Origin of the sequence: Mesorhizobium humile, assembly GCF_033977215.1 — a bacterium.
GTDB classification, from domain to species: domain Bacteria; phylum Pseudomonadota; class Alphaproteobacteria; order Rhizobiales; family Rhizobiaceae; genus Mesorhizobium; species Mesorhizobium humile.
Genome location: NZ_JAVIIV010000001.1, coordinates 56,108 through 110,079, shown reverse-complemented (window position 1 = coordinate 110,079; position 53,972 = coordinate 56,108). Strand labels below are relative to the sequence as shown.

At 64.0% G+C, this 53,972-nt stretch carries 60 protein-coding genes (2 of these 60 running past the window's edge); 31 read left to right on the top strand and 29 right to left on the bottom strand.

Translation table 11 applies throughout. The features are described from left to right. Nucleotides 1–1,016, top strand: partial view of a DHA2 family efflux MFS transporter permease subunit gene (locus tag RFM52_RS00570; protein ID WP_320293926.1) — the 3' portion only. Its footprint begins 601 nt before the window's first position; only the last 1,016 of its 1,617 coding nucleotides appear in the window; the start codon falls outside the window, past its left edge; it ends in the stop codon at nt 1,014–1,016. 92 nt (nt 1,017–1,108) lie between these two features. On the opposite strand, the gene msrB is transcribed toward RFM52_RS00570, so the two are convergent. The 4 genes from msrB to RFM52_RS00550 form a co-directional block, all read right to left on the bottom strand. Further along, nucleotides 1,109–1,612 (bottom strand): peptide-methionine (R)-S-oxide reductase MsrB, encoded by a 504-nt coding sequence (msrB, locus tag RFM52_RS00565; RefSeq protein WP_320293925.1) that lies wholly within the window; start codon nt 1,610–1,612, stop codon nt 1,109–1,111. Between the two features lie 201 nt (nt 1,613–1,813). Then, nucleotides 1,814–2,371 carry a fasciclin domain-containing protein gene (locus RFM52_RS00560; RefSeq protein ID WP_320293924.1) on the bottom strand — a complete coding sequence of 186 codons (558 nt, stop codon included), beginning with the start codon at nt 2,369–2,371 and terminating at the stop codon, nt 1,814–1,816. A gap of 206 nt (nt 2,372–2,577) precedes the next feature. Further along, nucleotides 2,578–3,300 (bottom strand): anti-sigma factor, encoded by a 723-nt coding sequence (locus RFM52_RS00555; RefSeq protein WP_320293923.1) that lies wholly within the window; start codon nt 3,298–3,300, stop codon nt 2,578–2,580. Beyond that, entirely contained in the window at nt 3,297–3,836 is a 540-nt protein-coding gene (locus RFM52_RS00550) for a sigma-70 family RNA polymerase sigma factor (RefSeq protein ID WP_320293922.1), read from the bottom strand. Before RFM52_RS00550 ends, RFM52_RS00555 begins: the two co-directional genes overlap by 4 nt. Before the next feature lie 410 nt (nt 3,837–4,246). Here RFM52_RS00550 and argB point away from each other — a divergent pair, with 410 nt between their 5' ends. Next, nucleotides 4,247–5,140, top strand: a complete 894-nt coding sequence (gene argB, locus RFM52_RS00545) for an acetylglutamate kinase (protein ID WP_320293921.1) — start codon at nt 4,247–4,249, stop codon at nt 5,138–5,140. 37 nt (nt 5,141–5,177) lie between these two features. Here argB and bchE read toward each other — a convergent pair whose 3' ends face one another. Continuing rightward, a complete protein-coding gene (gene bchE, locus RFM52_RS00540; protein ID WP_320293920.1) occupies nt 5,178–6,746 on the bottom strand; it encodes a magnesium-protoporphyrin IX monomethyl ester anaerobic oxidative cyclase in 1,569 nt (522 codons plus the stop codon). Nucleotides 6,747–6,847: 101 nt separating this feature from the next. Then, a complete protein-coding gene (locus RFM52_RS00535; RefSeq protein ID WP_320293919.1) occupies nt 6,848–7,324 on the bottom strand; it encodes an Lrp/AsnC family transcriptional regulator in 477 nt (158 codons plus the stop codon). Nucleotides 7,325–7,461: 137 nt separating this feature from the next. On the opposite strand from RFM52_RS00535, the gene phhA reads away from it, so the two are divergent. Further along, on the top strand, nt 7,462–8,298 hold the full coding sequence (phhA, locus tag RFM52_RS00530; RefSeq protein WP_320293918.1) for a phenylalanine 4-monooxygenase: 837 nt from the start codon (nt 7,462–7,464) through the stop codon (nt 8,296–8,298). A 263-nt stretch (nt 8,299–8,561) separates the two neighbouring features. Here the strand turns inward: phhA and RFM52_RS00525 are convergent, their stop codons facing one another. Further along, nucleotides 8,562–9,050: a MarR family winged helix-turn-helix transcriptional regulator gene (locus tag RFM52_RS00525; RefSeq protein ID WP_320293917.1), complete on the bottom strand. Its 489-nt coding sequence runs from the start codon at nt 9,048–9,050 to the stop codon at nt 8,562–8,564. A 96-nt stretch (nt 9,051–9,146) separates the two neighbouring features. Here RFM52_RS00525 and RFM52_RS00520 point away from each other — a divergent pair, with 96 nt between their 5' ends. Then, the gene (locus RFM52_RS00520; protein WP_320293916.1) at nt 9,147–9,314 is read left to right on the top strand and encodes a hypothetical protein; all 168 of its coding nucleotides are present in this window, start codon (nt 9,147–9,149) and stop codon (nt 9,312–9,314) included. A gap of 80 nt (nt 9,315–9,394) precedes the next feature. Here the strand turns inward: RFM52_RS00520 and RFM52_RS00515 are convergent, their stop codons facing one another. The 3 genes from RFM52_RS00515 to RFM52_RS00505 all read right to left on the bottom strand — a co-directional run bounded on the left by RFM52_RS00515 (nt 9,395) and on the right by RFM52_RS00505 (nt 12,027). Continuing rightward, the gene (locus tag RFM52_RS00515; protein WP_320293915.1) at nt 9,395–10,834 is read right to left on the bottom strand and encodes a GMC family oxidoreductase; all 1,440 of its coding nucleotides are present in this window, start codon (nt 10,832–10,834) and stop codon (nt 9,395–9,397) included. Then, the gene (locus RFM52_RS00510; protein ID WP_320293914.1) at nt 10,831–10,989 is read right to left on the bottom strand and encodes a hypothetical protein; all 159 of its coding nucleotides are present in this window, start codon (nt 10,987–10,989) and stop codon (nt 10,831–10,833) included. Before RFM52_RS00510 ends, RFM52_RS00515 begins: the two co-directional genes overlap by 4 nt. Nucleotides 10,990–11,265: 276 nt before the next feature. Next, nucleotides 11,266–12,027 carry a GGDEF domain-containing protein gene (locus RFM52_RS00505; RefSeq protein WP_320293913.1) on the bottom strand — a complete coding sequence of 254 codons (762 nt, stop codon included), beginning with the start codon at nt 12,025–12,027 and terminating at the stop codon, nt 11,266–11,268. A gap of 150 nt (nt 12,028–12,177) precedes the next feature. Between RFM52_RS00505 and RFM52_RS00500 the strand changes: the two genes are divergently transcribed. Continuing rightward, nucleotides 12,178–12,885: a pyrimidine 5'-nucleotidase gene (locus RFM52_RS00500; protein WP_320293912.1), complete on the top strand. Its 708-nt coding sequence runs from the start codon at nt 12,178–12,180 to the stop codon at nt 12,883–12,885. Between the two features lie 424 nt (nt 12,886–13,309). Here RFM52_RS00500 and RFM52_RS00495 read toward each other — a convergent pair whose 3' ends face one another. The 3 genes from RFM52_RS00495 to RFM52_RS00485 form a co-directional block, all read right to left on the bottom strand. Beyond that, nucleotides 13,310–13,777, bottom strand: coding sequence for a hypothetical protein (locus tag RFM52_RS00495; protein WP_320293911.1), 468 nt, complete (start codon nt 13,775–13,777; stop codon nt 13,310–13,312). After that, nucleotides 13,777–14,229: a hypothetical protein gene (locus RFM52_RS00490; protein WP_320293910.1), complete on the bottom strand. Its 453-nt coding sequence runs from the start codon at nt 14,227–14,229 to the stop codon at nt 13,777–13,779. Before RFM52_RS00490 ends, RFM52_RS00495 begins: the two co-directional genes overlap by 1 nt. A 178-nt stretch (nt 14,230–14,407) precedes the next feature. Then, nucleotides 14,408–14,824, bottom strand: coding sequence for a hypothetical protein (locus RFM52_RS00485; RefSeq protein WP_320293909.1), 417 nt, complete (start codon nt 14,822–14,824; stop codon nt 14,408–14,410). 355 nt (nt 14,825–15,179) lie between these two features. Here RFM52_RS00485 and RFM52_RS00480 point away from each other — a divergent pair, with 355 nt between their 5' ends. Together RFM52_RS00480 and RFM52_RS00475 are read left to right on the top strand one after the other, a co-directional pair. After that, entirely contained in the window at nt 15,180–15,782 is a 603-nt protein-coding gene (locus RFM52_RS00480; RefSeq protein WP_320294443.1) for a sensor histidine kinase, read from the top strand. Nucleotides 15,783–16,144: 362 nt separating this feature from the next. Further along, entirely contained in the window at nt 16,145–16,789 is a 645-nt protein-coding gene (locus RFM52_RS00475) for a response regulator transcription factor (protein ID WP_320293908.1), read from the top strand. A 128-nt stretch (nt 16,790–16,917) separates the two neighbouring features. Here the strand turns inward: RFM52_RS00475 and RFM52_RS00470 are convergent, their stop codons facing one another. Continuing rightward, nucleotides 16,918–17,763: an LOG family protein gene (locus tag RFM52_RS00470; RefSeq protein WP_320293907.1), complete on the bottom strand. Its 846-nt coding sequence runs from the start codon at nt 17,761–17,763 to the stop codon at nt 16,918–16,920. Between the two features lie 144 nt (nt 17,764–17,907). Between RFM52_RS00470 and dapD the strand changes: the two genes are divergently transcribed. The 3 genes from dapD to RFM52_RS00455 all read left to right on the top strand — a co-directional run bounded on the left by dapD (nt 17,908) and on the right by RFM52_RS00455 (nt 19,968). Further along, on the top strand, nt 17,908–18,762 hold the full coding sequence (dapD, locus tag RFM52_RS00465) for a 2,3,4,5-tetrahydropyridine-2,6-dicarboxylate N-succinyltransferase (protein WP_320293906.1): 855 nt from the start codon (nt 17,908–17,910) through the stop codon (nt 18,760–18,762). Between the two features lie 125 nt (nt 18,763–18,887). After that, nucleotides 18,888–19,259: a DUF805 domain-containing protein gene (locus RFM52_RS00460; RefSeq protein WP_320293905.1), complete on the top strand. Its 372-nt coding sequence runs from the start codon at nt 18,888–18,890 to the stop codon at nt 19,257–19,259. A 7-nt stretch (nt 19,260–19,266) separates the two neighbouring features. Next, nucleotides 19,267–19,968, top strand: coding sequence for a hypothetical protein (locus RFM52_RS00455; RefSeq protein ID WP_320293904.1), 702 nt, complete (start codon nt 19,267–19,269; stop codon nt 19,966–19,968). Here the strand turns inward: RFM52_RS00455 and RFM52_RS00450 are convergent. Beyond that, nucleotides 19,943–20,977, bottom strand: a complete 1,035-nt coding sequence (locus RFM52_RS00450) for a 2-dehydropantoate 2-reductase (protein ID WP_320293903.1) — start codon at nt 20,975–20,977, stop codon at nt 19,943–19,945. The two genes, RFM52_RS00455 and RFM52_RS00450, sit on opposite strands and share 26 nt — an antisense overlap. Before the next feature lie 175 nt (nt 20,978–21,152). Here RFM52_RS00450 and dapE point away from each other — a divergent pair, with 175 nt between their 5' ends. From dapE to RFM52_RS00430, 4 genes are all read left to right on the top strand, one after another. Further along, complete coding sequence (gene dapE / locus RFM52_RS00445; protein ID WP_320293902.1) at nt 21,153–22,352, top strand: succinyl-diaminopimelate desuccinylase; 1,200 nt, start codon at nt 21,153–21,155, stop codon at nt 22,350–22,352. 2 nt (nt 22,353–22,354) lie between these two features. Continuing rightward, nucleotides 22,355–22,960 carry a transporter gene (locus tag RFM52_RS00440; RefSeq protein WP_320294442.1) on the top strand — a complete coding sequence of 202 codons (606 nt, stop codon included), beginning with the start codon at nt 22,355–22,357 and terminating at the stop codon, nt 22,958–22,960. 85 nt (nt 22,961–23,045) lie between these two features. Beyond that, entirely contained in the window at nt 23,046–23,327 is a 282-nt protein-coding gene (locus RFM52_RS00435; RefSeq protein ID WP_320293901.1) for a type II toxin-antitoxin system ParD family antitoxin, read from the top strand. Next, nucleotides 23,324–23,641, top strand: coding sequence for a type II toxin-antitoxin system RelE/ParE family toxin (locus RFM52_RS00430; protein ID WP_320293900.1), 318 nt, complete (start codon nt 23,324–23,326; stop codon nt 23,639–23,641). The genes RFM52_RS00435 and RFM52_RS00430 overlap by 4 nt, the downstream gene beginning before the upstream one ends. 12 nt (nt 23,642–23,653) lie before the next feature. On the opposite strand, the gene truA is transcribed toward RFM52_RS00430, so the two are convergent. The 4 genes from truA to def are packed head-to-tail and all read right to left on the bottom strand — an operon-like array spanning nt 23,654 to nt 26,461. Continuing rightward, nucleotides 23,654–24,409, bottom strand: a complete 756-nt coding sequence (gene truA, locus RFM52_RS00425) for a tRNA pseudouridine(38-40) synthase TruA (protein WP_320293899.1) — start codon at nt 24,407–24,409, stop codon at nt 23,654–23,656. A 24-nt stretch (nt 24,410–24,433) separates the two neighbouring features. Then, nucleotides 24,434–24,940 carry a GNAT family N-acetyltransferase gene (locus RFM52_RS00420; protein ID WP_320293898.1) on the bottom strand — a complete coding sequence of 169 codons (507 nt, stop codon included), beginning with the start codon at nt 24,938–24,940 and terminating at the stop codon, nt 24,434–24,436. Further along, nucleotides 24,937–25,872 (bottom strand): methionyl-tRNA formyltransferase, encoded by a 936-nt coding sequence (gene fmt, locus RFM52_RS00415; protein ID WP_320293897.1) that lies wholly within the window; start codon nt 25,870–25,872, stop codon nt 24,937–24,939. The genes RFM52_RS00420 and fmt overlap by 4 nt, the downstream gene beginning before the upstream one ends. 58 nt (nt 25,873–25,930) lie before the next feature. Beyond that, nucleotides 25,931–26,461, bottom strand: a complete 531-nt coding sequence (gene def, locus RFM52_RS00410) for a peptide deformylase (protein ID WP_320293896.1) — start codon at nt 26,459–26,461, stop codon at nt 25,931–25,933. Between the two features lie 103 nt (nt 26,462–26,564). Here def and RFM52_RS00405 point away from each other — a divergent pair, with 103 nt between their 5' ends. Continuing rightward, entirely contained in the window at nt 26,565–27,818 is a 1,254-nt protein-coding gene (locus RFM52_RS00405) for a DNA recombination protein RmuC (protein WP_320293895.1), read from the top strand. A 302-nt stretch (nt 27,819–28,120) separates the two neighbouring features. Here RFM52_RS00405 and RFM52_RS00400 read toward each other — a convergent pair whose 3' ends face one another. The 3 genes from RFM52_RS00400 to RFM52_RS00390 all read right to left on the bottom strand — a co-directional run bounded on the left by RFM52_RS00400 (nt 28,121) and on the right by RFM52_RS00390 (nt 30,451). Beyond that, entirely contained in the window at nt 28,121–28,525 is a 405-nt protein-coding gene (locus tag RFM52_RS00400) for a GFA family protein (RefSeq protein ID WP_320293894.1), read from the bottom strand. A 34-nt stretch (nt 28,526–28,559) separates the two neighbouring features. Then, complete coding sequence (locus RFM52_RS00395) at nt 28,560–29,519, bottom strand: cation diffusion facilitator family transporter (RefSeq protein WP_320293893.1); 960 nt, start codon at nt 29,517–29,519, stop codon at nt 28,560–28,562. A 122-nt stretch (nt 29,520–29,641) separates the two neighbouring features. Beyond that, entirely contained in the window at nt 29,642–30,451 is an 810-nt protein-coding gene (locus tag RFM52_RS00390; RefSeq protein ID WP_320294441.1) for a transglutaminase-like domain-containing protein, read from the bottom strand. 213 nt (nt 30,452–30,664) lie between these two features. Between RFM52_RS00390 and RFM52_RS00385 the strand changes: the two genes are divergently transcribed. Beyond that, nucleotides 30,665–30,790: a hypothetical protein gene (locus RFM52_RS00385; RefSeq protein ID WP_095819016.1), complete on the top strand. Its 126-nt coding sequence runs from the start codon at nt 30,665–30,667 to the stop codon at nt 30,788–30,790. Between the two features lie 196 nt (nt 30,791–30,986). After that, entirely contained in the window at nt 30,987–31,301 is a 315-nt protein-coding gene (gene sugE / locus RFM52_RS00380; protein ID WP_320293892.1) for a quaternary ammonium compound efflux SMR transporter SugE, read from the top strand. Nucleotides 31,302–31,479: 178 nt separating this feature from the next. Here sugE and RFM52_RS00375 read toward each other — a convergent pair whose 3' ends face one another. After that, nucleotides 31,480–31,908, bottom strand: coding sequence for a DUF6481 family protein (locus RFM52_RS00375; protein WP_320293891.1), 429 nt, complete (start codon nt 31,906–31,908; stop codon nt 31,480–31,482). A 222-nt stretch (nt 31,909–32,130) separates the two neighbouring features. Here RFM52_RS00375 and RFM52_RS00370 point away from each other — a divergent pair, with 222 nt between their 5' ends. The 5 genes from RFM52_RS00370 to RFM52_RS00350 all read left to right on the top strand — a co-directional run bounded on the left by RFM52_RS00370 (nt 32,131) and on the right by RFM52_RS00350 (nt 37,304). Then, nucleotides 32,131–33,192, top strand: coding sequence for an LLM class flavin-dependent oxidoreductase (locus tag RFM52_RS00370; RefSeq protein WP_320293890.1), 1,062 nt, complete (start codon nt 32,131–32,133; stop codon nt 33,190–33,192). A gap of 108 nt (nt 33,193–33,300) precedes the next feature. Continuing rightward, nucleotides 33,301–34,470: an AI-2E family transporter gene (locus RFM52_RS00365; RefSeq protein WP_320293889.1), complete on the top strand. Its 1,170-nt coding sequence runs from the start codon at nt 33,301–33,303 to the stop codon at nt 34,468–34,470. 137 nt (nt 34,471–34,607) lie between these two features. Then, nucleotides 34,608–35,429, top strand: a complete 822-nt coding sequence (locus RFM52_RS00360; RefSeq protein ID WP_320293888.1) for an arylamine N-acetyltransferase family protein — start codon at nt 34,608–34,610, stop codon at nt 35,427–35,429. Between the two features lie 3 nt (nt 35,430–35,432). Continuing rightward, complete coding sequence (locus RFM52_RS00355) at nt 35,433–36,431, top strand: LLM class flavin-dependent oxidoreductase (protein WP_320293887.1); 999 nt, start codon at nt 35,433–35,435, stop codon at nt 36,429–36,431. A 72-nt stretch (nt 36,432–36,503) separates the two neighbouring features. After that, a complete protein-coding gene (locus RFM52_RS00350; protein WP_320293886.1) occupies nt 36,504–37,304 on the top strand; it encodes an inositol monophosphatase family protein in 801 nt (266 codons plus the stop codon). Here the strand turns inward: RFM52_RS00350 and RFM52_RS00345 are convergent. Beyond that, complete coding sequence (locus RFM52_RS00345) at nt 37,294–38,313, bottom strand: LacI family DNA-binding transcriptional regulator (protein ID WP_320293885.1); 1,020 nt, start codon at nt 38,311–38,313, stop codon at nt 37,294–37,296. The two genes, RFM52_RS00350 and RFM52_RS00345, sit on opposite strands and share 11 nt — an antisense overlap. A 218-nt stretch (nt 38,314–38,531) precedes the next feature. Between RFM52_RS00345 and RFM52_RS00340 the strand changes: the two genes are divergently transcribed. The 9 genes from RFM52_RS00340 to RFM52_RS00300 all read left to right on the top strand — a co-directional run bounded on the left by RFM52_RS00340 (nt 38,532) and on the right by RFM52_RS00300 (nt 49,028). After that, nucleotides 38,532–40,112, top strand: a complete 1,581-nt coding sequence (locus RFM52_RS00340; RefSeq protein WP_320293884.1) for a sugar ABC transporter ATP-binding protein — start codon at nt 38,532–38,534, stop codon at nt 40,110–40,112. Continuing rightward, nucleotides 40,109–41,404: an ABC transporter permease gene (locus RFM52_RS00335; protein WP_320293883.1), complete on the top strand. Its 1,296-nt coding sequence runs from the start codon at nt 40,109–40,111 to the stop codon at nt 41,402–41,404. The genes RFM52_RS00340 and RFM52_RS00335 overlap by 4 nt, the downstream gene beginning before the upstream one ends. Before the next feature lie 18 nt (nt 41,405–41,422). Then, nucleotides 41,423–42,391: a substrate-binding domain-containing protein gene (locus RFM52_RS00330; protein WP_320293882.1), complete on the top strand. Its 969-nt coding sequence runs from the start codon at nt 41,423–41,425 to the stop codon at nt 42,389–42,391. Between the two features lie 463 nt (nt 42,392–42,854). Next, entirely contained in the window at nt 42,855–44,771 is a 1,917-nt protein-coding gene (dnaK, locus tag RFM52_RS00325; protein ID WP_320293881.1) for a molecular chaperone DnaK, read from the top strand. A 202-nt stretch (nt 44,772–44,973) separates the two neighbouring features. Further along, entirely contained in the window at nt 44,974–46,104 is a 1,131-nt protein-coding gene (gene dnaJ, locus RFM52_RS00320; protein ID WP_320293880.1) for a molecular chaperone DnaJ, read from the top strand. Nucleotides 46,105–46,236: 132 nt separating this feature from the next. Further along, the gene (gene pmtA, locus RFM52_RS00315; RefSeq protein WP_320293879.1) at nt 46,237–46,842 is read left to right on the top strand and encodes a phospholipid N-methyltransferase PmtA; all 606 of its coding nucleotides are present in this window, start codon (nt 46,237–46,239) and stop codon (nt 46,840–46,842) included. Nucleotides 46,843–47,198: 356 nt separating this feature from the next. Continuing rightward, on the top strand, nt 47,199–47,795 hold the full coding sequence (locus RFM52_RS00310) for an NADPH-dependent FMN reductase (RefSeq protein WP_320293878.1): 597 nt from the start codon (nt 47,199–47,201) through the stop codon (nt 47,793–47,795). Between the two features lie 23 nt (nt 47,796–47,818). Further along, entirely contained in the window at nt 47,819–48,502 is a 684-nt protein-coding gene (gene pyrF, locus RFM52_RS00305) for an orotidine-5'-phosphate decarboxylase (protein WP_320294440.1), read from the top strand. 238 nt (nt 48,503–48,740) lie between these two features. After that, the gene (locus RFM52_RS00300) at nt 48,741–49,028 is read left to right on the top strand and encodes a DUF1330 domain-containing protein (protein WP_320293877.1); all 288 of its coding nucleotides are present in this window, start codon (nt 48,741–48,743) and stop codon (nt 49,026–49,028) included. Between the two features lie 236 nt (nt 49,029–49,264). On the opposite strand, the gene RFM52_RS00295 is transcribed toward RFM52_RS00300, so the two are convergent. The 5 genes from RFM52_RS00295 to RFM52_RS00275 form a co-directional block, all read right to left on the bottom strand. Next, nucleotides 49,265–50,317, bottom strand: coding sequence for a D-alanine--D-alanine ligase family protein (locus tag RFM52_RS00295; RefSeq protein ID WP_320293876.1), 1,053 nt, complete (start codon nt 50,315–50,317; stop codon nt 49,265–49,267). Between the two features lie 625 nt (nt 50,318–50,942). Next, nucleotides 50,943–51,815 (bottom strand): SMP-30/gluconolactonase/LRE family protein, encoded by an 873-nt coding sequence (locus RFM52_RS00290; protein WP_320293875.1) that lies wholly within the window; start codon nt 51,813–51,815, stop codon nt 50,943–50,945. Further along, nucleotides 51,815–52,453 carry a 2-dehydro-3-deoxy-6-phosphogalactonate aldolase gene (locus RFM52_RS00285; RefSeq protein WP_320293874.1) on the bottom strand — a complete coding sequence of 213 codons (639 nt, stop codon included), beginning with the start codon at nt 52,451–52,453 and terminating at the stop codon, nt 51,815–51,817. The genes RFM52_RS00290 and RFM52_RS00285 overlap by 1 nt, the downstream gene beginning before the upstream one ends. Beyond that, entirely contained in the window at nt 52,450–53,385 is a 936-nt protein-coding gene (locus RFM52_RS00280) for a 2-dehydro-3-deoxygalactonokinase (protein WP_320293873.1), read from the bottom strand. Before RFM52_RS00280 ends, RFM52_RS00285 begins: the two co-directional genes overlap by 4 nt. Then, nucleotides 53,382–53,972: the 3' portion of an SDR family NAD(P)-dependent oxidoreductase gene (locus RFM52_RS00275; RefSeq protein WP_320293872.1), read on the bottom strand. Its footprint extends 177 nt past the window's final position; 591 of the gene's 768 nt are visible here — the last part of the coding sequence; its start codon lies beyond the right edge, outside the window; its stop codon occupies nt 53,382–53,384. Before RFM52_RS00275 ends, RFM52_RS00280 begins: the two co-directional genes overlap by 4 nt.

Sequence of the window (53,972 nt, the reverse complement as noted above, 5' to 3'; positions counted from 1 at the left end):
TGGCGACGGCGGCCTGGGCGCTGATCGATTTCGACAAGCCCAACCTGAAGCTGTTCTCGAAGTTCGACTGGTGGGGCCTGATCGGCATGGCCGCTTTGCTCGGCTGCATGGAATATGTGCTGGAGGAAGGCCCGAACCATGACTGGCTGCAGGAGCCGGCGGTGTTCGCCTGCGCCATCATCATGACCATCGGCGGCATCATCTTCTTCTGGCGCGTCTTCACCGCCGAGGAGCCGATCGTCGATTTGAGGGCGTTCAGCAACGTCAACTTCGCCTTCGGCTCGCTGTTCTCCTTCGTCGTCGGCATAGGGCTTTACGGGCTCACCTATCTCTATCCCGTGTTCCTGGGGCGTATCCGCGGATACGATTCGATGATGATCGGCGAGGCGTTGTTCGTCAGCGGCATGGCGATGTTCTTCACCGCGCCCGTTGCCGGCATCCTGTCGAACAAGATCGATCTCAGGCTGATGATGATGATCGGCTTCCTCGGCTTCGCCACCGGCACCTGGTGGATGACGCATCTCACCGCCGACTGGGATTTCTATGAGCTGTTGATCCCGCAGATCCTGCGCGGCTGCTCGATGATGCTGTGCATGGTGCCGATCAACAACATCGCGCTGGGCACGCTGCCACCGGAACGGCTGAAGAACGCATCGGGCCTGTTCAACCTGACCCGCAATCTCGGCGGCGCCGTCGGCCTGGCGCTGATCAACACGGTGCTGATCGACCGCAACGCCTTCCACTACGCGCGGCTCGCCGAGCATGTGCAGTGGGGCAGTTCCGCCGCGCAGACCAAGCTGCAGAACATGACGCAGAATTTCGGGCAGACCGCCGGCCTCGACGCCACAAGCGCCGCGATCTCGAAACTGTCCGGCATGGTGCATCAGCAGGCGGCGCTTTTGTCCTTCATGGACGTGTTCATGATGCTGACGGTGCTGTTCGCCTCGCTCGGATTCTTCGTGCTGTTCATCAACAAGCCGGCCCAGCAGGGCGGCGGTGGCGGCGGAGGCCATTGAGGAGCCGGAACCCCCGCCTGGCTTCCTCAACGCGTGACCCCGGAAATCGGCGACGATTTCCGGGGTCATTTCTTTTAGAGAGATCGAAGTTTTCAGGCGGCGGCCGGCTTGAAGCTCAGCGCCACGCCGTTGATGCAGTGGCGCAGGCCGGTGGGCGGCGGGCCATCGTCGAAGACATGGCCGAGATGGCCGCCGCAGCGCCGGCAATGCACCTCGGTGCGCGTCATGCCGAGCGAAGTGTCCACGGTCTTGCCGATGGAATTGGCGATCTCCTGGTAGAAGCTCGGCCAGCCGGTGCCGGAATCGAATTTCGTCTCCGACGAATAGACCGGCAGGTCGCAGCCGGCGCAGGCGAAGATGCCCTTGCGGTGCTCGTTGAGCAGCGGGCTGGTGCCGGGATATTCCGTGCCTTGCTTGCGCAGCACGTCGAAGGCCTCGTCCGACAGTATGGCATGCCATTCGGCGTCGGTCTTGGTGACCTCGAAGGTCTCGGCGGCGAGAGCGGGTCCTGGTCCACCGGCGCGCAGCATCGCCCCGGATCCGACGATGAGAGCGGTGGCGGCAGCCCCGCTCCAGAGAAAATCGCGACGGTTCATGGCCGTTCCTCCTGATGCATTTTGCCAAGATAGAGCGCCGCCCGGAAATCAAAAGCCGGTGACGCTCTGTCCGTTTCCTTGCTCGGATGCTGCTCCGCGCCGCCCTTGCGGCACGACGCGGAGCACACCCTTGCCGGCGGCGCGGATCTTGGATGTCGCGGCCGGCGCTCAGCCATGTCTTCGCCGGCCAGGTCCGCTTTGTTACATCTTCGGCAAGAGAACCTTGTCGATGACGTGGATGACGCCGTTCGACTGGCGGACATCGGCGATGGTGACGTGGGCGACATTGCCGTTCTCGTCGGTGACGGTGACCTTGCCCTTCTCCGCCTTGAGCGTCAGCTCGCAGCCGCCGACCGTCTTGACCTGGTGGGCGCCGCCATCGGCCTTGGCCATCTTGGCGACATCGGCGGCCAGCGCCTTGGCGGCGATGACATGGCAGGTGAGTATCTTGGTCAGCTTGTCCTTGTTCTCGGGCTTGAGCAGCGTGTCGACCGTGCCGGCGGGGAGCGCGGCAAAGGCCTCGTTGGTCGGCGCGAAGACAGTGAAAGGACCAGGGGTCTGCAACGTGTCGACCAGGCCCGCGGCCTTGACCGCGGCGACCAGCGTGGTGTGGTCCTTCGAATTGACGGCGTTCTCGATGATGTTCTTCTTGGCATACATCGGCGCGCCGCCGACCATCGGATTGGCGGCATAGGCGACGGCGCCGAGCGCCGAAAGGCCGAGCGTAGAAGCGAGCAAAAGGGTGGCGAGTTTACGCATGATGTCAGTCTCCTCGGGTTGTTTCTTCCCGTCCTTGGGAACGCGAGGAGATACGGGCCCGGAAAAAGTTAGTTTCACGAACGTCGGGAGATTTTTTCTTCGATCGATCTATTTCGCTCGCCCCGCCAACGATGACAGCGAACTTTATCCGACTGGCAAAGTCAGGAGATAGACTTTCATTAGACTTTTAGAATGTGCCGCCGGTATCAGATGCCCTTGAGGTCACCCGCGGCGACGACCGGACCGGTCGGCTGGCCGGTCGGCGAACCGCCCGAAGGCTCGAGGCTGACGGCAAGCACGGCGCCTTGCGCCAGCTTCTGCTGGACGGCCGGGGTGACGGCCATGCGCGCGGTCTGGCCGGCGGGGATGACGCCCATCGAGACCGGCGCGTTCTTGCCCTCGATCATCCACAGCTCGAAATCCTTGCCGGCGCCGCGATCGCCGGAAACCAGCGACAGGCCGACCTCGTGGCGGGCGGCGTCATAGACGGCAAGGTATTTGACGTTGCTGTTGTCGGCGGCCAGAGAGGCGACCAGCCTGGTCTCGGCCTGCGGCGCCGGCGGATTGACATAAGGCAGGGCGACATAGACGGCCAAAGCGGCCATTGCTGCGGCAGCGAGGCCGCGCCAGAAAGCAAGGCTCGCCCAAACGCTGCTACTGGGCGCGATGGATGTCGACGCGGACGAGGCAAACAGGCGGCGGTCGATCGCCACCTTGACGGAAGCCGGCGGCTCGACCGCGACATAGGCAGCGGCCATCGGCGCGAAGTGGACCTCCCAGGCATCGACCAGGCGGGCGAATGCCGTTTCCGAGTCGATGCGACGGGAAGCGATCTGGCGTTCGTCGGCCGCCAGAACGCCGAGAACGTATTCGGCGGCGAGCAGGTCGTCGCCTCCACGTTCCGGTCCGTTGTCTTCCGCCAGAGTCATCTTTCCAGGCATTCTCTAAGCTTGAGCAGGCTTCGCCGCAGCCAAGTCCGCATCGTGTTCAGCGGAACCTTGAAGCGTTCCGCCAGCTCGGCATAACTTTCGCCGCTCAAATAGGCGCCCCGGACGGCCGCCGCCCGGTCTTTCTCCAGTTCGTCGAGGCAATGGTAGATGCGTTCGGTCTCGCCGCCCGCCACAGCCATGGCCTCGGGTCCCGGCGTCGGATCGGCGACGTCGAGGACCGTATCGATGTTGGCAGAAGGACTGCGCCGCGCCCGGATGCGATCGATCGCATGGTTGCGCGCAACGGCCACCAGCCAGGAAATCGGGCTCAGATCGGAAACCGCGAAACGATCGGCCTTCGTCCATATCTTGACGAAGACCTCCTGCAGCGCTTCTTCCGCGTCTCCCCTGTCCCGCAATACACGAAGGCAGACGCCGAAAAGTTTCGCGCTGGTCTGCTTGTAGAGCAGATCGAACGCGGCCCGGTCCTTCATCGAAGTCCGGACGATCAGCTTGCTGATGTCCTGCGGCGCCATAGCGGCAAATTAGAAGATTGCGATTTATTTGCAACGGGTGCCGGAAGCGTTGTCCAGCAGCGGCTGCGGGCCGATCCGAGACGGTTCGGCGCTGGGTCGTTGCCAAGCAAATCCTGCGCCGCTGGAGCGTTTCACCGTTTCACGGAACCGGCGAACCACTCTATCTCGCGGTTCCTTCGCCGCGCAGATGGAGAAGCTGTCGGATGGCTGAAGCGGCGCGCGCCGCTCAAGGTGCCCCGCTTAGAACCTCCCACGCACGATTTCGTCATTGTGACCGGAAAGCCGTTTGCGGCCTGCGGCAATTCCCGCTAAGAGGCCGCCATTCAAGCTTTAACTCTGATTTCAAGCATGTCTTCATCCCGAAACCGGTACCCACTTTCGGGAGACATGCTCAACTGGGATCGATACCGATGACGGACATCGCCGCCACCGCCGAAATGCAGGCCGCGCTGCTCTCGCGCGCGCTGCCCTATATGCAGCGTTACGAGAACAAGACGGTGGTGGTGAAATATGGCGGCCATGCCATGGGCGATACCGAGCTCGGCAAGGCCTTCGCCCGCGACATCGCGCTGCTGAAACAATCCGGCGTCAACCCGATCGTCGTGCATGGCGGCGGGCCGCAGATCGGCGCGATGCTGAGCAAGATGGGCATCGAATCCAGGTTCGAGGGCGGCCTGCGCGTCACCGACCAGAAGACGGTCGAGATCGTCGAAATGGTGCTGGCCGGCTCGATCAACAAGGAGATCGTGGCGCTGATCAACGCCGAGGGCGAGTGGGCGATCGGGCTCTGCGGCAAGGACGGCAACATGGTGTTCGCCGAAAAGGCGCGCAAGACCATGATCGACCCCGACTCCAACATCGAGCGGGTGCTCGATCTCGGCTTCGTCGGCGAGCCGGTCGAGGTCGACCGCACGCTGCTCGATCTTCTCGCGCGCTCCGAAATGATCCCGGTGCTGGCGCCGGTGGCGCCGGGCCGCGACGGCCACACCTACAACATCAATGCCGACACGTTCGCCGGCGCCATCGCGGGCGCCTGCCGCGCCTCGCGCCTGCTCTTCCTCACCGACGTGCCCGGCGTGCTCGACAAGAACAAGAAGCTGATCGACGAGCTGACGGTCGCCGAGGCCAAGGCGCTGATCAAGGACGGCACGGTGTCCGGCGGCATGATCCCGAAGGTCGAGACCTGCATCGAGGCGATCGAGCGCGGCGTCGAGGGTGTCGTCATCCTCAACGGCAAGACGCCGCATTCGGTGCTGCTGGAACTCTTCACCGAGCACGGCGCCGGCACGCTGATCGTCCCTTAAGAAAGGGCAAGTTCACCGTTTCGGTGAACTGTCATAATCAGCCGGCTAACTTTTCTTCCTCCGGTGGGCGCCGGTCTTCAATAGCGGGCGCGACCGGCCTGCGGGTCGGCCGCCTGACGATCATCGATTCCTCCTCGGCGTCCTGCGGCGCGCCCCAGAATTCGGCGAGCGTCGGGCCATCGGGCACGCGCCCGTCGCGAGCGAGAAAGCCCCAGACTTCGCGGAACCAGACGCGACGCCCCATCTTGGTGTACCAGCGCATCGAATGGCGCTGCTCGGGGTCGGGGTGGAAGAAGATGCGCGCCAGCGCATTCGGCCGCGATTGCACCGCGACTTCGATCAGCTTGACGGCGAAGAACAGCATCCAGGGTTTCAGCTTCGTCATGTGCAGAACCTGGTGCTTGTAGTCCCAGAGACGCACGTCCTTCTGGATCACCTTACGGTCGCTGGCGATGCGGAAGAACGGCGTCCAGCGGTGCGGCGTGACATAAAGCGCCTGGATCTGGTCGGGATCGTAAGCGATGAGCTGGCGGAAGCCGCGCCAAAGATCGCGCAAGGTCTCGTCCTCGAAGCCGGCCACCCAGGTCGCCATCGACAGGATGCCATGCCGCCTGAGCAGCCGGATCGCCTCGCGATCGGACTTGGTGCTGCCGCCCTTGCGGATCAGCGACAGGGTCTCCTCGTCGGTGTTCTCCATGCCGAGCAGCCAGCGGATGACGCCAGCCCTGCGATAGAGATGCAGGATATCGGCATCGCGCACGATATCGTCGGCGCGGGTCGAGCCGACGATCAGCACCGGCACGTTCTCGGCGATCATGGCGTCGAGAAAGGCGCGCCAGGCTTTCTTCGAGGAGGTCGGGTTCTCGTCCGCCAGGTTGATCAGCTCGACGCCGTGCTCGCGATGGAGCCAGGCGATCTCCCTGGCGAATTTGACCGGGTCGCGGTGACGCCAACGGGTCCAGAAGCCGCGCTGGCCGCAATAGTTGCACAGATGCGGACAGCCGCGCGAGAACTGCATCACCACCGCCCGCTTGCCGCCCCAATAGGAGTAGCGGCGGTGATCGATCAGCTCCCAGCCGACGCGGTAGGCGTCGAGGTCGGCGATGGTCATGGCCGGCTGCGTGGCGACAGCGCGGCCAAGGTCGTCGCGATAGGCGATGCCGGCGACGCTCGCCACCGGCTGGCGCATCTCGATCGCCTCGACCAGCGCCGTGGCGGTCGCCTCGCCCTCGCCCCGCACGATGAAATCGAAGACGTCCGTCGCGACGAGGATGTCGCGCCAATGATAGGTCGGGAAGACGCCGCCATAGATCACGATGACGCCGGGCGCGCGCGCCTTGATCATTTCGGCGATCTTCAAGGCGGTCGGATGCGCCGAGGTCGAGCCGGAATGGCCGATCAGGACGAAATCCGGATCGCCGCGCAGGGCCTCGTCGACAAGCACGGCAAGCGGCATCGGCCCGAATTCGGCGTCGACCAGGCGCACCTCATGGCCGGAATCGATCAATGGACCGCCGATCGCCAGCAGCCCAAGCGGCGGCAGATGGTCGTCGGGCACGCGGCTGCCGATGGCCGTGTGCGGCGGATTGATCAGCACGAAGTTCATGGCGGACCTCCAGATTGGTCCGCTTTGCTAACCGGCGATGTCGAAGTCGCCTTGGCGCGGTTCAGCAGTTTCCACGCAGCTTTTGGCCAGATTTGACCGAATCAGCGCCGCAGATGGCTGAGCGGCACATGGCCGGGGCCCTTGATGTTCTGCAGCACCAGTTGCGTGTGGACGTCGCGCACGCCGGGCAGACGCATCAGCCGGTGCATGACGAAGGCGTTCAGCTCGTCCACCGACGGCACCATGACATGCAGCAGGAAATCGTGGTCGCCGGTCATCGTCCAGCAGGACGAGACCTCGTCCATGCGCTGCACGGCGGCGATGAAGCTTTCTGGCGAGCCGTCGCTGTGGCTGACCAGCCGCACCTGGATGAACACCTCGACCGTCAGGCCGACGGCGCGGCGGCTGAGCACGGCGGCAAAGCCCTTGATGATGCCGGTTTCCTGCAACGCCTCGAAGCGGCGCGCGCAAGGCGTGGTCGATAGGCCGATCTCCTGCGCCAGCTCCGACACGGGCTTGCGGCCATCGCGCTGCAGGATGTCGAGCATCTTTATCTCGAAATCGTCGAATTGAGGCATGTCTTCTCGATCTCACATTGATCCGAGTGCTTTTACCTCGAAATCAGCAGACGAGCTACAAAACAAGGCTGATTTGCCTCAGCGATCGCTCCTAAACTCCTCTTCAGGATCCGCGGATCACGATCTTCGAGGAGGACATGATGACGATCAGCGTTGCCGATTACGCCGCCGAATGCGCGGCGCAGGGCCTTCGCGGCGACTATTCGGTGTGCCGCACCGATTTCACCGTGGCGCAGGGCTACGACTATTCGGCCGAGGAACAGGCGGTGTGGCGCACGCTGTGCGATCGCCAGACGAAGCTGACCCGGAAGCTCGCGCACCGTTCCTATCTCGACGGCGTCGCGGCGCTCGGCCTGCTCGACAGGATCCCGGATTTCGACGAAGTGAGCGAGAAGCTCGCCAGGCTGACGGGCTGGGAAATCGTCGCGGTGCCGGGCCTGATCCCGGCCGGCCCATTCTTCGACCATCTCGCCAACCGGCGCTTCCCGGTCACCAACTGGCTGCGGACGAGGAAGGAGCTCGACTACATCGTCGAGCCGGACATGTTCCACGACTTCTTCGGCCATGTGCCGATCCTGACCCAGCCGGTGTTCGCCGATTTCATGCAGATGTATGGCGAGAAGGCGGAGAGCGTGATCGCGCTCGGCGGCGACGAGATGATCACAAGGCTCTACTGGTACAGCGCCGAATACGGCCTCATCCAGGAGCCTGGCCAGCCGGTGAAGGCGTTCGGCGCCGGGCTGATGTCATCCTTCACCGAGCTGCAGTTCGCGGTCGAGAGCAAGGACGCCCACCATGTGCCGTTCGATCTCGCGACGGTGATGCGCACCGGCTATGAGATCGACAAGTTCCAGCGCGCCTATTTCGTGCTGCCGTCCTTCGATGCGCTGCGCGATGCCTTCGCCAAGGGCGACCTCGCCGGCATCGTGGCGCGGTTCAAGGGCCAGCCGGCGCTCGACCCGGCGACGGTCTGATTGTTGTTTACGCAATTCCGGACAGAGGCTACGGCGAAGTCGCCGAGCCCAAACCGCAACGCACTCTTCCTGGAATTGCTCTGTGGTCGGTTTTCGCCCAACCGACATTAGATCAGGATGACGTTTCGTTGAACCGTCATCCTGATCTGACTTTTGTTGGAGTATGATCTTTTCCGAAAACCGGTTCCCACTTTTCGGGATCCATACTCTGGGGCAGTCCAGCTGCCGACAGGCGGCTGAGCCGCTTTGCTTCTTTTGGATGTTTACGTTTTGCCGGGCTCGGCCTTGATTCTGGCCAGCTGCTCGCTCTGCAGCTCGAGCGCGGCGTTGATGAAGCGCAGCACGGTTGCGAGCTCCGCATCGCTGAAGCTCGCCACCACCTTCTCGCCCTCGCGCGCGATGGTGCCGTAATAGCGCTCCGACAGCTCCCTGGTCCGCTCGGTCGCCTCGATCACCACCTTGCGCCTGTCCTCGAGGCTGCGCGTCCGGGTGACGTAGCCGCGCGCTTCCAGCCGGTCGATCAGGGCCGTCACCGCCGCCGGCGTCAGTCCTGTCGCCGCCGCCACGGCGCCCGCCGATTGCGGTCCGGCATAGAGCAGGCCCAGGCAATGCCGCTCGGCCGCGATCAGACCCAGCCGCGCGCCCACCGCCTCGTCATAGGCTTGCGTAGCGTCCTGCCAGCGCATGACGGCGAGGCCGAGGTCCCGGGTCATTTCATCGCGTTTCGCGCTTGACGGATTTGTTTCGATCATCTAACTATTAATTTGCCTAACATTCAGGCTATCGTATAAATATGCGACGACGCCCTTTGCAAAGCAAGGGCCAGGTCGCCGGCAAGGAGTGATAAAATGAGCATGATCCAGCAACGCACCCCTCTCTCCAATGAGGAGGAGTACAAATACGCCAAGCTGGCGATGGAATGGTATGGCTGGGGCTCGCCCATCGGCCTCGGCATCCTGCTGGTGGCGCTTGCCGCCGCGGCCGTGCTGGTGCGCATCGCCGTCTACGGCCTTTGAGCGAGGTCGCAATTTCCCCAAAAGCGCTAAGGCAGGGCCGGTTGCCACTCCAGGCGCCGGTGCCCGCTGGCGTTCGGAGATCAAACGGCGATCACCTTGCCGAGATGCTCGCCCAGGCGGCAGGCGAGCGCGGTGATGGTCGTCGTCGGGTTGCATTGGCCCGACGTGCAGAACACCGAGGAGCCGCCGACATAGAGGTTGTCCATGCCGTGCACCTTGCAGTTGGCGTCGACGACGCTCTTCAAGACATCGGCGCCCATGCGGGTGCCGCCCATATGGTGGTGACCGGCCGTCTCCTCGTTGGTCGGATAATCGCCGCCATTGCTGATCCAGTCGTCGATGCGGACACGGCCGAGATTCTTCTGCGCCATGGTCGTCCCGAACAGCCTGAGGCCCTCGAGCAGCGTGCGGCGCTCGAGCGGCGACTTCTTCCAGTGCAATTCGATGCGCGGCACGCCGGCGTGGTCGACATCGGCCTTCGACAGCTCGATCTGGTTCGAGGCGAGCGGCGCCTGTTCCCAGGCGACGTAGAGCTGGGCGGCGCAGCGCAGCTTCTGGTCGAGCTGGGACGACATCCACTCCGCCATGTTGGGCGCGGTGCAGGCGAGATCCGCGATCAGCTTCTTCACATTGGGATAAGGGCTCTCGATCAGGCGGACGCCGAAATTCATGATCTGCAGCCGCTCCATCGCTGCAAGCGTCGGCGAGAAAAAGGCTTCGTTCGAGCCGTCGACCTCGAACTCCGAGTAGTTGGCGAGGATGGCGTTGCCGCCCTCGAAGGTCGGATGCTCCATCCAGTAGCGACCGAGCGCCGCTGCGTTCGGCACCACGCCACCATTCGAGCGCTCATTCGACCACAAAAGCAGCCGCGAGTTTTCCAGCCCGCCGGTGCAGGTGACGAAATAGTCCGCGCTGAAGGTACCGGCGTCCTGCCCGTTCGACCAGAGCTTCGCGCCGGTGACGCGCTTGCCGTCGCCGGCAAGCTCGGTCGCGTAGGTGTTGAGCACCACGGCGATGTTCTTGCTCTGGTCGAGCTCGTCGGCGAACTTCTCGCCGAAGCGCACCGCCGGGCTCTTGATCAACTGCACCCAGCGGATGTCGTCCGAAACCGGCACATCGGGGCGGAAGTCGGGAAGCTCGAGGATATCGTGGACTTCCGGCAGATAGGGCTCGATGTCGGCGCGGCTGATCGGCCAGCCGGTGTCCGGCGCCCAGGCCTTGGGCTCGAAATCCTGCTTGTCGAGCACGCGGCACCAACCGGCCCAGTGGTTGGACGAGCCGCCCATGAAGCGCAGCCTGGTGATGTCGAGGTCGAAATAGAAATCACCGACCGTCTTGCCGCGATAGAAATCCTGCGACTCGTCGCTGAATTCGCGCGAACCCGCCTCCAGGACGACGACCGGGATGCCGGCCGCGCCGAGCTTCCTGGCGATCGTCGTGCCGGCCGGGCCGGAGCCGAGGATGCATGCCTTGGGCTTGAAGCCAGCCTGCTTGTAGGCCTCATAGCTGTCGAAGATCATGCGAGATCGCTCCGCCGCAGGATCCAGCCATTGATCTCGACGATTTCATCGGGGTCGGCCACGGGCTGCTGGCTGCGGAACAGCGACAGCGCGGGCAGCGCGAGCAGCGACTGCACGATCGCGCGGCGCGACATCTTTCTTATGATCCTGCTCATGACACGTCTCTCGATAGGGGCCTCGATCCACGCATGCCGTTCCCGAACGGCACACGTGGCGCCGAGGAGGCCAATTCCGTGCCAAACCTAGGTGAAAACGGCGTTACACCCGGAAGTTTAGCGCGGTTGAATATGGACATGGTTAGGGCTTTCCTAAAGCGCGTCGCGCTGAACCCGATTCAGGCGCCGCGCTTTTCGAGTCTTTGTTTTGATGCGTGTCGTTGTCCCAAAACCGCTGCGCACTTTGGGCGACATGCATGACGCCCGCGGCAGGCTTCATGCCGCCTCGGGGAGTTCGCGGTCGAGGATCGAAAGATTGCGGCCGCGGTTCTTCGCCTCGTAAAGCCTGCGGTCGGCGGCGCGCATCAGATCGGAAACGGTCGCGCTCTCGCCGCAGCTTATGCCGCCGATCGAGACCGTAAGCGGCACGGTCCGCTCGTCGATGGGGCGGAAACGGATCAGCTCGACCTCGCGGCGGATGCGCTCGGCGATATGCTTGGCTTCCGGTTCGCTGGCACCGACCAGGAAGGCCGCGAATTCCTCGCCGCCGATGCGGCCGAGCACGTCACCACTGCGAATGCCGCGTTCGATGGCGCCGGCGATCAGAAGCAGCGCTTCGTCTCCCGTCAGATGACCGTAGCTGTCATTGATCCGCTTGAAATGATCGGCGTCGATGATGAGCAGCGCGCCGCGATCGCTCTTGCGCCGCGACCCGTCGAGCGCGGCGAAGAAGGTTTCGCGGTTGAGCATGCCGGTCATGTCGTCGCGGCTTGCCTTGTCCGACAGGCGCCTGTGCGCCGCCGCGAGCTGCGCGTGGGCCCGGGCAAGCTCGCGATGGGCATTCTGCAACCGGTCGCTCTGCCAGAAGCTGCTGGCGCTGGCAGCCCAGGCGAGCACGAGCGGGCAAACCGTCGACGCCAGCCAGACAGTGCGGCTCATCGGAAAGCCCATTGCCGGAACCACAATCAGCGTCAACAACAGCGAGACGGCGACCGAAGCGAACGCCACGGCAGCGGCCTTCAGAAATATGCGACTCATCACTTGCTCCCAACGGAAAACCTCTGTGCCAGCAAGCGTTAAAGGCGACCTTTCCGGGACTTATAAAATTTGAAGTGACCCGCCATTTTCACAATTCGTGACGCGCATAAGTTGTGGATAAACTCAGCGTCGGCATGCCATAAGAAAACCATGACAACGACACCCGATCCCGCCCGCTTCGCCCATGTTACTGACTGGGTGTTCGACCTCGACAACACGCTCTATCCGCATCACTCGAACCTGTTCGCGCAGATCGACGTGAAGATGACCGCCTATGTCGGCGAGCTGCTGACGCTTTCGCGCGACGACGCACGCAAGCTGCAGAAGGAACTCTACCTGGAATACGGCACGACCCTGAACGGGCTTATGAAGCGGCACGGCATCGACCCCGACGATTTCCTCGAGAAGGTGCATGACATCGACTATTCGCGGCTGGTGCCGGACCCTGTGCTGGGCGCGGCGATCCGCCAGCTTCCCGGGCGCAAATTCATCTTCACCAATGGCGACCGCAGGCATGCCGAACGCACCGCGCGCCAGCTCGGCATACTGGAGCATTTCGACGACATATTCGACATCGTCGCGGCGGGGCTGAATCCCAAGCCGGAGCGCCAGACCTATGAGCGTTTTGCCGAATTGCACTCGGTGACCGGCCACAATGCCGTGATGTTCGAGGATCTGGCGCGCAATCTGGCCGTGCCGAAAACGCTCGGCATGACGACCGTGCTGGTGGTGCCGCGCAATTTCGAGCCGACCTTTTCGGAGATCTGGGAACGCGACCCCGCAAACGAGGATGACGTCGATTTCGTCACCGACGACCTCGCCGGCTTCCTGACCGCGATCGTCGACGTCATGGCCTGAACCAACCCTGGATTGTCGGTACGCCGTCCGCGCGCAACGGGCACTGTTAGCGCAGACGGCGGAATCTAGTTCCTCTGCCCCAGTGATTTTGAAAGATTGCGGGCTTGTCGGGCTAGTCAGCCGAACGCTGGTGACGAGCTGGAGGCTCCTGAACCTCGTCATTCCAGGGCGGAGCAAGGAGCGAAGCGACGCGCGCAGACCCTGGAATCCATGCCGTTACCTGGACCGAAGTGTGCAACGGTGCAGAATTCTGGACCGCCGCGGCGCTTCCAAGTCACGGCATGGATCCTCGGGTCTGCGCGCGTCGCTACGCTCCTTGCTCCGCCCGTGGATGACGACCGCGATAAACGTCTCGGCCAATCGCCAAGGCCTGGAATCTGCCAACGCACACCAGCCAACCGGTCAAAACTTCTGCGTTGAGGATCTAGTCGAAATCCGGAATCGTGCCGGGCGGCAGCCCCAATCGGCCATTTAGCTCCTTCAGATACCGGCACCAGGCCGGCGTGCCTCCGGCTCCGCTGCCGTTGCCATTGCCGTCGGACGAGTAGCCGTTGCCGTGGCCATTGCCGCAATTGGCGTTGCCGTTGAAGCTGCCGCCATTGAAGTTGCCGCTGAAACTTCCGGCGTTACCGTTGCCGTTGAAGTTGCCGCTGTTGCCATTGCCGTTGAAGTTGCCGGAATTTCCGTTGCCGTTGAAATTTCCGGTATTGCCGAGCCCGTTGGTCACGCCAGCGCCGATCGGAAGGTCGGCAATTCTGACCAGGGTCGAGGCGTCGGCAACAAGGATCGCGGCAAGCAGCGTGCCGAGCGCGAGGCCGTTTCCATCAAGCAGCCTCGCCGCCACGCTGCACCGGCGAAGCCGAACGGACGCGGCTGATCTCACGCTGGTCATCAGCGGTTCCCCCGGCCGTTGGAGTTGCCGTTGAAGGCGCCGACATTGCCGTTGCCGTTGAAGTTGCCGCCGTTGAAGTTGCCGTTGCCGGCACCGATGTTGCTGTTACCGTTGTATTGACCGGCGTTGGAGTTGCCGTTGAAGGCGCCAATGTTGCCGTTGCCGCTTGTCGGCGAGGTGTTGGAGTTGCCGTTGAAGGCGCCGACATTGCCGGTGCCGCTGTTGAAGGCGCCGACATTGCCGGTGCCGCTGTTCTTGTAGCCGAGATTGCCGCCGAAGTTGCCGAGCGGGTTCATGCCCCTGACGTCCGAGCCGATGGCTTTGCCGTATTTGCCGACCGCCCCCTGAACGGCCGACATGCCGAAGGCCTGGCTGCCCGTCGTGGTGTCGGCCTTCGCCGCGGTTGCACTCAACAACCCCAGGCATAGCGCCGATATGACGTAGCGTTTCATCTGCGAGCTCCTTCCATGGCTAAGCTTGAAATTGGGCTTTTGAAATGGACCCCTGTTTCGAAAAGGACTGGGACCGCCGGCGACATGTCGCGATAGCCTTGCGCGGGGGACGGGCGCGTGGCTCGGCGATCCCAGAGACGTCAGCGTCGGCTTGGCGACGCTGTCGGTTGGACCAGCGCTAGCGGTTGGCGTTGCCGTTTCCGTTGCCGTTACCGGCGCCCCAGTTGCCGTTGCCGTTGGCATTGCCGTTGCCGAGGCCGAGGTTCCCGTTGCCGTTCACGTTGCCGTTGCCGAACCCGAAGTTGCCGTTGCCGTTGCCATTGCCGTTGGCGATGCCGGCATTCAGGTTGCCGTTGTAGTTGCCGTTGAAGGCGCCCCAGTTGCCGTTGCCGTTTCCGTTACCGTTGCCGATGCCGAAATTGCCGTTGCCGTTGAAGTTGCCGTTGAAGGCGCCGGTATTGGCGTTGCCGTTGCCATTGCCGTTGCCGACGCCGACGTTGCCATTGCCGTTGCCATTGCCGCTACCGACCGACGTTGCGGATGCCGATCCAGTCAGAGCCGACAGGACGGCCGCGGCCAGGATGATCTTTCTCATGACGTTCTCCTTGGTTTGTGTTGAGCTTCCCGGCCAGTTCAAGATGACCGGGAGGACGCTCTAAGGATGCACGCAGAAATAGCGGCGAGACATTCGGGATGTTCAGCGGAGGTTGTCGGTTTTTCTGCTGATCGCCATGTCAGGAAAATTTGAAGTAATCAGGAAAAAACTGACAGGCATAAAGGCATCTGGCGGGTGTATATTGCGCGGACATTCATGCCTTTTCTCGCCGACCCGCAGGTGGCTTGCGACCCCCGCGACGGCAATGGGAAGAGAAAGGTTGATGTGGGCGGGTATGACTACAAGCAAGGACAATAGGGCCCTGCGCCGTAGCCTTGCGCGGCGCTTGGTCGCCGTGCAGGAAGAGCAGCGCCTGCGGCTGTCGCGGGAGTTGCATGACGACCTCGGCCAGATGCTGGCCAGTGTCGCGCTGGAGTTGCACAACGTCCGTGCCGGCACGCAAGGGATGGACGGGCGTCTCGCGCGTGCCGCGATGCTTATCGATCGGCTGAGCGCCAAGGTGCATGACGCGGCCTGGAACCTGAGGCCCGCGGACCTCGATCGCACCGGCCTGCGCGCTTCGGTCGAGGATCTGGCGACAATGCTTTGCGGCCAGCTCGGCATTGCATGCGAGATGGACCTCGAAGCCCTTTCGAACCCACTGCCCGCAGAGACCGCGCTCACGCTTTATCGTGTCGCGCAGGAGGCGCTTACCAATATCGGCAAGCATGCCCAGCCAAGCCGGGTAAGCGTGACGGCGCATATCCAGGCCGACCGGATGCGCCTGACGATCGAGGATGATGGCCGCGGCTTTGACGGCCGCGCCGAACCAGGCCCGGGTCACCTGGGACTTGCCGGAATGCGGGAGCGGCTTGCGCTGGTCGGCGGTGAGTTGACGGTCGAAACCGCCAGGATGAAAGGAACTACCATTTATGCGGATGTGCCGTTGGCACACTGAAAAGTGGGTGGGAGGCTGCGCCTTCCAACGAAAGTCTGATGGGGTGGGGAAATGGTCGCTTCGGCTTCGGGCCTGTTCATCGCGTTTTGCCAAGTGTCTGTTTTTGCACAGTTCCGGATGGCAGAACCGCGACGCACCTTTCTTAAAATTCGTCTACGTGAAGCGCTGCACATCCCGGACATTAGTCACGACTTACAATTCGGCCTCATGGGATTAGGCGGGGGATGGCTTACCCGTTGCGGCCGTTTAGGGCCTGAGACAGACGGGCGTCCCGCGCCAGGCGGGGCAGTTGCCTAGACCATCAAGGACAAAGAGGACCCTTTCCGCGTGACAGGGCCTTTGGCAGACTGATGGAGGTTAAGGTGTGCTCCAGGCGCATATTCGTGGTCGACGACCATCCGATCATCCTGTCGGGGGTCGGCGCGATGATCAACAGCCAGGACGATCTGACGATCGTCGGACTGGCCGGAAACGCCGAGGATGCCCTTGAAGGGATCGGCAAGGCGCTGCCCGATGTCGCGGTGGTCGACATATCGCTTCCGGGCGTCAACGGGGTGACGCTGATCGCACGGCTCGGCGAACGCTTTCCCGAGGTCAGCTGCATAGCGCTCACGGCGCATGAGGACCCGGGCTGCCTGCGCCAGGTGCTTGCGGCCGGCGGACGCGGCTTCGTGGTCAAGCGGTCGACGGCGACGGACCTGCTGCAGGCCATCCGGTGCGTATTGGCAGGCGACAACTATGTCGATCCGGCGCTTGCGGCGCGCATATTGAGTCCACGCAGCGCCACGCAGGGCGATCCCGGCAATCTCAGCGAACGGGAACGGTCGGTCATCCAACTGGTGGCGCAGGGCTACAGCAACAAGGAGATCTCGTCCCGGCTCAACCTCAGCATAAAGACGATCGAGACCTATCGCACCAGGGCAACCGAGAAGCTCGCGCTGCACTCACGGGCGGCCATCGTGCGCTTCGCGCATTCGAATGGCTGGCTGGCCGAGTTGCCCGTATGAGCAGACCGAGCCGGATGCCGTTCCGGGGTAGAGGAATTGGAGAACTGAGGAATTGAAGAGCTGGAGAACAGGCGAACGATCTGGACGTCCTTTTTCCCCAATTCTCCAATTCTTCAATTCATCAGTTCCTACTCCCCCAACTTGTAGAAGCGGCGGATGATGTCCCACGCTTCGTCGGCCGTGTCGACGAAATCGATGATGTCCTGATCGCCGGGCGAGATCGTGCCCTGCTCGGCGAGGAAGTCGAGATCGATCGCCCTTTGCCAGAACGCCTTGCCGAACAGGATGACCGGGACGCGCTCCATGCGTCCCGTCTGGATGAGCGTCAGCGTCTCGAAAAATTCGTCCATCGTGCCGAAGCCGCCCGGAAACACCGCTACCGCCTTGGCGCGCATGACGAAATGCATCTTGCGGATGGCGAAGTAGTGGAAGTTGAAGCAGAGCTCCGGCGTGACATAGGCGTTGGGCGCCTGCTCGTGCGGCAAAACGATGTTCAAGCCGATCGACGGCGCACCGACGTCGTCGGCGCCGCGGTTGCCCGCCTCCATGACGCCGGGCCCGCCGCCGGTGACGACGACATACTCACGATAATAGGACGTCGCCGACTGCTGCGAGCACAGGCGGGCGAATTTGCGCGCCTCCTCGTAATATTTGCTGTTCGCCTCGAGGTTCTTCCTCTGCGTCTCGTTCTTCGCCGCCCAGGCCTCGCCGCCCGGTTCGGGCAGGCGGGCGCCGCCGAACAGGATGACGGTCGAGCGGATGCCGCGTTCGGCCAGGATCATTTCCGGCTTGAGCAGCTCGAGCTGCAGCCGCACGGCGCGCAATTCGCGCCTGGTCATGAAGTCGGGATCGTTCCAGGCCAGCCGGTAGGTTTCGGCTCGTGTCTGCGGGGTATCCGGCACGCTTTTCGAGCGTTCCAGGTCCTCGTCCGAATGCGGCAGCGGCGTCCATCCCGCCTTTTCCATGGGAGTCATCGAATCCACCCGTCCAATTCCCTTACTTGCGCCGTCCCGTGACGCTGGCGCGATTGACCCTCATTCAGCCTTAACATAGGGTCCGCGCGACTTTTAAACAGGTTAAGGCGCAGCCCCTTAACAGCTTGGTAATGGAGCGAAATCATGTCGAAGCCTGATCTGGCGAGCCTCGAAAAGACCATCGAAAAGGCTTTCGAGGAGCGCGACACGATTTCGGCAGCGACGCGCGGCGAGACGCGCGAGGCCATCCAGGCGGCGCTCGACCTGCTCGATCGCGGCATCGCCCGCGTCGCCGAAAAGCAGGACGACGGCAAGTGGCACGTCAACCAGTGGCTGAAGAAGGCGGTGCTGCTCTCCTTCCGGCTGAATCCGATGGAGATCATCAAGGGCGGTCCGGGTCAGGCCGTGTGGTGGGACAAGGTGCCGTCCAAATTCGACGGCTGGAGCGCCGTCGACTTCGAGAAGGCCGGCTTCCGCGCCGTGCCGTCCTCGATCGTGCGCCGCTCAGCCTATGTCGCGCCGGGCGCCGTGCTGATGCCGTCCTTCGTCAATGTCGGGGCCTATGTCGATTCGGGCACCATGGTCGACACCTGGGCCTCGGTCGGCTCCTGCGCCCAGATCGGCAAGAACGTGCATCTTTCCGGCGGCGTCGGCATCGGCGGCGTGCTGGAGCCGATGCAGGCCGGCCCGACCATCATCGAGGACAATTGCTTCATCGGCGCGCGCTCCGAAGTGGTCGAAGGCTGCATCGTGCGCGAGGGCTCGGTGCTTGGCATGGGCGTGTTCATCGGCCAGTCAACCAAGATCGTCGACCGCGCCACCGGCGAGGTGTTTTACGGCGAAGTGCCGCCGAACTCGGTGGTTGTCGCCGGATCGCTGCCGGGCAAGCCGCTGCCCAATGGCGAGCCGGGCCCGAGCCTCTACTGCGCCGTCATCGTCAAGCGCGTCGACGCCAAGACCCGTTCGAAGACCTCGATCAACGAATTGCTGCGCGATTGATCCTGCGTAAAGCGCGTCGCGATCTTTCAGATTCGCTCCCTGCGCTTTAGGTTTTCTTGCGCATGTCTTTGTCCCGAAACCGGTTCCCACTTTCGGGAGACATTGCTTTAACGGAGCGGACGCGGTTGTCTGAGAGATCGCAATTCCTCTGGCTGTTCTTCAGCCTTTCGGGGCGGCTGAGCCCGGTCGCCTATGCGCTGGCCGGGATCTTGCTGGTGCTTGTCCAGTTCTTCCCGTTCTACCAGTTCGCGCGGGTGGAGCTGAACACGACCGCCAGCCAGAACTGGGCCATGATATGCTGGGGCGTGCTGTTGATCTCGGCCTGGGCCACCTTCGCGGTTACGGCAAAGCGCTTCCATGATTTCGGCAAGCCGACCTATTTCGCGCTGATCTCGCTCATCATCGGTCCGATCCTGCTCATCATCCTCGCCTGTTTCCGCAGCGATCCCGGACCGAACCGCTACGGCAGGCGCACCAACGCGCCGGGCGATAGCTGAGGTCGCCATGCGCTACCGCACGCTCGATCCGACGCGGATCATCGAGACCGCCCAAAGGCTGGAGGAGCGTGTCGCCGAGCGGTTCCCGGAAAGAGGCCTCAGCGCCGTCGCCGCCGAACTGGTGTCGCTGTCGCAAGATCTCGCCAAGGCCGCCAAGGAGCTGGAAGCGCCGATCTGGTGGCTGCGCGGCGTCATCGTCGCGGCCTTCATCGCCGGCGTGGCGATGTTCCTGTTCGTCGGCACCATCCTGCCGCTCGACCGCATTTCGGGCGCCGACGATGCCGTGCAGTCGATGCAGGGCATCGAGGCGACGATCAATACGGTGATCCTGGCGGTGCTCGGGCTGCTGGCGCTGATCCGCACAGAAGAGCGGATCAAGCGCAAGCAGGTGTTCCGGCAGCTGCACGGGCTGCGCTCGCTGATCCATGTCATCGACATGCACCAGTTGACCAAGGATCCGGCGACCTTGTCGGCCGACTTCAAGCCGACCTCGCACTCGCCCGCCCGCATCACCAACGCGGCCGATCTGGCGCGCTATCTCGACTATTGCTCGGAAATGCTGTCGATCACCGGCAAGATCGCGGCGCTGTTCGCGCAGTCGGTCAATGACGATGTCGTCGTCAATGCCGTCAACGATATCGAGAACCTGTCCTCCAACCTGTCGCGCAAGATCTGGCAGAAGATCACGCTGATCGAGGACCGCCGCTGACCTCGTCCGGCGTCAGCCCCGGCGGACCGCGCTTTGCCGCTTCCGCCTGACGCACCAGCGCGGTCACGCGTTCGTTGAGCGGCGTCGGGATGCCCGCTTGCTTGGCCAGGCGAATGACCGCGCCCTGCAATTCGTCGATCTCGGTCGGGCGGCCGCGTTTGACGTCGTCCCACATCGACGAGCGCGCCTGAGGGTCGATCGCCAGCATGCGGCGCGCCAGAATCCCGAACAGCCAGTCGGGCAGGCGCAGCACTTTCGGCAGCAGCGACGGCGGCAGGCCGGTGATGCGCGCCGGCGCTATGCCCGCCGCCCGCATCGCGGCGAGCGCCTCGTCGATCTCGGCGGCGAGGATGGCGCGCCAGCTTCGGTCGGCCAGTTGCCTTGCCAGCGGCAGGTCGGAGAGCGCCACCAGGGCATTGTTGAGGTTCATCAGCAATTTGCTCCACTGCACCGCCTTCATGTCGGCGCGCGCTTCGACGGCAAGCCCGTCGACGTCGAGCAGACCGACAAGGCCATCGACGCCGTCGTCGATCATCACCTCGCCCTGGCTGGCGCGATGCGCACGCAACGGCGTCTCGCCGTCGGGCGACTGGACGACGTTGAACATGACCATGCCGGTCAGCACCCGCCGTCCAGGGAGCGCGGCGCGCAATCTGTCGGCATTGTCGACGCCGTTCTGCAGGCTGACCACCACGGCTTCCGGGCGCCCGTGGGCGGCGATCAGCCCGGCCATCTCGCCGGTCGCGCCGCTCTTTACCGTCACCAGGATGACGTCCGCGTCGCGCAGCGCGGTTGCCGGATCGTCGGTCGCCGAAATCGCCTGCGCTTCGACGCGGCGGTCGCGGCCGTCAAGATCGCTGACGCGCAGCCCGCTTTCGCGCAGCGCCTCGACGACACGGCCGCGGCCAAGGAAGACGACCTTGCGTCCGGCGAGCGCCAGGCAGCCGCCGACATGGCAGCCGATGCTGCCGGCGCCAGCTATCGCGATCGTGCTTGTTGCACCGCCCATGCATTCGTCCTCGCTTGGCTCACGACTTGCCATGATGCATGTCGTTTCTCCCAGAACCGCTGCACACTTCTGGGCGGCATGCATTTATACGCCATGAAAACCATATTGTCGGCGGCATGACCGGCGATGATCTGCCATCGTGACACGACAAACGCTTTCGACTATCGCTTTGCCCATGACATTGCCGACCGATCCCGCCGCCAATCTTGCCGCCCTGATCCGCTGTCCTTCCGTGACGCCCGCCGAAGGTGGGGCGCTCGTCGCGCTGGAGGCTATGCTGAAGCCTCTCGGCTTCTCGATCGAGCGACCGGTCTTCTCGGAAGACGGCACGCCGGACATCGAAAACCTCTATGCGCGGCGCTCGGGCAACGGCCCGCATCTGATGTTTGCCGGCCATACCGACGTCGTGCCGGTGGGCGACGAGGCGGCCTGGACGCATCCGCCCTTCGCCGCCGAAATCGCCAATGGCGAGATGTATGGCCGGGGCGCCGTCGACATGAAGGGCGGCATCGCCTGCTTCATCGCCGCGGTGGCGCGCCATGTCGCGAAGAATGGCGGCCCGAAAGGCTCGGTGTCGCTGCTGATCACCGGCGACGAGGAAGGACCGGCCATCAACGGCACCACCAAGCTGCTCGACTGGGCGGCGGCCAAGGGTGAGAAATGGGACGCCTCGATCGTCGGCGAGCCGACCAATCCGGATGCGCTCGGCGACATGATCAAGATCGGCCGGCGCGGCTCGATGTCGGGCAGCGTGACCGTCAACGGACGCCAGGGCCATGCCGCCTATCCGCAGCTTGCCGACAACCCTGTGCGCGGGCTGATGAGCCTGGTCGACGCGCTGCTCCATCCGGTGTTCGACGAGGGCACGAAGGATTTCCAGCCGACCAATCTCGAAGTGACGTCGATCGACGTCGGCAATCCGGCGACCAACGTCATCCCGGCCAAGGCGACGGCCATTTTCAACATCCGCTTCAACGACACCTGGGATGCCGAATCGGTCCAAGCCGAGATCCACAACCGGCTCGACCAGGCAGCAGGCCGCAAGAAATACCGGCCGGACAAGAAGACGCCGGTCGACTACGAGCTCGTCTGGCGCGACCGGCCGAGCCATGTCTTCCTCACCCGCGACGACAAGTTGATCGATAAGCTGAGCGGTTCGGTCAAGGCGGTGGTCGGCAAGACGCCGGCACTCTCCACCTCCGGCGGCACGTCGGACGCGCGCTTCATCAAGGATTATTGCCCGGTGGTCGAGTTCGGCCTGGTCGGCAAGACCATGCATATGGTGGACGAGCGCGTCGCGCTTGCCGACCTCGAGACGCTGACGCAAATCTACGAACGCTTCATCGAAGACTGGTTCGGACAAGGCCTTTCGTGACCATGCTTTCGGCGGACGAAACCTATGCTTCGCTGGCCGGCGCCTGGCGGCTGATGTTCGGCAAGGCCGACGGCTTGCGCCTGCTCGACCTTTCGGCCGACGGTTTCTGGAATTCCTTCTTCGCCATCGTCGTGGCGGCGCCGGCGCTGATCGTCGGCTGGGTCGGCATCGCCAATGAGATCGGCGATCCTGACGCCTTTGCCGGGCGTCTCGGCATGCTGATACGGCTGGCGACCGTCGATATCGGCTCCTGGGTGCTGCCGCTGGTGGCGCTGGCGCTGGTCGCGCCGCGTGCCGGCATCGGCGGCCGCTTCGTCCACTATGTCGTCGCGTCCAACTGGACATCGGCGATCATCGCCTGGCTGATGCTGCCCTCGGCGCTGCTCAGGCTTTTCCTGCCCTCCACCAGCGACGTCAACAGCCTGGTGTCGCTGTTCTTGTTCGCGCTGTCGATGGTGCTGACATGGCGCATGACCAATGCATCGATCGGCAAGGGCGCCGCCGTGGGCACAGCCGTCTTTGTCGGCATGTTCATCGCCTCGCTGCTCGTCCTGTTCGGCCTGCAGGCGCTGCTCGGTATCGACTTCCCGGATGGCACGACGGGCTGATCTTTGCCCAACAGATGGCACCTTTCATTTTCGAGCCGGAATGGTATGATAATTTCATACTGCTGTCCTCGCGGAGCGCGAACCCATGTCCGCCACCGAAAAACGCACTTTCAGCCTGCCGGCGGAGCAAGCCGCCTTCATCGATCAGCTTGTGCGCTCCGGCACCTATGCAACCAGCAGCGAAGTCATCCGCGCCGGGCTTCGCGCCCTTCAGGAGCGCGACGCCGCAGTGGAGCGCTGGCTGCGCGAGGAAGTCGCTTCGACCTATGATGCGTGGAAGGCAATTCCCGGCAAGGGCATTTCGCCGGAGGAAATGGCCGAACGGGCGCGCAAGCGCCACGCGACCCATTCGCAGAAGAAACCGTGAAGCGGCGGACCGTCATCTACACGCTTGATGCAGGCAACGATCTCGATCGCATCTACACCATCATTGCTGAAGCCAGCAGCCCTGCCACGGCGGACCGCTATGACGGTCGCATACGGGCGTTCTGCGAGCGCCTCGAACATGGCTCTGAACGCGGCACGCGTCGTGATGATGTGCGGCCCGACCTTCGCGTCGTTGGATTTGAGCGCCGGGTAACCGTCGCTTTCGTCGTGGAGCCTGAGCGGGTCGTCATTTTGCGCCTGTTCTATGGCGGAGCGAACTGGTCGGACGAACTCGCTGAAGGCGACACCGGCTGATCGAAGCGTCCTTCAGATGGCTTCCTGGTAATCCACCCCGACGAGAAAAAGCCCATCCGGCGGCGCCACCTGGCCGCAAGCCGCACGGTCGCGCGCTTCGAGCGCCGCCTTGAGATCGGCGGCGCCCCAGGAGCCGTCGCCGATGCGCCGCAACGATCCCACCATCGAGCGCACCTGGTTGTGCAGGAAGGAGCGCGCCGAGGTGCGGACCTCGATGAAATCGCCAGCGCGGCTGACGTCGAGGCGGTCAAGCGTGCGGACCGGGCTTTCGGCCTGACACTGGGTGGAGCGGAAGGTGGTGAAGTCATGCTTTCCAAGCAGCACTTTCGCCGCTTCGTGCATGGCCTCGGCGTCGAGGGGCTTCGGCACCCACCAGACCTTGCCCTTTTCAAGTGCCGCCGGCGCCCGGCGGTTGAGGATGCGATAGAGATAGTGGCGGCCGGTGGCCGAAAAGCGCGCGTCGAAATCGTCGGCGACGACGGAGGCTTTCAGGATGGCGACGCGCGCGCCGGCCGCCTGCAGATGGGCGTTCACGGCGTCGCGCACCTTGTCGCCCGACCACGCTTTGGCCAGATCGACATGCGCCACCTGCGCGGTGGCGTGCACGCCGGCATCGGTGCGGCCGGCGGCACGTATCCTTAGATCTTCGCCGCAGAACTTTTCGATCGCCTGCTCGATCGCCTGCTGCACCGAGGGCTGGTCGGCCTGATGCTGCCAGCCGGCGAACTGGCTGCCGTCATATTCGATATCGAGCCGAAAACGCGGCATGCCAGTCGTACTTTTATCTTTAGCCTAGGCGGCCAAAGCGGTGAAGGCCGAAGCGTAGACCAGCTTGCCGGTCTCGGGCGCGTCGCCCCAGGCCAGCGCCTGCAGCGCCTCGCCCTGATACTCGCTCTCGAACTTCCCGGCGCGGGCATGGCTATAACCGAAGCGGCCGTAATAGACCGGATCGCCCAGAACCACGGCCAATTTCTCGCCGGCTTCCTTGAGGCGCACATGCGCCTCGCGGATCAGCGCGCCGCCGATGCCGGTGCCGTGAAAGGAGGGCTCGACCGCCAGCGGCGCAAGCGCGACAGCCGCGAACTCTTTGGCGCCGTTTCGCACGAAAAGCCGCGAGAAAAGAATATGGCCGACGACCTGGCCGTCTTCCTCGGCAACCAGCTCGACGACGGCATCGCCGCCGGTGACAAGGGCGTCGACCAGGCCGGCTTCCGCCTGCTGGCCAAAGGCATGCTCTTCGACGAGGCGGATCGCCTCGCGATCCCGCGGCGTCGCCGCGCGTATCGACATCATGCTCATGTGAGTTTCATTCCTTTTTCGATCTTGGCTCCGCGCAAAAACTCCTGCGCGGCGGCAGGCTTTCCGCCCGCCCGTTGAACTTCGACCAGCCTGACCGCGCCTGCCCCGCAGGCAACCGTCAGCCGGTCATCGAGAATTCCTCCCGACTCGCCGACGCCATCCGAGAGCGTCGAGCGAAGCAGTTTCAGCCGCTCCATGCGGCCGCCAATTTCGACCTCGCACCACGCGCCCGGAAAGGGCGAGAGGCCGCGAATGTGATTGTGGACTTCGCCAGAAGGCCGCGTCCAGTCTACGCGTGTCTCCGATTTATCGATCTTTCGGGCGTAGGTCACCCCTGCCGTTGCCTGCGGGGTAAATGTCAGACAATTTATCCCCAACTGCGCGAGCGCCTCGACCATCAGCGAAGCGCCTTGTGCCATCAGGCGGTCATGCAATTCGCCGGCCGTCATATCGGGTGCGATGGCGACTTTTTCAACCAATGCCACCGGTCCGGTGTCCAGACCCTCTTCCATCTTCATGATCATCATGCCGGTTTCGCTATCTCCGGCCATGATCGCACGCTGGATGGGAGCAGCACCACGCCAGCGTGGCAAAAGCGAGGCATGGCCGTTGAGACAGCCGAGCCTGGCCGCCTCGAGAACCGCTTTCGGCAACAGCAGGCCATAGGCGACGACGACCGCGACATCGGCCTGCAAGGCGGCAAAAGCCTGTTGCTCGGCGTCGCTTTTCAGCGATGTCGGCGTGCGCACGTCGAGCCCCAGCCGCTCGGCCTCGCGCTGCACCGGGGACGGCGTCAGTTCCAGCCCGCGCCGGCCTGCGGCGCGCGGCGGCTGCGTGTAGACGGCCGCGATCTCGTGGCCGGCCTCGGCGATGGCGCGCAAGGTCGGCACGGAAAAATCCGGCGTGCCCATGAAGATGACGCGAAGCGGCATGATGTCCTGCGATCCTGTCTTGCGGTAGGCTCAGGTGCTCGCGCGGCCGAAACGGCCCTTAGCCCACCATCTTGCCCGGCGCCTTGTCCTTGGCGAGCTTCTTGAACTTCCGCACCACCATGTCGCGCTTCAGCTTCGAGATGTGGTCGATGAACAGCACGCCGTTGAGGTGGTCGATCTCGTGCTGCAGGCAGGTGGCCATCAGCCCCTCCGCCTGAATCTCCTGAAGCCTGCCGTCGCGGTCGAGATACTTCACCCGCACCGAGGCCGGGCGCTCGACCTCGGCGTAATAGTCGGGAATCGACAGGCAGCCTTCCTCATAGACGGAACGCTGGTCGGAACTCTCGAGCACTTCCGGATTGATGAAGACATGCGGCTGAGGCTCCTCGCCTTCCTTGGCGAGGTCGATGACCAGCAGCCGTCGCGGCTCGCCGACCTGGATGGCCGCAAGGCCGATGCCCGGCGCGTCATACATGGTTTCCAGCATGTCGTCGGCCAGCTTGCGCAAATCGGCATCGACGTGCTCGACCGGCTTGGAAAGCTGGCGCAGGACGGGATCGGGGAGAATGATGAGCGGCTTGATCGACATGGCGTCTCACCTAAGACGTCGTTGGAAAAGCGTCAACCGGTGTGGAATCGGCCTGTTCACGTTTTGATCTGTGCCACGCGGCCGAATCGGTTATGCTGGCCAAATGAACGACATGACCACCATCCTTTCACAACCGATCGCGCGGCTCGGCGCCTCCACGATCACGCTCGGCCAGGCGCTGGGTTTCGGCGTGTTGCTGCTGCTGTCGCAGTTTGTAGGATTGGCCGTGGCCTTGTGGCGCGCGGCCAAGGCGCGCGCGGTGGCCGCGGCCGAAGCGGCCGACCATGCCCGGGACACCGAGGCGCGCATCGCCGACGTCCTGCGGTCGCAGGCCGAGATGCACGGACGCATGGGCGCGATCGCCGAGGTGTTCGGGACGCGGCAGGCCGAGCTTACCCAGTCGCTCGGACAACGGCTCGACGCCATGACCGGCCGTCTCGGCCAGACCATGGCCGAGCAGACCAAGTCGACGCATGAAAGCCTTGCCAAGCTGCAGGAGCGGCTGGCGGTGATCGACACCGCGCAAGGCAACATCCAGTCCTTGGCCGGCCAGGTCGTGCAGCTGCAGGCGATCCTTTCCAACAAGCAGACACGCGGCGCCTTCGGCCAGTCGCGTATGGAGGCGATCGTCGCCGACGCCCTGCCGCATGGCGCCTATGAATTCCAGGCGAGCCTCTCCAACGGCAGCCGGCCCGATTGCCTGGTGCGGATGCCCAACGGCGCGCCGATGCTGGCCATCGACGCCAAGTTCCCGCTCGAAGCCTGGAACGCCATCCGTGCCGCCGAAGGCGCCGACATGCAGAAGGCGGCGGCGCAGGCTTTCCGGCGCGACATCGAGGTGCATATCCGCGATATCGCCGAAAAATACCTGCTCCAGGGCGAGACGCAGGACACCGCCTTCATGTTCGTGCCGTCGGAATCGGTGTTCGCCGAAATCCACGAGAATTTCGAGGCGGTGGTGCAGAAGGCGCATCGCGCCCGCGTCGTCATCGTTTCGCCCTCGTTGCTGATGCTGTCGATCCAGGTCATCCAGGCGATCCTCAAGGACGCCCGCATGCGAGAGCAGGCACATCTGATCCAGGGCGAGGTCATTCGGCTGATGGAGGACGTGGGGCGCGTCGACGAGCGCGTGCGCCGGCTGCAGACGCATTTCGGCCAGGCGGCGCGGGACATCGACGACATCCTGGTTTCGACATCGAAGGTGACCAAGCGCGGCCAGAAGATCGAGGCGCTGGAATTCGCCGAGGGCGAGACCGAGGCCGCGCGAAGTGCGGCGCCAAAGGCAGAGGGCGGTCCGCGCGTGGCCGATTCAAAGACCGGCCAGTTGAGGCTGCGCGTCGTCGAAGGCGACGAGTAGTTGCTCGACGCGGACGTTGGAACGAGCGATTCTTCCTTCGCTTGCAAGGTCGCATACCTCGGAGATTGGCCAAACGCCCATCGCTTCGTCATTCTAGGGCGGAGCAAGGAGCGAAGCGACGCGCGCAGACCCTAGAATCCATGCCGTGACACTAAGGGGTTGCAACTGTTGCAGAATTCGGCACCGTTGCACCATCGGCTACTGTCACGGCATGGATCCTCGGGTCAAGCCCGAGGATGACGAAGGCGTGCAGGATTCGGCCAATCGCCAAGGCTTGCGCCAGCGGGCCGATCCGATAGCCCTTACTGCTCTTCCGTCGTCGCCATGCCCACGAATTCCGGAAGCCAGCGCAGGGCCGATCGGTGCCATTTCTGCTGTCTCGGGACCAAATCCTGACGCTGCCTGGCGGTCCCGACCCTGATCCCATAGACCTTCGGACCATCGCCGACTGACGTCGCGTAAAGATGCGAGCCGCACTCGGCACAAAAAGCCTGGGCGCGCCTGGCGCCGCTTGCCACGACCTTGATGTAGATCTTCGGCGCGCCCCGGGTGATCCGGTAGTCGCTTTCCGGCGCCGGGACGGTAACCCGGAAGGCGGTGCCGGTCAGTTGCTGGCAGTCGGTGCAGTGGCAGATCGAGGTCTTTTCCGGATCGACCTCCGCCTCGTAGGCGATCGCGCCGCAATGGCATCCGCCGTCGATCTTCATCGTTCCTTCTCCTCACAAACTCGCTGCATTGAACCTAACCCTCCTCGGAGACCTCGGCGATGGCCTTGCGCCGCTGCTCCCATGTGCCAGTCGCCTGCGGCTTGACGAAGAGCCTTGAGATTTGCGGCATTTCCGTCTTGAGCCTTGCCTCCAGGCGCTCGACGCAGGCCTCGATCTCGGGCGCGGTGAGGTGATCCTCGAATTCGATGCTCAAGCCGGCGACGATTTCCTCCGGACCGATATGGACGCTCAATATGCCGTTCGCCCGCTGCACCGCAGGGTCTTGCTGGGCGATCGCCAGCACCCGCTTCTGCACCTGCGGCGAGGCCGGCTCGCCGAGCAGCAGGCTCTTGCTTTCGCGCGCCAGGAAGATCGCCGTCGCGCCCAGGATCAGCGCTATGCCGATCGAGGCGACGCCGTCGAGCTCGGGCATTTTCATGATTTCGGCCGCCAGTATGCCGGCGAAGGCGACGATCAGGCCAAGCAAGGCGGCGCTGTCCTCGAACAGCACGGTAAAGACGCTCGGATCCTTGCTTCGGTGAATTGCTTCGAACCAGCCCTGGCCGCCCTTCTGCTGCCGGAACTCCTTCAGCGCCACCAGCCAGGAGCTCCCTTCGAACAGGAAAGACAGACCAAGCACGACATAGTTGACCTTGGCGTTGACGACCGGCTCCGGCGCCATGATGTGGATGACGCCTTCGTAGAAGGAAACGCCGGCGCCGAGCGCGAACACCAGAAGCGCAACGATGAAACTCCAGAAATAAAGCTCGCGCCCGTGTCCGAGCGGGTGGGTGCGGTCGGGCGGCCGCGCGGCGCGGTGCATGCCATAGAGAAGCAGCGCGCCATTGCCTGTGTCGACCAGCGAATGCACGCCTTCCGACAGCATGGCGGACGAACCGGTGAAGGCGGCCGCCGCGAATTTGGTCACAGCGATCGCCAGATTGCCGGCTAGCGCTGCGTAAATCACTTTTTTCGAGCCGGCGTGGCCTGCCATCTGTTCCTGACCTGTCCGATACGACCGACCTTAGTGGCCTGCCGGCCAAAGCTCCACAGATATGCACAACGCGCTGACGGTCCGGTCGTTCAAAGCGGGAGGCGGCTCGTGACGCGAAACTGTTATTCGACGACTTCGTCGGTCCATACTCTGAAACCGGCAAGCGTGCCCGGTCCAAAGATATGGGTCAGCGGCACATCAGCCGCGTCGCGGCCGGAGGCAATCAGGATGCGGCCGATGCGCGGGGCATTGTTGCGCGGATCGAAAACGTGCCAGCGCCCACCGAGATAGACCTCCATCCAGGCGGCGAAATCCATCGAAGCCCAGGGTTTTGGCAGGCCGATGTCGCTGATATAGCCAGTGCAATAGCGGGTCGGAATGTTAAGCGCACGGCAAAAGGCGACAGCGAGATGGGCAAAATCGCGACAGACGCCGCTCTGCTCGCGGTAGGCCTCCGCCGCGGTGCGCGTGGGCCGCGCATTGCCGTAGTTGAAGACGATATGGTTGTGAACGAAGTCGCAGACCGCCTGGACGCGCGGAACGCCGAGAGGGGTGTGGCCAAACAACCGCCAGGCGTCGTTTGCCAGCACATCGCTTTCGCAATAACGGCTGGGCAGCAGGAACAAGAGTGTGTCCGATGGCAGGTCACGCACCTCGTGTTGCGAGGCCAACAGGTCACCCATCTCGAAGGTACCGGTATCGCGGATGACGGCATCGGTGCCGAAGGTAAAACGTCCCGAAGGGGCAACCAGTCGGTTGCACCAATTGCCGAAGCTGTCGCGGTAGCTCTGGATCGGCACTGGCGGCGTAGAGGTCAGGAAATCCGGCCGCTCAAGATCGGAGGCGCGGGAGTAGTGGACGTTGAGCATGGCGATCAGTGGCGCTTCTTGCGGAAAGTCGAAGGCCATCTCGCAGCCGATGTGAATTCGCATTTTCTCCCTGACCGGCTGCTTGATCATCGCTCCGGCGAAGGCCGGCTGATGCTGCTGCAGTGCGAAGAAGACCATTGCACGGACCGACGCGGTTTACGAGCAAATTAGAAACCGGTTGAAAGCGCGCGGCTGTCGGCTGCGACAGGCGCTACCCTCTTGCGGTCCAGCATTTCTCTTGTTTCACTTGCACGTCCATAATCGGAGGAGCGAATCATGGCTAAAGGTGCGATGAAGGCGGGCAAGGAAGCCCGCAAGCCGAAGAAGGACGCCAAGAAGCCCGCTGCGGCCCCGGCTCCGAAAGCGCCGCCGGTCAAGGCGATGCGCATCAAGGAAAAGTAAGCGGCCGAATTCGGTCGATCCGGCTCAAGGCAGACTTTTGAACCGGCGGCATGACAATGCTGCCGGTGTTTTGTTGATCGGAAAACAGGCCGCCCTATATCAAAGGAGCGAGGACGACCTCGCTTCCCCGAAAAACCGGCCGGGACGACCCGCCACCAAGCATCTCAAGCGATGCTGGAATGACGGAGTGTTTTCGATGTCGTGGATTTTTCTTTTCTTCGCCGGCTTGTTCGAGATCGGCTGGGCGATCGGCCTCAAATATACCGACGGCTTCTCCAAGCTGCTGCCGACCCTTCTCACCATTGCCTCGATGATCGTCAGCCTCGGCCTGCTCGGCCTGGCGCTGAAGACGCTGCCCGTCGGCACGGCCTATGCGGTGTGGACCGGCATCGGCACCGTCGGCACGGCGCTGCTCGGCATCTGGCTGCTCGGCGAGCCGGCGACGATTGTCCGGCTCGCCTGCATCGGCCTGATCGTCTGCGGCATCGTCGGCCTGAAACTGGTCGCCTAAAGCGCGTCGCGCTCAAACGGATTCAGGCGACGCGCTTTAAGTTTTTGTTTTGATGCATGTCGTTGTCCCAGAACCCCTGCGCACTTCTGGGCGACATGCATTAGCTCGCTATCCGTAGCACAAACGCGGTCAGGGCCGCTTTCGGCGACCCTGAACCATTTTCCTGACGAACCCGAACTTAGCGGGCGGAGAAGCCCGGAGGCGTGCGGCCGACGCGTGCCTTGCGGGCGGCGTAGCGTGCGTCACGCTTGGCCTTGCGTTCAGCCTCATCCGAAAGCAGACGGGAGATACGCTCGTTCTCCTCGGCTTCACGGATTTTGGCCTCGGCCTGTGCCGCCTCTTCGGCTGCAATACGCGCCGCTTCGGCGGCTGCCTCGCGTTCGGCCTTCTCAGCCGCCTCGCGCGCCAGCTTTTCCTGCTTCAGCCTTGCCTTTTCCGCCTCGCGGATGGCGCGGGCCTCGAGGATCGCCTTGCGTTCGGCCTGCTTGGCCAACACTGCGGGATCATCCGCCGCCGGCTTTGCCTTGAAGCGCTCCAGGAGCGCCTTCTTTGCCTCGTTCGCGGCATTGCGCCGCTCGAAAATGTCTTTTTCCCTGTAGATAGCCAAGTCCACTTCCTTGCAGTCTATTCGCGACGCTTACATACGCGCGAAACCGGGGAGTTCAAGCGCCAAAACGGTATGCCAGCCATGAAAATCTGAGCTGTTGCCGTGGAGCTACGCCCAGCGTCGATGGACTGTTCACCGTTCGCGCCACTGGTGGGCGGCGCGGCGCGGCGCTACCTCTAGCGCCGAAACACCAAGCGAACATGACAGCTAAGGACACCGGCAATGGAACTCGGCCTTTATACTTTCGCGGATGTCAGCCCGGAGCCGAGTGCCGGCGCGATCGGCCCGCAGGAGCGGCTGCGCAATCTAATCGAGGAAATCGAGTTGGCCGACCAGGTCGGCCTCGACGTGTTCGGCCTCGGCGAGCATCACCGCCCCGACTATGCCGCCTCGGCGCCGGTCGTGGCGCTGGCCGCGGCGGCCGAACGCACGAAGCGCATCCGCCTGACCAGCGCGGTCACGGTGCTTTCCTCCGACGATCCGGTGCGCGTCTTCCAGCAATTCGCGACGCTCGACCTTCTGTCCACCGGCCGCGCCGAGATCATGGCCGGCCGCGGCTCCTTCATCGAATCCTTCCCGCTGTTCGGCTACAATCTCGAGGACTATGACGAGCTCTTCGCCGAGAAGCTCGACCTTTTGCTCGCCATCCGCGATCAGGTGACAGTAACGTGGCAGGGCAAGCTGCGCGCGCCGATCAACGGCCGCGGCGTCTATCCGCGTCCGTTGCAGGAAAAACTGCCGATCTGGATCGCCATCGGTGGAACACCGCAATCCGCCGCCCGCGCCGGCGTGCTCGGCCTGCCGCTGGCGCTGGCCATCATCGGCGGCGAGCCGGCGCGTTTCGCGCCGCTGTTCGACATCTATCGCGAGGCGGCGCGGCGCGCCGGCACCGATCAGGCAACGCTTGCCACCAGCATCAACGTGCACGGCTTCATCGCCGAGACGACCGAACAGGCGGCCGACGATTTCTACGGACCGCAGGCCGAGGTGATGAACCGCATCGGCCGCGAGCGCGGCTGGGGCCCGACCTCGCGCGCGCATTTCGATCAGGCGCGCGCGGCGAACGGCGCACTCTTCGTCGGCAATCCTGAGGCTGTGGCGGAAAAGATCGTCGCCCAGCACAAGATCTTCGGCAACGACCGCTTCCTGCTGCAAATGGCGATCGGCACCATGCCGCACGCCAAGATCATGAAGGCGATCGAGCTCTATGGCACCAGGGTGGCGCCGATCGTGCGCAAGGAAACGGCCAAGGCCGCGCCCGCCATCGCGGCGCCGGCCGCCTGATCGGCGGCTGCCGCTGGCCTTGTGAGGACCGCCGGCTAACGGAACCTTGGCGCGGCGGGCACGTTTTCTTCGGCGATTGCACCGGGTGCGGTGCTCCTGAGGGAACCGATGAAAGCCGAACCGATCGCTTCGGGCGCGAGCGTTGCCGAAAGCCCTGATGCGCGTGCCGATGCGCGCGCGGACATGCGCCTCACGCGGTCGCTGGTGATCGGGATCTTCATTCTGATGACGATCGCAGCGCTGTATTTCGCCCGCGCATTCTTCATGCCGGTGATGCTGGCCTTCCTTTTGGCACTGACGCTGACACCGATCGTGCGCTTCCTGCGCAAGCATGGCGTTCCGGAGGTGGTTTCGGCGACGTTTCTGGTGCTCTTCTCCATCTTCGTCTTCGCCGCCGCGGGCTATTTGCTCAGCGGCCCGGTCATCGATCTCATCAACAACTCCTATTCGATCGGCCAGCAGCTGACCGAGCGGCTGGCGCCGTTCAAGCGGCCGCTCGAGCGGGTGATGGATCTCGCGCATCAGCTCGAGGCGCTGACCGAGACCTCGCAGGAGCCGGGCGTGCAGCGGGTGACGGTGGCGCCTTCCGGCTTCCTGTCCACGGCGGCCAGCAATATTCTGGAAGCGGGCACCTCGATCACCATCGTCTTCGTGCTGTCGCTGTTCCTGCTCGCCTCCGGCACGCTGTTCTACGAGAAGATCGTCCAGTCCTTCACCAGCATGACCCAGAAGAAGCGGGCGTTGCGCGTCGTCTATGACGTCGAGCGCGAGATCTCGCACTATCTGCTCACGGTCTCCGTCATCAACGCCGGCCTCGGCACGGTCATCGGGCTGGGCCTGTGGGGGCTCGGCATGCCCAATCCGCTGGTCTGGGGCGCGACGGCGGCGCTGCTCAATTTCCTGCCCTATGTCGGCGCGCTGACGACTATCCTGCTCGTCGCCGTCATCGCGCTGATCAGCTTCGACACGATTGCCTATGCGCTGCTGGCGCCGGCTTTCGTGGTGTTGTGCGACATCGTCGAGGGCCAGTTCGTGACGCCGATGGTGGTCGGGCGGCGCCTCGAGATCAACGCGGTGGCGATCTTCATCGCCATCGCCTTCTGGTCATGGCTATGGGGCTTCGTCGGCGCGCTGATGGCGGTGCCGTTGCTGGTCGTCATCAAGGTCTTCTGCGACCATTTCGAGGGTTTGAGCCATGTCGGCAACTTCCTCGCGGCGCAGCAATCCATGGCCATCGAGGAAGAGCCGGCCGAAAACAATCACAAATCCACGCCCTGACACTTCCACACCCTGACACTTCCACACCCTGACACTTCCAGACCCTGACACTGGCCCAATCCCAAACCTCGGCCGTTGTTTGCGACACCGATGACCAGTGCCTATATCGGACCGGTCAAGCCGGACCTGTCCCCTGAATGAGCGACTTCGATCTCGATGGCTATTTCACCCGCATCGGCTACGGCGGGCCGACCGAGGTTTCGCTCGGCACGATGCAGGCGCTGCACGCCACCCACCCGCGGGCGATCCCGTTCGAGAACATCGATGCCTTGATGGGCGTTTCGGTCGGGCTCGACATCGCCTCGCTGCAGGACAAGATTTTTCGCCAGGGTCGCGGCGGCTATTGCTTCGAGCACAATCTGATCTTCCTGCACGCGCTTGAAGCGCTGGGCTTCGCCGTCAGCGGGCTCGCCGCCCGTGTGCTGTGGGGCCAGCCGGATGACACTATTACCGCGCGCAGCCACATGTTGCTGCGCATCGAGCTTGGCGGCCGCATCTATATCGCCGATGTCGGCTTCGGCGGCCTGACGCTGACGGCGCCGCTGCTGCTGGAACCCGGGCTGGAGCAAGACACGCCGCACGAGGCTTTTCGCATTGTCGAGACCGGCGACCATTTCCGCTTGCAGGCCAATATCGGCGATGATTGGCGCACGCTCTACCGCTTCGACATGAGCCAGGCCCATGAGGTCGACTACCGGGTCGCCAGCCACTTCCTGTCGACGCATCCAAGCTCGCATTTCCTGTCGACACTGGTGGCCGCGCTGGCGCTGCCCGACCGGCGTTATGCGCTGCGCAACAACCGGCTGTCGACGCACCATGCCGGCGGCCGCAGCGAGCAGCGCGAGATCGCGACGGCCATCGAACTCGCCGACGTGCTGGAGAACCAGCTCGCCATCGTCATCCCGGACCGCCCCGCCTTCGAGGCGAGGCTGCGGGAAAAACGCATCGTGGAGACCTGACCAATGACGGCCCTTTCGGTTCTCGACCTGTCGCCGATCACGCAAGGCAGCACTGCCACACAGTCGCTGGCCAATTCGCTCGACCTTGCCCGCCATGCCGAGCGGCTGGGCTACAAGCGTTACTGGCTGGCCGAGCACCACAACATGCCGGGCATTGCGAGCGCCGCGACGTCCGTCGTGATCGCGCATGTCGCCGGAGGGACGAAGACGATCCGCGTCGGCGCCGGCGGCATCATGCTGCCAAACCATGCGCCGTTGGTGATCGCCGAACAATTCGGCACGCTGGCCGCCCTTTTCCCCGGCCGCATCGATCTAGGCCTCGGCCGCGCGCCGGGCACCGATATGCTGACGGCCCGCGCCTTGCGCCGCAACCTCGAAAGCGCCGACAACTTCCCGCAGGACGTGGTCGAGCTGATGGGCTATTTCCAGCCGGCCGAGGAGGGCCAGCGCATCCGCGCCGTGCCCGGCGAGGGCCAGACCGTGCCGGTCTGGATCCTCGGCTCCAGCCTCTATGGCGCGCAGCTCGCAGCACTGCTTGGCCTGCCCTATGCGTTTGCCTCGCATTTCGCGCCGGCCGAGCTCGACCATGCGCTGGACGTCTATCGCACGCGCTTCCAGCCGTCCGCGCAGCTCGACAAGCCCTATGTGATGCTCGGCCTCAACGTCTTTGCAGCACCGACCGACGCCGAGGCGAAGCTTCTGTTCAGCTCGCTGCAGCAGGCTTTCGTCAATCTGCGCAGCGGCCGGCCCGGCCAGTTGCCACCGCCGGTCGAGAATTACGACCGCGATCTCGATCCGATGGCGAAGAGCATGCTTGCCCAGGCGCTGTCCTGCGCCGTCGTCGGTTCGCCGGAGACGGTGCGCCAGGGCATCGACGCCTTCATACGCCGCACCGGCGCCGACGAATTGATGGTGACGGCGCAGTGCTTCGACCACGCGGCGCGCGTGCGTTCCTTCGAGATCCTCGCCGACGTGCACAAATCGATGTCGAAGGCCGCCTGATCGCGCACGGCTTTTGCCTGACATATTGGTCTGCTAAGGGCACAGGCGTCCATTCTCAGCCAAGAGTTTCCCGTGACCCACGACCTCGACGACCGCATGCATTTCGCCATAGACCTGGCGCGGCGCGCCGGCGAGCTGGGGCTGAAATATTTTCGCGACCTCGACAATCTGACCGTCGAGAGCAAGGGCCATCAGGACCTGGTTTCCGAGGGCGACCGCGAGGTCGAGCTGTTCATCCGCGCGGCGATCGCCGAGGCCTATCCCGGCGACGGCATCATCGGCGAGGAGCACGCGGCGGTAACCGGAACAACCGGTCATGTCTGGGTGATCGACCCGATCGACGGCACCGCCAATTTCGTGCGCGGCATTCCGGCCTGGTGCGTGGTGATCGCCTGCGCCAAGGATGGCGAGACGATTGTCGGCGTCATCCATGAGCCTTCGACCGACGAGACGTTCTACGGCCGCCGCGGCGGCGGCGCCTTCCTCAACGGCAAGCCTATCAAGGCCAGCAACGCGGCGTCATTGTCCGAAGGCTCGGTCGGCACCGGGCTTTCCAACCGCGTTTCGACCAAGAATGTCGTCGTGCTCATCACCCTGATATTGGGGGAGGGCGGCGTCTTCTACCGCAACGCCTCGGGCGCGCTGATGCTTGCCTATGCGGCGTCCGGCCGGCTGCTCGGCTATATTGAAGAGCATATGAACGCCTGGGACTGCCTGGCCGGCATGCTGCTGGTCGAGGAGGCGGGCGGCACGGTGCTGAAAGCGGATCCGAAGACGGTGCTAGGCAAAGGCACCCGGGTGACCGCCGGCGGCCGGCGCATCTTTCCGAGGCTGCAGCTGCTCTGCGAGAGCTCCTTCGGATTTACGCGCTGACGGTCTGCGCGACCGCGCCGAGCGGCCGGCAGGAATTGCGGATCATCAGCCGGCCCTTCAGCACGAGCTTGCGCGGCGGAGCGTCGCGGTTGCCGGCCAGCCGGTCGAGCAGGAGGTTCGCCGCCTGCTCGCCGATCGCCTGCACCGGCTGCGCAACCGTGGTCAATTGCGGCACGAACACGTCCGACCACGGAAAATCGTCGAAACAGGCAACCGAAATGTCTTCGGGGCAGTTGAGGCCGATGTCGCGGATCGCCTTCATAGTGCCGATCACCATCGGGTTGTTGGCCGAGAAGATCGCGCTCGGCCGGTCGTGCAACGACAAGAGCTGCATGGTCGCGTTGTAGCCGTCGATTTCGTGGAAATTGCCGGAGCGCACGAGCTCCTGCGCCACCGGCAGGCCGGCCGCCTGCAGCGCCTCGCGGTAGCCGGTCATGCGGTCTCGCATGGTGGATATGTCGGAGGTGCCGGTAATGTAGCCGATGCGCCTGTGGCCAAGATGGATCAGATAGGTGATGGCGTCGAACACGGCGCGCTGGTTGTCCAGCACCACCGCATCGGTGTCGACGCCTTCGCAGAGGCGGTCGAGCAGCACCACTGGCACATTGGCGTCCTCGACGATGCCCTTCAAAATGCCGCCGTCGCCGACGCGCGCCACGATCAGCCCGTCGACCATGCGATCGAGCAGCAGGCGGATCTGCTCGTCCTGCGTGTTCAGGTCCTCGTCCGTGCAGCACAGCATGACGGCATAGCCGGCGCGGTCGAACGCCTGCTGGATGACCGAAACGACATCGGTGAAGAACGGGTTGGTGATGTGAGGGACGGTCAGCCCGATGGTTCGCGTGGTGCCCATCTTGAGGCTGCGGGCAATGGCGTTGCGCTTGTAGCCGATGTCGCGGATCGCTTGCTCGATGCGCTGGGTAAGCTCGGGACTGACGGTGGCGGTGCCGTTGAGCAATGCCGACACTGTGGCCACGGACACGCGCGCCGCCTCCGCCACATGCAGCATGGTCGGCGCCGTGGATTTCCGCTGTTTTTTTCGCCCTGACATTGTCATTTTCGAAACGTTTAGCCACCCTTATTTGGCTAAACCTACGTAAACCCGGCGTTTTTCGCAAGAATTGAAATGCATCAATCCTCAACAACCAGATATGCGCTTGACACGTTCGAAACGTTTCGATTAGCGTTCAGGCAATCGAAGACGACGGAGGGAGGCCGTCCCTTGCCATGCAGCGCGCTGATTCCAACACGACTGGCAATGCGGCCGCCGACGGTCCCGCCGTCGTCCTGAGCGCGACGGGCATTTCCAAGCGATTTGGCGGCATCACCGCGTTGTCCGACGTGAAGCTGGATCTCAGGCCCGGCGAGGTGCATGCGCTGATGGGCGAGAACGGCGCCGGCAAGTCGACGCTGATGAAAATCCTCTCGGGCGTCTATACCGACTACGAAGGCGCCGTGGCGATCGACGGCCAGACCGTTTATTTCACCGGTGTCCGCGACGCCGAGGACGCAGGCATCGCCATCATCCACCAGGAGCTCAACCTCGTCCCTGAACTCAGCGTCGCCGACAACATCTTCCTCGGCCGCGAAAAGCTGATCGCCGGGCTGGTCGTCGACCGCAAGGCGAGCAGCCGCACGGCCAGCGCGCTGCTGCAGCGGCTGGGCATCGAGCTCGATCCGGAAGCGCGGGTCGGCGCGCTCAGGGTGGGCGAGCAGCAACTGGTGGGGATCGCCAAGGCGCTGTCGAAGTCGGCGCGCATCCTGATCATGGACGAGCCGACCTCGGCGCTGTCGCCGGCCGAGTGCCAGAGACTGTTCCGCATCATCGGCCAGCTCGCGACAAGCGGCGTTGCGATCGTCTACATCTCGCATCGCATCGACGAGGTCATGCATCTGGCAAGCCGGGTGACGGTGCTGCGCGACGGGCGCCATGTGCTGACGCAGGACATGGCGGGACTGAGCGAAGACGCCATCATCTCCGCCATGGTCGGGCGCGATCTTCTGGCTTCCTCCGGCCACGAACGCGGCTCCGGCGGCAAGGCGGTGCTCTCGGTCAGGGGCCTGTCGCTTTCGAAGCCCGACCGGCATGGCTGGCGCACGGCGATCGACGGCGTCGGCTTCGACCTCTGCGCCGGCGAGATCCTCGGCATCGGCGGGCTGCTGGGTTCCGGCCGTACCGAAATCCTGGAAGCGATCTTCGGCTCCAGCGGTGGCCGGACCGGCGGCGAAATCCAGCTGGACGGCGCGCCGGTCGAGATCGGCTCGCCGCGCGAGGCCCTCCGGCTCGGCATCGCCCTGGTAACCGAGGACCGCAAGACCCAAGGCCTGCATCTCAAGGCCTCGATCACCGACAATGTCGCCTTGCCGCTGGTCGGCGCGTTGGCGCGCTTCGGGCTGCGCTCGCGCGCGGGCGAGCAGGGCCTGGCCCGCGAGGCGGTCAGCGCGCTCGGCATACGCTGCGAAAGCATCGAGCAGGCCGCCGGCACACTGTCGGGCGGCAACCAGCAGAAGGTGGTGATCGGCAAGTGGCTGGCGACGCAGCCGCGCGTGCTTCTGCTCGACGAGCCGACGCGCGGCATCGATGTCGGCGCCAAGCGCGAAATCTACGACCTCATCTTCAAGCTGGCCGGCGATGGGCTGGCGATCGCCGTGATCAGCTCCGAGCTGCCCGAGCTTTTGCATCTGGCCGACCGCATCCTGGTCATGGCGGAGGGCCGCCAGCGCGGAATCCTGTCCCGAGCGGAAGCCAGCGAGGAGGCGATCATGCGGCTTGCCGCGCCACGAAGGACCGCGAGACCTGCCGCATGAGCCTCATCAGCCTTCTCTCCCGCACCAAGCTTTACTGGGGGCTGATCACCATCTTCCTGATCGGCGTGTTCGGTTCGCCGATCAGCTCCAAGGGCAACAACATCTTTTTGTCTTACGGCAACCTGCTCGACGTGCTGCGCCAGGTGTCGACCACCGGCCTGATCGCCACCGGCATGACGGCGGTGATCCTGACCGGCGGCATCGATCTTTCCGTCGGCTCGCTGATGGCGATCTGCTCGGTCGTCTGCGCCATGCTGCTGACCGTGCCGGGCGTCACGCCGTCGGCGGCGCTCGGCGTGCCGACAACCGCGCTGGTGGCTCTCTGCCTCGGCGCGCTTCTCACCCGCTTCATCCTGCTCAACATCGAGAAGTCCCGCGCCGGGGCGGACGCCAGCCGCGAGCTGCGGCTGGACAGGGTGCGCGGGCTGGTCATTCCGGGCGTGGTCGGCGTGATCCTTTGCTGCCTTTCGCTGTGGTACCTGCTACCGCAGGTCGAGACCAAGTTCGGCGTGCTCGGCGTGCTGCTGGTGGCGCCTTGCGTCGGCCTTCTGTTCGGCACCATCAACGGCTTCATCATCGTCGCCGGGCGGCTGCAGCCCTTCATCGTCACGCTGGCGATGATGGTGACGGCGCTCGGCGTCGCCAGGCTGACCGCCGGCCAGAACAATGCGGTGCTGCCGGTCTATACCGGCTCCAACGCCACCGCCGAATTCGAGATCCTGCGCTCGCTGGTGTTCGGCGTCGTGCCGATGCCCGGCCTGTTCTTCCTCGGCGCGATCGTGATCTACGGCGCGGTGCTGCGCTTCACGCCCTTCGGCCGCTACGTCTACGCCATCGGCGGTAATGAGGAGGCGGCGCGGCTTTCGGGCATCGCCGCGGGGCGCGTCAAGATCGCCACCTATGCGGTCTCCGGCCTGCTCGCCGGCATCGCGGCGGTGCTTTACGTGGCGCAATACCGGCAAGGCAAGCCGGACGCCGGCGCCGGGCTGGAGCTCGACGCCATCGCCGCAGTGGTCATCGGCGGCACCAGCCTGATGGGCGGGCGCGGCAGCCTGATCGGCACTTTCTGCGGCGTGCTGATCTTCGGGCTGCTGTCCAACATCCTGCAACTGCACAACATCAATTCGAACCTTCAGCTGGTGCTCAAGGGGGCGATCATCATCGGCACCGTGCTCGTGCAGGAGCGCAACGCCGGCGACCTTCTCAGCTATCTGCGCCTGCCCAACGGACGGGCGGCGCAAAAGGAAACGGCCGCGGCCAAGCGGCCGTCACAGGAGACCTCGTCTCTATAATCCGGAGGAAACAGGACCATGAAACGACGTGACATGCTGAAGCTTGCGACTTTCGCAGCCGCACTTCTGACGACGACAGCGCTCTTTTCCAGCAACCATGCCTTTGCCGATGGCAAGAAGTGGAAGATCGGCTTCTCGCAGGTGACCACCATCGAACCCTGGCGCGCCCAGTTCAACAAGGACATCATCGCCGAGGCCGCCAAGCATCCCGAAGTCGAGCTGATCATCACCGACGGCGAAGACAAGACCGAAAAGCAGGTCGCCGATGTCGAGAACCTGATCCGCCAGGAGGTCGACGCGCTGCTGGTGTCGCCGAAGGAATCGGCCGGTCTCACCGGCGTGGTGCAGCAGGCGATCGACGCCAAGATCCCGGTCTTCGTGCTCGACCGCAATGTCGACACCAAGGACTACACGCAGTTCGTCGGCGGCGACAACGCGCTGATCGGCCGGGCGGCGGGCGAATATGCCGTCGAGCTCCTGGGCGGCAAGGGCAAGGCCGCCGGCAACGTCGTCGAGATCTGGGGCGGCATGGGCACACAGCCGGCGCATGACCGCCATGACGGCTTCCATGAGTTCACCGACAAGGAGCCGGGCATCAAGTACCTACTCGACCAGCAATCGGGCGACTGGAAGCAGGACCAGGCCTACAACATCATGGCCAACGCGCTGAAGACCAACGAGAAGATCGATCTCGTCTACGGCCACAATGATCCGATGGCCTATGGCGCCTATCTCGCGGCCAAGGACGTCGGGCGCGAAAAGGATATCAAGTTCATCGGCATCGACGGCCTGCCCAACGAAGGCGTGCAGATGGTGAACAAGGGCGAGCTGACGGCGACCTTCACCTATGTCACGCCGGGCGCCGAGGGCCTGCGCCAGGCGATCAAGTTCCTGAACGGCGAGAAGGTCGAGAAGACCATCACGCTGCCGACGGAAAGGATCACCAAGGAGAACGCGGCCAAGATCCTCAAGGACAACGGGCTCTAAGCCCTGGGTACCCTGCCGGGCCACGCGCCCGGCAGGGCTTTTGCCCAAGCGCCGGGCGCTCCTCAAGTCCCGCCGCCAGGTGCCAAAACCACGGCTGCGACGCGGATTTCCGGCTCTTTCGCGACCGAAAGTCACGCCCGACAGGGCGAGCCTTGCCCTTCCCGGAAGGCAACGTTGCGCGTCGTCGACGGCCCCCATCCCAAAAAAGCAGTCTGGAACAACGCGATAGCGCGATAGCGCGCCGATCCCGCCGCCAAGCGCCGCGTGTCGCTTTCCAGCCCGCGCCGAGACGATGGACAGCTTGCGCAGAATGCTTGCGCCTTGTGTCGCCTGTTCTTATATACGCGCCAGCCGTCCGGCTCCGAAAAGCGGGGACCGCGATGGGATTTCTTGTGAACAGGGGCTTTCGTCGGAACGCCTTTTGAAGGGTCCTGAGAGCCTGCTTAGAGGAGAGACTAGAACAATGGCAAAAGTTATCGGTATCGATCTCGGCACTACCAATTCCTGTATCGCCATCATGGATGGCAAGGACCCCAAGGTGATCGAGAACGCTGAAGGCGCGCGCACGACGCCTTCGATCGTCGCCATCTCGAATGATGGCGAACGTCTCGTCGGCCAGCCGGCCAAGCGCCAGGCGGTCACCAACCCGGAAAACACCATCTTCGCGGTCAAGCGCCTGATCGGCCGCCGCTATGACGACCCGGTGACGGAGAAGGACAAGAAGCTTGTCCCTTACAAGATCGTCAAGGGCGACAATGGCGACGCCTGGGTCGAGGCCGGCGGCAAGAAGCAGTCGCCCAGCCAGATCTCGGCGATGATCCTGCAGAAGATGAAGGAGACGGCGGAAGCCTATCTCGGCGAAAAGGTCGAGAAGGCGGTCATCACCGTTCCGGCCTATTTCAACGACGCCCAGCGCCAAGCGACCAAGGACGCCGGCAAGATCGCCGGCCTGGAAGTGCTGCGCATCATCAACGAACCGACCGCGGCGGCCCTTGCCTACGGCCTGGAAAAGAAGGACGGCAAGACCATCGCCGTCTATGACCTTGGCGGCGGCACCTTCGACATCTCGGTGCTCGAGATCGGCGACGGCGTCTTCGAGGTGAAGTCGACCAATGGCGACACCTTCCTCGGCGGCGAGGACTTCGACATGCGCCTGGTCGAGTACCTGGCGGCCGAGTTCAAGAAGGAACAGGGCATCGACCTGAAGAACGACAAGCTTGCCCTGCAGCGCCTCAAGGAAGCGGCAGAGAAGGCCAAGATCGAGCTGTCGTCGACGACGCAGACCGAGATCAACCTGCCCTTCATCACCGCCGACGCCACCGGGCCGAAGCACCTGACGATGAAGCTGACCCGCGCCAAGTTCGAGACGCTGGTCGACGACCTTGTCCAGCGCACGATCGAGCCCTGCAAGGCGGCGCTCAAGGATGCCGGCCTGAAGGCGGCTGAGATCGACGAGGTGGTGCTGGTCGGCGGCATGACCCGCATGCCCAATATCCAGGAGATCGTGAAGCAGTTCTTCGGCAAGGAGCCGCATAAGGGCGTCAACCCGGATGAGGTCGTCGCACTTGGCGCCGCCATCCAGGCCGGCGTGCTGCAGGGCGACGTCAAGGACGTTCTGCTGCTCGACGTGACGCCGCTGTCGCTGGGCATCGAGACGCTGGGTGGCGTGTTCACCCGACTGATCGAGCGCAACACGACGATCCCAACCAAGAAGAGCCAGACCTTCTCGACCGCCGAGGACTCGCAGTCGGCGGTGACGATCCGCGTCTTCCAGGGCGAGCGCGAAATGGCGGCCGACAACAAGATGCTCGGCCAGTTCGACCTGGTCGGCATTCCGCCGGCCCCGCGCGGCGTGCCGCAGATCGAGGTCACCTTCGACATCGACGCCAACGGCATCGTCAACGTCTCGGCCAAGGACAAGGGCACCGGCAAGGAGCACCAGATCCGCATCCAGGCTTCGGGCGGTCTGTCCGATGCCGACATCGAGAAGATGGTGAAGGACGCCGAGGCCAATGCCGACGCGGACAAGAAGCGCCGAGCCCTCGTCGAGGCCCGCAACCAGGCGGAAGCGCTGGTGCATTCGTCCGAGAAGTCGCTCAAGGACTATGGCGACAAGGTCTCGGAAGCTGACCGCACCGCGATCTCCGACGCGATCACCGCGCTGAAGACCGCTGCGGAAGGCGACGACCCGGCCGACATCGAGGCCAAGTCGCAGTCGCTCGCCGAAGCTTCAATGAAGCTCGGCCAGGCCATGTACGAAGCCTCGCAGAAGGAAGCGGCCGAAGCCGACGCCAAGGCGGATGCCGCCAAGGATTCGGACGTGGTCGACGCCGACTTCGAGGAAATCGACGAAGACGACGACAAGAAGAAGTCGGCTTGAGCCGGCTGACGGCGAATAAGTGCAAAAGCCCGGCGCGAAGCCGGGCTTTTTTGCAACCTTGCCTGAAAAAGTGACGGAAAAACCCGGAGCGAGCCCGGCTTGGCACTAGCATCCGGGAAACATCGCTCCTAAATCCAAGACCATGCCGGCAAACGTCGCCAACAATGCTTGAAGACATTGAGCATCCGGACAGCGGGAAAAAATGAAAGCTGATTTCTACGAAACGCTGGGCGTGCAAAAAGGCGCCGACGAGAAGGAACTCAAGAGCGCTTTCCGCAAGCTCGCCATGCAGTTCCATCCCGACCGCAATCCCGGCGACGGTGCATGCGAGCACAAGTTCAAGGAAATCAACGAAGCCTATGAGACGCTGAAGGATCCGCAGAAGCGCGCCGCCTATGACCGTTTCGGCCACGCCGCCTTCGAGCAGGGCGGTATGAACGGCGCGGCGCACGGCTTTGGCGCCGGCGGCTTCGCCGACATCTTCGAGGACATTTTCGGCGACATGATGGGCGGCCGCCAGCGCCGTTCCTCCGGCGGCCGCGAACGCGGCGCCGACCTGCGCTACAACATGGAAATCACGCTGGAGGAAGCCTTCTCCGGCAAGACGGCGCAGATCCGCGTGCCGGCTTCGATCTCCTGCTCGGAATGCTCCGGCAGCGGCGCCAAGCCCGGCACGCAGCCGGTGACCTGCTCGATGTGCCACGGCCACGGCAAGGTGCGCGCCACGCAAGGCTTCTTCTCGATCGAACGCACTTGCCCGCAATGCCAGGGTCGCGGCCAGACGATCAAGGATCCCTGCCCGAAATGCGCCGGACAAGGCCGGGTCACCGAGGAGCGCTCGCTGTCGGTCAACATTCCGGCCGGCATCGAGGACGGCACCCGCATCCGGTTGGCCAATGAGGGCGAGGCCGGCCTGCGCGGCGGACCGTCCGGCGACCTCTACATCTTCCTGGCGGTCAAGCCGCACGAATTCTTCCAGCGCGACGGCGCCGATCTCTATTGCAAGGTGCCGATCTCGATGACGACGGCGGCGCTTGGCGGCTCCTTCGAGGTCACCACGCTCGATGGCACCCAGACCAAGGTCAAGGTGACGGAAGGCACGCAGAACGGCCGCCAGTTCCGGCTCAAGGGCAAGGGCATGCCGGTGCTGCGCCAGCCCAATGTCGGCGACCTCTACATCCAGACGGCGGTCGAGACGCCGCAGAACCTGACGCGCCGCCAGCGCGAATTGCTGGAGGAGTTCGAGCAGCTCTCCTCGAAGGACAATTCGCCCCAGTCGAGCGGCTTTTTCGCGCGCATGAAGGACTTTTTCGAGTCGTTCGGCGAGAGCTGATCACTACGGGCCCGCGTTCCGGTGCGGACGGTTCCCAAGCGTCATCAACATCTTATGCCAGCTTGACGCCTTGCCTTGTCCCACCCACCTGCTAAGTAGCGGATCGGGGGCTGAGCATTGAGGAGAGCTCGCATGGCACGTAGTCCCGGGTTGCGCAAAGCGCTGGCCGAAAAATTCGACGACGAGCTGAAGTTCTTCAAAGGCTGGATCGACAAGCCGAAAACGGTCGGCTCGATCGTTCCCACCAGTTCCATCACCGCCCGCAAGATGGCCTCGATCGTTAATCCGAGATCGGGCCTGCCTGTGCTCGAGGTCGGGCCCGGCACCGGCGTCATCACCCGCGCCATCCTCGCCCAGGGCGTGAAGCCGGAAAACCTCTACGCGGTCGAATATTCGACCGACTTCGTGCGCCATCTGCGCCGGCTCTATCCCGGCGTCAACGTGATCGAGGGCGACGCCTTCAATCTCAACGCCACGCTCGGCGACAAGCGCGACATGGTGTTCGATTCGGTTGTCTCCGGCGTGCCGCTGCTCAACTTCCCGGTCACCCAGCGCATCGCCTATATCGAAAGCCTGCTTGACCGCATTCCCGCCGGCAGGCCGATCGTGCAGCTGACCTACGGCCCGCTGTCGCCGATCCCGCCCGGCCGCGGCGACTACACGGTCAAGCATTTCGATTTCATCATCCGCAACATCCCGCCGACGCAGCTGTGGATCTATCGGCGCGAGGCGCATTAGTTTCTAAACGTGAAACTGTTCGCCAATCCCCAGCGATGGCAGCCGTCATTGGTGATTGGCCTAAAACGCCGCCACTTCGTCATCCACGGGCGGAGCAAGGAGCGAAGCGACGCGGCGCAGACCCGAGGATCCATTCCGTGACTTCGAAGCGTCGCGACGATCCGGAATTCTGCTCCGCCGCGCTCTACGATCGGGGTAACGGAATGGATCCTCGGGTCTTCGCGACGCCGCTTCGCGGCTGCTCCGCCCGTGGATGACGAAGTTCGTAGGTCCCGCCAATCCCTTGACGTTTTCTGCCTCCCGCTCGTTGATTTGCGCTTCCCTTGGCTGTACCTGTCCCCGAACAAGGGTGGCCAATGGCAGTGATCCCAAGAATCCTCGTCTTCGCCGGCTCGGTCCGGACCGGCGCCTATAGCGGACGGACCGCCGATGTGGCGCAGAAGGAACTCGCCATGCAGGGCGCGGAGGTGACGCGCATCTCGCTCGGCGACTATGCGCTGCCGATCATGGACGAGGACCTGGAAAAGGAAAAAGGCATCCCCGAGAACGCGGTCAAGCTCGGCCGCCAGATCGCGGCGCATGACGGGCTGCTGATCGCGACGCCCGAATATAACGGCTCGATCCCGCCATTGCTCAAGAACTCGATCGACTGGGTGAGCCGGATGCGGCGCGACGGCAGCCGCGCGTTCAGGCCGCTTGCCGGCAAGCCGGTCGGGCTCTGCTCGTCCTCGGAGGGCAAATTCGCCGGCATACGCTGCATCAACCATTTGCGCGCGGTGCTGGTGCGCTGCCAGATGGAGGTGATCACGCCGGAATGCTCGGTCTCCGAGGCCGACATGGCGTTCGCCGAGGACGGACAATTCAGGGACGCCAGACTACACCAATCGATGGAGCGCCTATGCCGCACACTGATCGAAACCTCGCGCATGCTGTCGACCCGGATCGAGGCGTGATCAATTTCGCGGAGGCCGACACGATGCGCGACCGGCTGATCGTCGGGCTCGACCTGCCGACACTGAAGGAGGCCGAAAGAGCGGTGCGCGAGCTCGAGGGCGCAGTCTCCTTCTACAAGATCGGCTACCAGCTCGCCTTCGCCGGCGGGCTCGATTTCGCGCGGGAACTGGCCAGCGGCGGCACGAAAGTGTTCCTCGACATGAAGCTGCTCGACATCGACAACACGGTGGCCAAGGGTGTCGAGAACATCGTCAAGATGGGCATGACGATGCTGACGCTGCATGCCTATCCCAAAACCATGAGAGCGGCGGTCGAGGCGGCCAGGGGCAGCGAGCTCTGCCTGCTCGGGGTGACGGTGCTGACTTCGATGGATGAGCAGGACGTGATCGACGCCGGCTATGAATACGACCCGCACACGCTGGTGCTCAGGCGCTCCGAACAGGCGCTGCATGCCGGCATGGGCGGCATTGTCTGCTCGGCTGAAGAAGCCGAGGCGGTGCGCCGGATCGTCGGACCCGACATGGCGGTGGTGACGCCGGGCATCCGACCGTCGGGCAGCGACCATGGCGACCAGAAGCGCGTGGTGACGCCGGCGCAGGCGATCCGCAACGGCTCCAGCCACCTTGTCGTCGGCCGGCCGATCGTCGCGGCGCCGGACCGCCGCGCCGCGGCCGAGGCGATCCTCGCCGAGATGCAATCCGCCTAAGGACCAATTCTGAAACTCTACTCCGGCGGTCATCTGGCGGCGTTTTCTGCGCTTCCGGTGCTCACGTACTTTAAGTACGCTCCGCTCCGGCCTTCGCCGGCCGAAGCCCTCATAAGTGTCTGCGCTCTATGAGGCTACGGCCGGCGTAGGCCGGTTCTCGAAAACACCACCAACTGCCTCACCGGAGCGACTTTCCGAACTGGTCCTCGCTCGCGAAAGACAGACAGGAGAAAAAATTATGCCGAAGGGATATTGGATCGCGCGTGTCGATGTGCGCGACGCCGAGGGCTACAAGGACTATGTCGCCGCCGCGAAGCCGGCTTTCGAGCGCTTCGGCGGCAAGTTCCTGGCGCGCGGCGGCGAGCATGAAAAGGCCGAGGGACCTGGACGCGCCCGCAACGTGATCATCGAGTTCGAATCGCTTGCGGCGGCGCATGAGTGCTACCACTCGCCGGAATATCAGCGCGCCGTCGCCATCCGCCAGAAAGTGGCCGACGGCGAGATCGTCCTGGTCGAGGGGGTTTAGTTCGTCGCGGGCGTCCACCTTGTCGTCATCCACGGGCGGAGCAAGGAGCGTAGCGACGCGGCGCAGACCCGAGGATCCATGCCGTGACTTCAGCGCGCCGCTACGGTCCAAAATTCTGCACCGCTGCACTCCACGGCCGAGGCAACGGCATGGATTCCAGGGTCTGCGCTGCGTCGCTTCGCTCCTTGCTCCGGCCTGGAATGACGAAGTCGTTAGGTCTTAGCCAATCATGAATGTCACAACGACAGCCTGTTGGCCGCCGTCTGCGCCATCGCGTCGGCGAGTTCCATGCCCCACTGCCTACGGCAATAATCGCGGAAATCGAAGCAAGGCAGGCCCGGGCAGACTTCGAACTCGATGAGATGCACGGTGTCGTCGGCCTCGACCCTGAAATCGACGGAAAAGACATCTTTCAGGCCGAGACCGCTTATCAGTTTCTGCGCGATGGCGCGGATTTTCCGATCAGCCTCCGGCTGACTGGCGCCCACGGCCTCAAGCTCCGGCTCGACATAAGTGCCTGCATCCTTCGCGGCCTGGCCGGTCTCGCCATAGAGCGCCATGCTATCGGCCATGGTCTGAAAATCGCCGCCGGAATCGACGAAGACGATGCCGAGCGCATCGGTGCCGGTTTCGTGTTTGAGCCCAAGGAAGCTCGCCCGCACGTTGCGGCCGGCGACATAGGGCTGGACGACGACATCGTCGCGATAATGGGAAAAGACGCGCCGGCTAAGCTCCAGCGCATGGCCGAGATCGCTGATGCGCGAATCCGGCCAGATGCCGATCTTGGCGCCGAGCCGGTTGGGCTTGACGAACCAGCCTTTGGGCGAGGCCGGCGGCTCGATGAGCCATTCGCCATTACGGGCAAGGCCGGCTTGCGGCGCCGGAAGACCGAGCGCGCCAAGCACGGCGCCGCAGCGGAGCTTGTCCTGGCAGAGCGCGAAAAGGGAATCGTCGGCGCCGATGGTGCGCAAGCCATTCAGCCGCGCCATTGCGGGTGCCGCCCCGCCGCGGAAATAGGCGATGCCGTCGGTCAGCGTCCAGACCAGCGTCGTCGCCGGATCGGCTTTCGCCAGAACCGGCGCCGCATCGTCGAGCTCGACAGGGTTGAAAGCGAGGCGGCGCTTCTCGCAAGCCGCGGTCAGCTGCCCGAATTCCGGCGCGAGGTCGGTCGATTGCGCCAGGTAGGACGAAATCTCGATGGCTCGCTCCGCTGGATAACCCTCGGCGATAAGCCGATCAAAGCAGGCTTTTTCCGGCTCGTAGACAAGGATCAGCGTCGGCTGCGGCATCGAATGCTCCGGGCGAAATCAGGCGCTACCATCGCATGGCTGCTGCAATCGGCTTGCGGGAAACCGACCGGGCCGGGCGGTTGCGCGATAATAAGCCAGTCGCCGCCTCTCTTGTTTGATGCAATTCCGGCCGGAACGCTCTAATTCCCCAGCACGGGTTTGACCGCCGGCTATGTTTGCCTTGGGGGCGGCATGCCTTGGAGATTAGCCGAAACGCCCATCACGATCGTCATCCACGGGCGGAGCAAGGAGCGAAGCGACGCGCGCAGACCCGAGGATCCATTCCGTTACGTCGAAGCACCGCTCACGGTGCAGAATTCTGTTCCGTTGTGCCATTCGGCCGAGGTCACGGAATGGATTCCAGGGTCTGCGCGCGTCGCTTCGCTCCTTGCTCCGCCCTGGAATGACGAGGTTGAGAGGCTTCGGCCAATCTCCAGCGTTTGCGCTGATTTCATGGAATGAGCGGTGAAAGCCTTGCCCCTCGACAAACGGCGATCTTTCAAATCTCTCTATCGAAGAATTAATGCATGTCGCCCAGAAGTGCGCAGCGGTTCCTGGGACAACGACATGCATCAAAACAAAGACTTAAAGCGTGTCGCCTGAAGCCGTTTCGGCGCGACGCGCTTTAAGCGATCAGAACGCGCGGCTCGAAACGGCCTTTGATCGGGATATCGAGCAGGAAGGTCATGCCGGCCTGCGGATCAAGAGCGCGCTGCTTCTCGTCCTTGCCTTTCCAGGCCGAGGTCACCGCCAGGCGGTCGGCTTTCTGGCCGACAAAGGCCGGGCAGGAAGCCTGCGTCACCGGCATGGCGATCTCGCGCAGCAGCGTGCCGTCCGGCGCATAGGCCTTCACCGCCCTGCCGCCCCAGACGGCATTCCACAGCACGCCGTCGCGGTCGACGACCGAACCGTCGACATAGCCTTTCGAGGAGCGATGATCGACGAACACTTTCGCTTCGCCTGCCGGCAAACCGGTCGCCGGATCGCAGGCCACACGCATCAGAAGCCCGGTCGCGGTGTCGGTGTAGTAGGCGATCTTGCCGTCTTCCGAGAAGCATATCGAGTTCGAGACGGTGATGCCCGAAAACAGCCGGCGCAATTCGCCCTTGAAGAACCAGTAGATCGAGCCGGCGCCCTTCTCCTCGTCCTTGCCCATCGTGCCCGTCCACAAGGCGCCGCAGGGATGGACGCGGGAATCGTTGGAGCGCGTCAGCGGGTTGTCGACCTCGATCGGCGTGTGCAGCGTCAGCCTGCCGGTCTTGACGTCACGTACCTGAAGGCCGATCTCGGTTGCGATGAGCTGGCTATCGGCGTCGATGACCGCGATTGCGCTCGCCATGACGCCCAGGTCATGAACTTTCAGCGCGCCGGCGAGCGGCTTTTCCAGGAGCTTGCCGTTGACGATGTCGAACCAGAACAGCGTATCGGTGGCGGGATCGTAGCTCGGGCCTTCGCCAAGCTCGCAGATATGGTCGGAAAAAACCGAAACGCCGTCCATCACGCCACTCCGAAAGCTTCATCCCAGGCGGCGACCGCGGCGCGGGCGCGCTGCGCCACGTCCTCGACCGTCGCGCCGGGCTTGTAGAGGCTCGAGCCAAGCCCGAAGACGCTGACGCCGACCGCCTTGTAGCCGGCAAAATCCTTGTCGGAAACGCCGCCGACGGCGCCGACCAGAGTCGCCGCCGGCAGCACCGCGCGGATCGCCGCGATGCCGCTCGATCCAAGCACGCTGGCCGGGAAGAATTTCAGCGCCGAGGCCCCTAACCGGATCGCCTGGAAGGCCTCGGTGGGCGTGAACACGCCCGGCATCGTCACCATGCCGTGGTGCATGGCGCGACCCATGACCTCGACATCGATGTTGGGGCTGACCAGCAACTTGCCGCCGGCCTTGTGCAAGGCGTCGACATCGGCGGCGGTCAGAACCGTGCCGGCGCCGACCAGCGCTGTCTTGGGAAGGACCTCGACGATCCTGGCAATCGACGAAAACGGTTCCGGCGAATTGAGCGGCACCTCGATCGCCTCGATGCCGGCGTCGAACAGCGCCTGGCCTATCGAGATGGCTTCCGCCGGCTTGAGGCCGCGCAGGATGGCGACAAGGCCGCGTTTCAGCTTCGGGAAGGGTGCGGTCTGGCTCATGAAGCGCCTCCAATCATGCCGTTCTCGCGCGCCGCCTCGACGAGGCCGGCGCGCACCGCTTCATCGGCGTCGACAGTACGAAAAGCAAGACCGGCAAAACCCAGGGCGGAACCATAAAGCGTGGCCAGCGCGCCGGAGGCGACCAATGCCACCGGCGCGTCGCTCGCGCCGTAGCGGCGCCTTGCCGAGGCGATCTCGCCGCCGATCAAAAGTCCGGACAGGCATGCCGCCGCATCGGCGGGCTGCAGATCCTGCAAGAGCCCGGCGGCGCGGATGGCAAACAGTTTCGAGGTGACGTCGCCGCCTTCGCCGAGCGCCCGTTCGCACCACTGACGGAAGAATGGGCTGTCCGCGGCGACCGGAGCGGGATGCTCGCCCAGCGAATGTTTCAGGATCGAGTGCGTGGCTAAAACCGAAAACAATTCGCCGGTCGGCCAGGTGCCAAAACCTTCGACCGCGCCGTCCGCGACCGCGACCCATTTGGAATGGGTGCCGGGCATGCAGACGAGATGGCGTCCCTTTGCCGGCAAACCGGCGCCGGCAAGCTGGGTTTCCTCGCCGCGCATGACATCCGGCGCCTCGGTCAGGCGCTGCGCGAGGCCGGGCACGATGCGGATGTCGCGGCTCGCACCGTCGACGCGGGCAGCGCCGCGCAAAATGGCGCCGATCGGCGCCGGCACGGTGACGTAAGGCGCCTCGATCCAGCCCTGGCGGGAACCAGCCATGCCGCAGATGATGACCGGCAGCGTTTCCGGCGCGCCCATGGCGGCAAGATGGCCTTCCAGCACCTTTGCAAAACCTTTTTCGCGCGCGGTGATCAGCCCGTCGTCGCCGCGCCGCTCTGCAAGCACCTTGCCCGAGCCGTCGAGCAGCCATGCCCTGAGCCTGGTCGTGCCCCAGTCGAGCGCGGCAACCGCGGGCGCCGGGCTCACAGGAAACCTCCATCGACGATCAGCATCTGCGCGGTGAGCATGCGCGAGGCGTCCGACGCCAGGAACAGCACCGTGCCCACCATGTCGTCGGGCTGCATGACGTCCTTGATGCATTGCTTGGCGACATGGGCGGCAAGCCCCTGATCCGTGACCCAGAGCTCGCGCTGGCGCTCGGTGATGACCCAGCCCGGCGCCACCGCGTTGACGCGGATGCGGTCGGCGCCCAGCTTGCCGGCGAGGCCCTTGGTGAGACCGAGAATGCCCGCCTTGGCAGCGGTGTAGGCAGGCATATCGGGGTGGTTGATCAGATAGGAGGTGGAGGTGAAGTTGATGATCGAGCCGCCGCCGGCGCGCTTCATGCCGGGCGCCACGGCCTGCGCGGTGAAGAAATGCGGCCGCAGGTTGATGGCGAGGTTGTTGTCCCAGAACTCGACCGTGACGTCCTCGACCGCGTGGCGGTCATCGAGCGCGGCGTTGTTGACGAGCGCTGTGACGTCGCCATGCGCCTCTGCCGCCCTGGCCGCGGCGGCGCGCAGCGCCTCGATGTCGCGCAGGTCGGCCTTGAGATAGAGCGGGCGGCGGCCAAG

What these genes read in the sequence shown, in the direction of transcription:
- RFM52_RS00395 (WP_320293893.1), bottom strand. Translation starts at nt 29,519, where the DNA reads ATGGCAGGCCACGCCGGCTCGAAAAAAGTGATTTACGCAGCGCTAGCC.
- pyrF (WP_320294440.1), top strand. Translation starts at nt 47,819, where the DNA reads ATGCGCGACCGGCTGATCGTCGGGCTCGACCTGCCGACACTGAAGGAG.
- RFM52_RS00450 (WP_320293903.1), bottom strand. Translation starts at nt 20,977, where the DNA reads ATGGGCGGTGCAACAAGCACGATCGCGATAGCTGGCGCCGGCAGCATC.
- msrB (WP_320293925.1), bottom strand. Translation starts at nt 1,612, where the DNA reads ATGAACCGTCGCGATTTTCTCTGGAGCGGGGCTGCCGCCACCGCTCTC.
- truA (WP_320293899.1), bottom strand. Translation starts at nt 24,409, where the DNA reads ATGCCGCGTTTTCGGCTCGATATCGAATATGACGGCAGCCAGTTCGCC.
- RFM52_RS00300 (WP_320293877.1), top strand. Translation starts at nt 48,741, where the DNA reads ATGCCGAAGGGATATTGGATCGCGCGTGTCGATGTGCGCGACGCCGAG.
- sugE (WP_320293892.1), top strand. Translation starts at nt 30,987, where the DNA reads ATGTCGTGGATTTTTCTTTTCTTCGCCGGCTTGTTCGAGATCGGCTGG.
- RFM52_RS00355 (WP_320293887.1), top strand. Translation starts at nt 35,433, where the DNA reads ATGACGGCCCTTTCGGTTCTCGACCTGTCGCCGATCACGCAAGGCAGC.
- dapE (WP_320293902.1), top strand. Translation starts at nt 21,153, where the DNA reads ATGACATTGCCGACCGATCCCGCCGCCAATCTTGCCGCCCTGATCCGC.
- RFM52_RS00510 (WP_320293914.1), bottom strand. Translation starts at nt 10,989, where the DNA reads ATGAGCAGGATCATAAGAAAGATGTCGCGCCGCGCGATCGTGCAGTCG.
- RFM52_RS00390 (WP_320294441.1), bottom strand. Translation starts at nt 30,451, where the DNA reads ATGCGAATTCACATCGGCTGCGAGATGGCCTTCGACTTTCCGCAAGAA.
- pmtA (WP_320293879.1), top strand. Translation starts at nt 46,237, where the DNA reads ATGGCACGTAGTCCCGGGTTGCGCAAAGCGCTGGCCGAAAAATTCGAC.
- RFM52_RS00330 (WP_320293882.1), top strand. Translation starts at nt 41,423, where the DNA reads ATGAAACGACGTGACATGCTGAAGCTTGCGACTTTCGCAGCCGCACTT.
- RFM52_RS00560 (WP_320293924.1), bottom strand. Translation starts at nt 2,371, where the DNA reads ATGCGTAAACTCGCCACCCTTTTGCTCGCTTCTACGCTCGGCCTTTCG.
- RFM52_RS00435 (WP_320293901.1), top strand. Translation starts at nt 23,046, where the DNA reads ATGTCCGCCACCGAAAAACGCACTTTCAGCCTGCCGGCGGAGCAAGCC.
- RFM52_RS00525 (WP_320293917.1), bottom strand. Translation starts at nt 9,050, where the DNA reads ATGATCGAAACAAATCCGTCAAGCGCGAAACGCGATGAAATGACCCGG.
- RFM52_RS00310 (WP_320293878.1), top strand. Translation starts at nt 47,199, where the DNA reads ATGGCAGTGATCCCAAGAATCCTCGTCTTCGCCGGCTCGGTCCGGACC.
- RFM52_RS00345 (WP_320293885.1), bottom strand. Translation starts at nt 38,313, where the DNA reads ATGCTGCATGTGGCGGAGGCGGCGCGCGTGTCCGTGGCCACAGTGTCG.
- RFM52_RS00485 (WP_320293909.1), bottom strand. Translation starts at nt 14,824, where the DNA reads ATGAGAAAGATCATCCTGGCCGCGGCCGTCCTGTCGGCTCTGACTGGA.
- RFM52_RS00505 (WP_320293913.1), bottom strand. Translation starts at nt 12,027, where the DNA reads ATGAGTCGCATATTTCTGAAGGCCGCTGCCGTGGCGTTCGCTTCGGTC.
- RFM52_RS00500 (WP_320293912.1), top strand. Translation starts at nt 12,178, where the DNA reads ATGACAACGACACCCGATCCCGCCCGCTTCGCCCATGTTACTGACTGG.
- RFM52_RS00420 (WP_320293898.1), bottom strand. Translation starts at nt 24,940, where the DNA reads ATGAGCATGATGTCGATACGCGCGGCGACGCCGCGGGATCGCGAGGCG.
- RFM52_RS00290 (WP_320293875.1), bottom strand. Translation starts at nt 51,815, where the DNA reads ATGGACGGCGTTTCGGTTTTTTCCGACCATATCTGCGAGCTTGGCGAA.
- dnaK (WP_320293881.1), top strand. Translation starts at nt 42,855, where the DNA reads ATGGCAAAAGTTATCGGTATCGATCTCGGCACTACCAATTCCTGTATC.
- RFM52_RS00470 (WP_320293907.1), bottom strand. Translation starts at nt 17,763, where the DNA reads ATGACTCCCATGGAAAAGGCGGGATGGACGCCGCTGCCGCATTCGGAC.
- RFM52_RS00405 (WP_320293895.1), top strand. Translation starts at nt 26,565, where the DNA reads ATGAACGACATGACCACCATCCTTTCACAACCGATCGCGCGGCTCGGC.
- RFM52_RS00535 (WP_320293919.1), bottom strand. Translation starts at nt 7,324, where the DNA reads ATGCCTCAATTCGACGATTTCGAGATAAAGATGCTCGACATCCTGCAG.
- RFM52_RS00385 (WP_095819016.1), top strand. Translation starts at nt 30,665, where the DNA reads ATGGCTAAAGGTGCGATGAAGGCGGGCAAGGAAGCCCGCAAGCCGAAG.
- RFM52_RS00490 (WP_320293910.1), bottom strand. Translation starts at nt 14,229, where the DNA reads ATGAAACGCTACGTCATATCGGCGCTATGCCTGGGGTTGTTGAGTGCA.
- RFM52_RS00360 (WP_320293888.1), top strand. Translation starts at nt 34,608, where the DNA reads ATGAGCGACTTCGATCTCGATGGCTATTTCACCCGCATCGGCTACGGC.
- RFM52_RS00520 (WP_320293916.1), top strand. Translation starts at nt 9,147, where the DNA reads ATGAGCATGATCCAGCAACGCACCCCTCTCTCCAATGAGGAGGAGTAC.
- RFM52_RS00285 (WP_320293874.1), bottom strand. Translation starts at nt 52,453, where the DNA reads ATGAGCCAGACCGCACCCTTCCCGAAGCTGAAACGCGGCCTTGTCGCC.
- dapD (WP_320293906.1), top strand. Translation starts at nt 17,908, where the DNA reads ATGTCGAAGCCTGATCTGGCGAGCCTCGAAAAGACCATCGAAAAGGCT.
- bchE (WP_320293920.1), bottom strand. Translation starts at nt 6,746, where the DNA reads ATGAACTTCGTGCTGATCAATCCGCCGCACACGGCCATCGGCAGCCGC.
- phhA (WP_320293918.1), top strand. Translation starts at nt 7,462, where the DNA reads ATGATGACGATCAGCGTTGCCGATTACGCCGCCGAATGCGCGGCGCAG.
- RFM52_RS00295 (WP_320293876.1), bottom strand. Translation starts at nt 50,317, where the DNA reads ATGCCGCAGCCGACGCTGATCCTTGTCTACGAGCCGGAAAAAGCCTGC.
- RFM52_RS00495 (WP_320293911.1), bottom strand. Translation starts at nt 13,777, where the DNA reads ATGACCAGCGTGAGATCAGCCGCGTCCGTTCGGCTTCGCCGGTGCAGC.
- RFM52_RS00515 (WP_320293915.1), bottom strand. Translation starts at nt 10,834, where the DNA reads ATGATCTTCGACAGCTATGAGGCCTACAAGCAGGCTGGCTTCAAGCCC.
- RFM52_RS00555 (WP_320293923.1), bottom strand. Translation starts at nt 3,300, where the DNA reads ATGACTCTGGCGGAAGACAACGGACCGGAACGTGGAGGCGACGACCTG.
- RFM52_RS00340 (WP_320293884.1), top strand. Translation starts at nt 38,532, where the DNA reads ATGCAGCGCGCTGATTCCAACACGACTGGCAATGCGGCCGCCGACGGT.
- dnaJ (WP_320293880.1), top strand. Translation starts at nt 44,974, where the DNA reads ATGAAAGCTGATTTCTACGAAACGCTGGGCGTGCAAAAAGGCGCCGAC.
- RFM52_RS00400 (WP_320293894.1), bottom strand. Translation starts at nt 28,525, where the DNA reads ATGAAGATCGACGGCGGATGCCATTGCGGCGCGATCGCCTACGAGGCG.
- RFM52_RS00370 (WP_320293890.1), top strand. Translation starts at nt 32,131, where the DNA reads ATGGAACTCGGCCTTTATACTTTCGCGGATGTCAGCCCGGAGCCGAGT.
- RFM52_RS00550 (WP_320293922.1), bottom strand. Translation starts at nt 3,836, where the DNA reads ATGGCGCCGCAGGACATCAGCAAGCTGATCGTCCGGACTTCGATGAAG.
- RFM52_RS00440 (WP_320294442.1), top strand. Translation starts at nt 22,355, where the DNA reads ATGCTTTCGGCGGACGAAACCTATGCTTCGCTGGCCGGCGCCTGGCGG.
- RFM52_RS00455 (WP_320293904.1), top strand. Translation starts at nt 19,267, where the DNA reads ATGCGCTACCGCACGCTCGATCCGACGCGGATCATCGAGACCGCCCAA.
- RFM52_RS00365 (WP_320293889.1), top strand. Translation starts at nt 33,301, where the DNA reads ATGAAAGCCGAACCGATCGCTTCGGGCGCGAGCGTTGCCGAAAGCCCT.
- argB (WP_320293921.1), top strand. Translation starts at nt 4,247, where the DNA reads ATGACGGACATCGCCGCCACCGCCGAAATGCAGGCCGCGCTGCTCTCG.
- def (WP_320293896.1), bottom strand. Translation starts at nt 26,461, where the DNA reads ATGTCGATCAAGCCGCTCATCATTCTCCCCGATCCCGTCCTGCGCCAG.
- RFM52_RS00335 (WP_320293883.1), top strand. Translation starts at nt 40,109, where the DNA reads ATGAGCCTCATCAGCCTTCTCTCCCGCACCAAGCTTTACTGGGGGCTG.
- fmt (WP_320293897.1), bottom strand. Translation starts at nt 25,872, where the DNA reads ATGCCGCTTCGCGTCATCTTCATGGGCACGCCGGATTTTTCCGTGCCG.